Here is a 57671-nt window from a genome sequence, read left to right on the forward strand (position 1 = left end):
ATCCTCTATGAACTCGAGGGGATGTATCAGTGGGGCGAGCGTTCGAATCTTGATGTCTCTGCATTTGCAGTCGCAACAGGTGTAGGTTATCGTATCCCATTGCCAATGAATCCAGCCGTATGGATACGTTATGATTTCGCATCCGGGGACAGTAACCCGAATGATGGCAAGAGCAATACCTTTAACCATCTTTTCCCGTTTGGCCATTACTATATGGGATTTATGGACCGGGTCGGGCGTCAGAATATTCATGACATCAATGCCCAGATCACGATGAATCCGTTGCCGTGGTTTACATTCATTTCGCAATATCATCGCTACTATCTGGCCAATGAACGGGATTATTTGTATAACGCAGCAGGCGCCGCAACTATGAGAGATCCAACGGGGCAATCCGGCAGTCATGTGGGTGATGAAATTGACTTTCGTGCAAACTTCCACGTAAGCCGTCATCAGGATGTGCTGGTTGGTTACTCTAAACTGTTCAGTGGTGATTACCTGAAAACCCAAAGACCCGGTGTTGCTTCGGATTTGTTTTATGTGCAATATAATTTTAGATTCTGATAGTGCTATGTGCCAGTTTTAACTTTCACATTTTTATACGCGGCAATTTCTTTCACGAATCATCTATACTATCTCAGTGCTTGTGTAAAGGAATTGCCGTTATTCTCCAAAGAAACGTCTCTTTTGCGGTTTGGTAATATATTTCTAATAGCAAAGTAACGGATATTCATCTCCAGACATAGTTACATCACAAACTTTGTGCAAATTACACCTTTACCCAGATTATTTATGCCAAATAACCTGCTTTATGCAACGCCCTATCGGGAATACTAATAAAAAAGAATTTTCATAAGCATCAAACTTAGGCAGGCAAAAAAATAGCTAAGAAACTGGAGGATTTGTAGGACATGAAACATGTATTGATTGCTATCCATTTTCTTGCATTGACCTTGTCGACTTTCATGGTTGAAAGCAACGAAGGCATGCCTGTGACTGGCCTGCTTCACCAATTGAAATTTGGTGTTCTGGCCCACGACGTTGGTGATTTATGGAGTGGATTCAACAGGGAAGAAGGCGTCGATTTAAATATCGAAGCTGTATTTTCTCCATCGCTGACTATTTTGGGCGGATCATTGCGACCAGCATTGGGTGGCTCCATTAATACAGCTGGAGACACCTCAAAAGGTTATCTTGATTTGTTATGGCAATACAATTTTGCGACGGGCATATTTTTTGTTTCCGGCGTGGGAGCCGCTATTCATGATGGAAAACTAAATGCATCAACGGCCGGAAGAAAAGCACTCGGGTCGCGCGTACTTTTTCATATTCCGGTTGAAATCGGATACTTTATCTCGTCACAGACTACTGTCTCTATTTATTTTGATCATATCTCAAATGCCTATACAGCGAATGAAAATGAAGGAATGGATACGCTGGGCGTTCGTTTTGGTTACGTTTTCTGATGATAAAAGAATCAAAATACCATCCACACTTTACTGAATCGCACTTAAATGCCGGATAATTGCCCATTCACCCGAACTGTGTCTATTCTGGTTGTCTAATAGGTAGATATGCTTGCTGAAGCGCAAAAGATGAGGAGTAACGCTATGAAACCAGTTCGGATGTTGTTTGCGGGATGGATAATATTGTGGTTATCGGCATGTTCCAGCACGGGGCCAGTTCTATATCCAAATACGCACTACCAGTCTGTAGGGCAGGAAATTGCCGAGCAGGACATCGAGTACTGTAAACAATTAGCTGAATCAGCCGGCGCTAGAGAAAACAGTGGTACGGCAGCCGGCAATGTGGCAACCAATACCGCCATGGGTGCTGGTGTGGGCGCTGCCAGCGGTGCCGTTGGAGGCGCGATCACAGGGTCAGCCGGCAGGGGTTCCTTGATAGGCGCTGCCAGCGGCGCTGTATGGGGTTTGTTTCGAGGTATTTTTTCCGCAGCAAGGCCTTCACAACCCAACCAAGCCTACGCCAATTTTGTATATCGGTGCTTGCAAGAGAAAGGCTATGAAGTCACCGGATGGCAATAAAGATGATCCTCCTATTAACAAGATAATTAAGAGGTCGTCAAAAACGCTTTCAAGGCAGGGGAAGCAAGGCAAAAACAGGCGTAAAAACGGAGTTTACGCATAATAAATGAATATTCTGAGCTCGTTTTTAACGCCGATGGTAGTTCGCTAGATAGTTTCTCAACAACCTGCTAGAGTCAAGCCACTGTGCGATGAAAAGCGCCGGATTGCTGCTCTGCTCTGGCTTTATCCGCAAGAATGCCACATAAACCCGTGGCTGACAGAGAGTACCAGAAAATTTATTGATTCGCCATCACACACACTGCAAAGCAATTAAATCAGTCATGTATCGCTCTTCTACGACGCTGCCCCAGCTTCCGGCGTCAACAATTGTGATTGATCAGCCAGTGCAACATGTGCAAAAGATGCAATCGACTGGTTGACCACATTAAGAAAATAACTCTCTATATTTCTTATTTAAATTGCCGTTAAGTATAGTCATTGTATGTCAGTTTGAAACAGCGGCAGATAACTACCCAGTTAGTGGCTGTCTAGAATTGATAATCTTTGTCGAATAATCAAGAAATCACTGTCATACCGTTATCTGGTTTAACACAACTCATTTTAGGAACAATCACATACCATGCAATCATCTGAGATAACAGAAGAACTCGAAATGCAGTCAAAATTTCAGGGGGGAGAAAATTCTCCCATGCACAACAAACAAAATGCAGCCAGCAATAATCAGTTTACATTTGAAGATATGCGATTAAAAATTGGCGATCAACTACAAATTAAATTGTTTCCGCAAACGATGGGTATTCGTCATTCAGCAAATAGCGAATATTACATGGCAAATTTAATTGGTTACTATCAAGACCGTTCAATACTTGTATCAATACCTCACACCACTCATATAGCCGAATGCGCTATGCTGGAAAATGACAAACTAGCGATTTATTTTTTTAGTGGGCGAACATTATTTAAATTTATATCCTATATTGACAAGATCATATCTTTACCATATCGATACATGCATCTATCATTCCCAAGTCAGATATCCGGACAGACCATCCGAAAATCAAGACGCATAGATGTCTGTATAGAAGCAACCGCCAACAACAGCGACACACCCATAATCATCACTGACATCAGTACAGCAGGTGCAAAAATCGAAACCAGCTCTGACATAGGGCAGCCAGGCGATTTAATAAATCTATCCTTTACAATTAATTTGTATGAAAAAGAGACCCGGCTACAAGTAAAAGCCATTATCCGATCATTTAATATCACACATACAAATGAACAACCCCTATGTTTTGGTGTTGAGTTTACTGAACTGCAGCAGGAACAGATTCAAATGCTACGCGACTTGGTATATCAGCAGATTATAGATGGTTTCAATTAATTACTGACCATGCAGGCACGCGCATTGGGACAACATTGACACGTCTTTCAAATATCCCGAGGTTATCAGAAAAGTCTTCTATACAACCAATGCCATCGAATCGCTCAACAGCGTTAATCGAAAAGCGATCAAAAACGCAAATTGTTTCCAACTGATGATTCCACCAGAAAAGTCATTTTTCTCACAATTCAGCAAGCTTTCAAAAACTGGACGATGCCGATAAAAAACTGGAAAGCTGCTTTGAATCGTTTATGATCGAATTCAAGGACAGACGGACTGAGCCAGTACAGATTATGACAAAGTCGCTCGGTAATTAGACCGACAGTTTCCCTTGGCAATCACACTAGTACACATTATTAATTACGAACGAACTTTACTCCCATTCAATGACTAAACCCTTACCTTCCAACTCTTTGGATATATTTCGTTTTATCCTTTGTTTATCTTCATCAGTAACATTAATTTTTTCGAAAGGTGATTGCCATGCTCGAAACCGATCAAAATAGATCACTAAGTCTGTTGATCCTGTTAACATTTCTGATTCAATATGTGCCTTTCGTTTTCCTTCTGAATAGATAATCCTTGATCGTCCTTTCAGAGAAACATTGTAATCTCTTGAGTCAAAAAACATATTGAATCACTCCACTATGTGAAAATTAATATTGTTACCTTTCTTCTTGATGATTGGAAACTCTTTTGTAGCCCAGACACTTTCTAGTCTTACACCTTTACTAGAGTGAAATACATCAACAGAACCCTTAGCACTTCTCGCGAAGTTCTTTGACGCAACATTCCAAAATAATTTCATGTAACTAAAATTTCCGGGGGTCGTTATCTTATCCAAGACCTTACCCATCAAAGTCATTTCTAATGTTTTACCTCCATTTGCTTTGGCAAAAAATTCAGCAGCTTCTCTCGATCCAGGTCCTGACCAAAAAACTCTCTTGTTTGAGAAAAAAACACTAAGTATTTTTCCACCGAGTAACCCAGTAGCCCCTGAGGGTATTGCACCTGTAACTGCAAAGAAAGCAACCTGGCCTTTATCAACACATTCCAGATTTACGCCATTACTGAATAGCTGTGATGCCAAATTGATCGCAGCACCTGAGAATGCACCAACACCTGCACTTATTGCAGCTGCGCAAGCTGGATTACCAGCACAGGCAGCTATTAACGCAGGAATCGCCTCTCCTGTCGGATCCGTGAAACTTAGCGGATTCGCATTCACATACCCATAAGTATTAACCCCACCAGCCAGTCCAATCGGGTCAGATGAGAGATATCTACCAATCTGCGGTTCATAGTCCCTGAAATAATTGTAGTGCAGATGGGTTTCACTGTCGAAATACTGTCCGGCAAAGCGCAGGTTGTATTTAAATAAATGACCATCACTATCAGGATCTTCGTCGGGCCGGCTGTCGCCAAAGGCATTTCGGTCATGCCACAACCACACCGGGACATCGGTTGAATCAACGATCACCCGCGGCGTATTGAGATGATCGGTGTCAATGGTGTAGATCTCGACCGAGTCAGCGTGGACTGTTTGTTTGATAACGGCCACGGGTATATCGCCAAACCAGACGGTTTCCTGGTTGAGGCGCCAGACATTGGATTCTCTGCTGTTCTCGGATTTATTGTAGTCGCCTATGAATTTACCATCTGAATCATAAACAACAATTGTCGGTGCAGTTTTCCTACCCCGATAATGCCATTTGAGCGTACGTTCGCCATGACCATTGTATAAACTAAACACTTTAGCCTCGCCGCCAGACGACACGCTTGAAAGCCGTCCGGCAGCATTCCAGCTAAAATCCATTATGCCGTCTGATAATGCGTTACCCGCCGCGTCATACGAATAGTTTTTGACGACAGGTCCGGCAACACTTAGCAGTCGGTTACTGTTGGCTTCGATGGTATAGGGATAAACCATTGTTCCCGATTGTTCAAGAATACGGTTGCTGTTGGCGTCATATCCCCACAGGCGTGTACTGGCATTACCGGTCTGGCGGATCAATCGGTTAAGCGTATCGTATTCGTATGTGTGGTTGTAGACCGGGTTAATGTGACTGGTGTTGGTAATTCGGCCAGCTGCGTCATACGTGAGTGTCTGGGCGTTCGCACCCAGCGGATGCTGTGTTAATCTGCCATCGAGATCATAACTCCGGCTGTGCATCCGACCAGTACCCCAGTGCCAGCTCTGCGGTTCTCCAAATGGCCGGTAGGTGATGTTTTGCATCAATATATCGCCATTGACGCGCACCTCTGTGGGCCGGCCGTCCATGCCATAGGCATAATCAATCTGTGCCCCCGATGGGTAGGTCACGCGGATTAACCGGCCACCGACATCATATTGATAGTTGATGGCATGCGTGAAGCTTTCGCGAAACAGGCGCACCGTCTGGATTTTATTCAGCAAACGCCCGTGCACGTCATATTGATAGCGCGTACTGCCGGATTCATCAGTCATTCCTGTCAGGCGTCCGATACCATTGGCACCGTTATCATATTTCCAGGTGGTTGTTTTGGTTACCGGCACACCGGTAACGGTGTTGTAAGACTGAAATATTGGACGATTCAGCACATCGTAGGCTGTGGTTTGCACCACGCCACGCGCATCGGTGCGTGTGAGCTGATTGCCTGCGGCATCGTAGGTATATGAGGTTGTTCCCCTATCGTGTGACACTTCATGCAGCACATCACCGAAAACATTGGTGGTGTAACGGGTAGCAATACCTTTGGGATCGGTAACTTGCACAATTTGATCGCGCGCATCATACTGCTGCAGGGTTTGGCCGCCCATCGGATCATTGGCCTGAATTAAACGATTGAGCGCATCGAACTGCCGTGTTGAGGTATGAGAGAGCGGATCAACGGTTTGCTTCAGATTGCCGTTGGCGTCATACGCAAATTCTGTGATTTGGTTTTGTGCACCGACCATTCTCCACAAACGGCTGAGTGCATCGAATTCATGTTGACGCGTTTGCACCAGTGCATTAACGGCATCGAAGATTTCTTCTTTGGCCCGGTTGCCTGCGGCATCCAATGTGTAACGGATTGCGTTGCCGAGACTGTCAGCGATCTCAGTCAAACGGTGCGCGGTATCATAAGTAAAGTGGATGGCGCTGCCGTCCGGACGCGTCAGTTGGATTAACTGGCCAACATTGTCGTATTGATAGGCGGTCGTTTCAGTGCCGGTCACACGCGAGACCAGTCGCTGCCGTGCATCATAGGTCAGCGTGGTGGTAAGATTGTTGGCATCGACAATCTGCGCAGGCTGGCCGTGCGCATTATAGCGGGTGATGTTGGTAGCATGACCCAATGCGTTGGTGATACGCATCACCTGCCCGCGGCAGCCGAAGTGGCCGCCGTCACAGGCCGCATCCGGTGCATAGTAGTTTACGGTGGTGATATCGTTTACATCGGTGCGCGGGCCATCAATGATGCGCTGCACAATCACACCGGTAACGGTGGAATGATAGGTGTAGCGGGTGTTCCAGGTGCGGGTTTCGTTGCTGCCGGTGTCATGGATACTCAGTTGGGTAACATTGCCGTAAGTATCGTAGTTAATCGTTGTTTCCCGATTGACCTCAGTCACGCGAACCGGCAAACGGAAATCCAAATGCCAATCGGTCAACATCTTGCGTTCAGAACTGTTGGCTTCAGGAGAGTAATTAACCAGATCATCCGGACAAGCACTGCCGGAAAACAATCCCTCGACACGCGCAATTTCCAGATTGTGGTTCAGGTCATGCGCATAGCAGGTCTTGTTACCGTTAAAATCAGTACGGCTGGCGACATTGCCGTTGATATCGTAGTTGATTGCCGAAGATGCCGCGCTGCAGCCGGAGCCGCCCGGTTGCGACTGGCCGATACTTTTGGCGACACCGAGGATAGTTTGAAACTGATGTGTATACTGGCTGCCCAGTGGATCGGTCACCAACGTACTGTTGCCATCAGGGTTGTAGCTCAGCTGATACCGGTCTGCGCCACCGGCATGTTCAGTCACAATCGCACGACCTGCTGTATCGTATGTATATGTTGCATACCGCACACCGTTTTCGTCGGTGATACCGGTCAGCGCATGCGGCAAATTGGCGCCACTCGTGTAGGCCGTCTCGTTATAGTGGTAGCTACGGGTTTTACCGTCAGGATAAGTAACACTGGCTAGGCTACCACTTGCTTCATAGCTGAATTGATAAATGTTTCCAGATGGATCGATCAGGCTGGCAAAATTACCATGATCATCATGCATAAATTGCAATTGTTGTCCGAAAACGTCGGTAACACTCTCAAGATTACCGTTTTTATTATAAGTCAGCGTATGCGTAAGACCTCTTCGATCTGCAACCGAAATGAGTTTCCCGGTGGCATCATAATACTCTGCGCTGTCCTTAAAACGATCGATATAAAACCAGCCAGTACGCTGGTTATTTTCATCAACAACCTCAATCAGAGAATCATTGATATCACTATCACCTACCCACTCACCGGTGTCTGGCTGTTTATTAAATAGTAAAGCACCTTTGCCACGGTAAACACGCGCACTCGTCGGAATATCCTGCCCATCCAGTACAATACTTTTATAGTAAGTGTGTCGCCAAGCAACACCTGACCTTTTATTATCGTTATGTTGATAAAATAACTGGAAATCAATGGGAAACACACCATTGCCAGCACTATAAACCGGAATAGTTAATTCTTTGCGCCCCAGTGCAATGTATACCGGATGCGGTGTTCTTTCTCCGCATGCTTCAGGTTTGACTAAATCCTTTTCGCCATCAGGATAAGAAGGTACAGGACATGCAATGTAACCTTGCCTCCAGCCTCCCCCAAATGGGCTTGGAGCTTGCAACCCATGAATATTGGACGGACAAACGCCAAATAATGTTGCGCTCATTGTTCCACAATAATCTGGCTCATATGGCCTGCAAAACTTGAAGCCCCATAACAACCCTCCATGACCAGGAATTTCCGCGTTCTCACGGCATAGCCAAGGCCCTCCCTGTTCCAGACATACTCCTTCTCTTAGAGGATCCAAAGCATCAACTGGAGAAAGATAATATTGCGTATTTTTTAATAATTGTTCCGTAGTACCTGGGGACGGGAATAACCCACGAATCCATACAGTCCTAGTTGGCGGTTGAATTTGCGTACCTTCAGGAATAGAGGTATCTGCTATAGACTCCGAAATGCCAGCAATGAGTAAAAACAGAGCAATCAATAAAGCCATTGTTAGCTTATTACATGCAAACCTAAAAACCATAAACACTTCTCCTTACAAATCTTTAGCTAAACAAGATATGAGATGCTTCAGCACCACGGATTGACGCGTACTCAGCAGAATCACAACAAATATGTTTTTATTAATCGGCACATTTGCACTTTCATATAACCACATGATCATAATGCGTAATTTCCTCTGGTAGATTCACACATGTAGAGCGGCTGTTATCAATGAAACAGGGAATGAAAATTTAAAGTTGTTGGAGCGCTTACTGCGAGCAATGATAAAATCCAGCAATCTCTATACAATAAAAGCAGGAAAAAATATTTATGATCGGGATACTTGTTGTGACCCATGAAAACCTCGGAGATCATTTGATTCGGTGCGCCAGTCATGTCATGGGAGAAAAACCTGAATATTTGATCCATCTGGGTGTATTCATTGAAAATGACTCGAACAGCATTCTTGACGAAATGCGCGCGTTGGCACAGCAACTTAATACGGGCGATGGCGTTCTGATTCTTTGTGATATTCTGGGCGCAACACCCTGCAATATCGCCAGCAGGCTGATTCAGGCTGACCGGATAGCCTGTGTTGCTGGCGTCAATCTGCCCATGCTGGTAAGAACATTAACCTATCGCAATGAAGGTTTGTCTACGGTGGTGGAAAAAGCCTTAAGTGGCGGGAAAAACGGGGTGATCGAAATTCCTGCAGAGACTCGACATGCAAATTAAAGAAGTCGAAATCATCAATAAACTGGGGCTGCATGCACGTGCTTCGGCAAAACTGACAAAACTGGCCAGCCAGTATAAATGCGAAGTCTGGCTAACCGGTAATAATCGGCGCGTGAATGCTAAAAGTATCATGGGCGTGATGACTCTGGCTGCAGGCAAGGGCACAAAGATGCAAATTGAAACGACAGGCGAGCAGGAAACCGAAGCGATCAATGCGCTAGTCGCATTAATTGAAAACTATTTCGGAGAAGGTGAATGAGCTTTATTCTGCACGGTATTGGTGTCTGCAAGGGCATCGCAATCGGGCATGCGCATTTGACTGTGCCTGCCGCCTTGGAAGTCATGCATTATCTGATTCCTAAAAGTCAGGTAGAAAAGGAAATCCAACGATTGGATCAGGCTTTTTCAATCGTACGTGCAGAATTTGAGGCATTACAATCTTCCGTAACAGACGGGCCAGCATTAGCTGAGTTCAGCGCGTTTCTTGAATTGCATCATATGATCCTGGATGATCCAACACTCACAGATGCGACACGCGACATTATTGCAAAAACACACTGTAATGCAGAATGGGCGCTTGCGCAGCAGAAAGAGGCATTGCTGGCGGAATTTGAAGCAATTGATGACACCTATTTACGCGAGCGCAAAACAGATGTCGAACAAGTCGTAGACCGCGTTCTCAAAGCATTGCTCGGTCATCCCGGATATCAACCGCCAGCGCCCAAGCATTTAGGCGATCATATTCTGGTTGCATATGACCTGAGCCCTGCAGATATCATGCAATACAAGCCACATCAGTTTGTCGCTTTTTTAACGGATATGGGCAGTCTGACGTCACACACTACAATAGTTGCGCGCAGTCTGAACATTCCTTCTGTAGTTGCACTGCATCATGCACATCAACTGATTCTCGAAGGTGATTGTCTGATTGTCGATGGCGACCAGGGCGTCATTATCGTCAACCCAGATAAATATGTGTTAGACGAGTATCGTTTGCGGCAAAGCCAGCTCGAGTTGGAAAATCAAAAGCTCAAACGACTTAAAAGTATTAACGCGATAACTCTTGATGGCACACCCATCGATTTATTCGCCAATATTGAGCTACCGGGCGATTTAGAGCAAGTCAAAGAACATGGCGCAACAGGTATCGGATTGTTTCGTAGTGAATTCCTGTTTTTGAATCGCGACGACCTGCCTGATGAAGACGAGCAGTTTGAAGCTTACCGAGCAGTTGCTACCAAAATGCGCGGCAAACCCGTGACCATTCGCACTTTTGATCTCGGCGGTGACAAAAAGTTAAAACATACGACACAGACTGCCGCAAATCCGGCGCTGGGCCTGCGCGCTATCCGTTTGAGCTTATCCGAACCACAAATGTTTCACATCCAGTTGCGTGCAATTCTACGCGCATCCAAATATGGGCAGATTAAAATTTTAATACCCATGATTTCCAATGCTACAGAAGTTGATCAAACGCTGTATTTGATCGAATATGCCAAACATACCCTGCAGAAAGATCAACTCGACTTTGATGAACGAATCCAGGTAGGTGGCATGATCGAAATTCCAGCAGCCGCACTTAGTGTAGAAGTTTTTCTGCAAAAGCTGGATTTTTTATCAATAGGTACTAATGATCTGATTCAATATACACTGGCAGTGGATCGGGTGGATGATGCCGTCGCGCACCTCTATGATCCATTTCATCCGGCGGTATTATGGCTGGTATCGCGCGTCATTCAAATATCCAACCGGGCGAAGAAACCTGTTTCGATCTGTGGCGAAATGGCTGGCGACATTCAGTTTACGCGTTTATTACTTGGAATAGGCTTACAACAATTTTCAATGTATCCAGCACAACTTCTAGCGGTTAAGAATCAAATCCTTAAAAGTAACTTACCTGATATTATTCCGTTAGCACATAAAATTATCCGAGCCGATAATCAGGAAAAAATACGCAATCTGTTGGCTAAGCTAAATAGCTAGGAGAATTTACACGACGTTTATTGATTGCCTGTTTTGTCGATATAATGAGCATCTTTTTTCAACCATTTTCTTTAGCATTTTTGGAGTATTTTTAAGACCAGATGCAAGATTCAAATTCAGTAGGTATCGTAACACCACAATATGTACATATTGATAAAACACTCAAGCTAAAAAGTGGTTCTGTATTAACCAGCTACAATCTGGTGTACGAAACCTATGGTACGCTCAATGCTGACCGATCAAATGCGCTTCTGATCTGTCACGCACTCTCAGGCAACCATCATGTCGCGGGCGTCTATGCAGATAAACCAAAAAGCACCGGATGGTGGGACAATATGGTCGGGCCGGGCAAGCCAATTGACACCAATAAATTTTTTGTCATTGGCGTCAATAACCTGGGTGGCTGCCATGGTTCAACCGGGCCGGCAAGTATTGACGCCAGAACAGGCAAACATTACGGCGCGAATTTCCCTATCGTCACCGTTGAAGACTGGGTCGAAACACAGGCACAACTGGCCGAGCATCTGGGTATTCAACAATTCGCGGCCGTTATCGGCGGCAGCCTGGGCGGCATGCAGGCCTTGCAGTGGACGCTTGATTACCCCGATAAAGTACGCCATGGACTGGTTATCGCAGCAGCCGCAAAATTAACCGCGCAGAATATCGCTTTTAACGATGTCGCCCGCCAGGCCATTCTAACCGACCAGGATTTTTATGGCGGCGACTACTACTCATATAACACTTTGCCTCGGCGCGGCTTGCGGCTGGCCCGCATGCTGGGGCATATCACCTATCTTTCTGATCATTCGATGGCGACAAAATTCGGACGCGATTTGAGAGACGGCAAGTTCTCGTTTGGCTATGATGTTGAATTCGAAATTGAATCGTATCTGCGTTATCAAGGAGATAAATTTACCGACCTGTTCGATGCAAACAGTTACCTGCTGATGACCAAGGCACTGGATTATTTTGATCCGGCCAATGCCTATGACGGCGACTTAAACGCCGCATTTAAAGCAGTCAAAGCCAGTTTTCTGGTGCTGTCATTTACCACTGACTGGCGTTTTTCGCCAGAACGCTCACGGGATATTGTCAAAGCACTTCTGAATAATAATATCAATGTCAGTTATGGCGAAATCACTTCCGCTCATGGCCATGATTCTTTTTTGATGAATGACGCTTATTATCATCAACTGGTGCAGGCGTACATGAATAATATTGAGGTTTAACAGATCGTCACCATGAATACCACGACACCTATAACCCCCCCCCTGAGACCTGACTTCGCAGCGATTGCCAAGTGGATTAAACCCGGTGCAAAAATACTGGATCTGGGCTGCGGCGACGGCGCACTGCTCAGATATCTGCACCAGGAACGTCACGTGTTCGGCTATGGCGTTGAAATCGATGATGAAAACGTTCTAGGCTGCTTAAGAAACGGTATTAACGTCATCCAGAATGATCTGGAATCCGGGCTATCCAGCTTTGCGTCAGATTCCTTTGATTATGTCATTTTGTCACAGACCTTGCAGGCCATGAAGCATACCGCCGAAATTATCCGGGAAATGTTGCGCGTGGGCCGGGAAGGCATTGTATCGTTTCCTAATTTCGGTTACTGGAAAAACCGGGTACAGGTCATCCGCGGCCATATGCCGGTTTCTGAATCACTGCCTTATCACTGGTACGACACGCCCAACATTCATCTCTGCACCCTCGGTGATTTTGAAGCACTCTGCAACCAATGTAACGCAATAATTCTGGAGCGCCGTGTCATGAACAAAGACCACCAAATCGAATTGCTGCCTAACTTAATGGGTAAACTGGCTTTTTATCGGTTTAAACGAAAATAGACCCCGAGAATAATGTCTGTAAACAACTCGCATCACCGCGTACGGAAAATGTTCATCCCCCATTCGTTTAAAAAGTGTGAAACTTTAGCTTTCCCAATTTATCCAAAACAATGCACGCGCTACTCGAAACTTGACTTTGGCGGAGAGTCCTCTATGAGAGATCAACGTGGCATTTGCATTTTTGCTTTGAATGAATCTGTTTTCGATATACAAAACGGGATTGTTGATTTTGAATACCCTACTTAGAAATCCTTTCTAGCAGAATTGGCACTGATTATGGAGTATTTCAAACAGACCTTTCACAAGGACCTTTTGTCCTCGATCGTAGTCTTTTTTGTCGCGCTACCTCTTTGTATGGGGATCGCTATCGCTTCCGGTGTTCCTCCGATGCTGGGAATCATCACTGGCATCGTCGGTGGCCTGGTCGTGGGTTTTATTGCAGGCGCTCCGCTACAGGTTAGCGGTCCAGCAGCCGGTCTCACCGTACTCGTGTATGAACTTGTCCAAAGCCACGGTATAGAAATGCTAGGGCCAGTGGTTTTGCTGGCCGGTCTTTTTCAGGCAATTGCTGGTTTTTTTAAACTCGGGCAATGGTTTAGGGCGGTCAATCCAGCAGTAATCCATGGAATGTTAGGAGGGATCGGGGTTCTGATTTTCGCGAGCCAGTTTCATGTGATGTTGGACAGAAACCCCTATGGAAGTGGTATTCAGAACTTGATCTATATTCCTCATTCGCTCCTGAAAACGTTTGTTCCGGATGGACGTGGGTCGGAAGCTATCCTGGCTGGTGTTTTGGGTTTGGGAACGTTTATCTTTATGTGGTGCTGGGAGTTTTTTAAGCGTAATCCACTAAGAATGATCCCCGCCCCGCTTATTGCTGGTTTCGGGAGCACCTTGGTTACTTTGATTTTCGATCTGCCGGTAAAAAAAATTTCCATCCCCGATTCGTTTGCGACTCTAATCACATGGCCCTCGATGGACAGGATGCTTCAGGTTTTTCAACCCGATATTCTGCCATTTATTTTTGGACTAGCACTGATTGCAAGTGCTGAAACTTTGCTTTGCGCATCTGCATTGACCAAGATGCGCCTGGACGCCAAAGTTGACTATGACAGGGAATTATTCGCGCAAGGTGTAGGAAACACAATTTGCGGCTGGCTTGGTACGCTTCCATTGACGGGTGTGATAGTGAGAAGTTCTGCAAACATAAAGGCTGGCGGCCAAACTCGTGGAGCAGCAATTTTTCATGGGGTCTGGTTGTTAGTTTTTGTGCTGCTTTTTCCTCACCTGCTTCGATTCATTCCCATGGCATCACTGGCGGCCATACTGGTATTTACCGGATACAAACTGATAAACCCGGCAACCATCAAAAACCTTGCCAGATATGGAAGGCCTGCGCTCATCATCTACTTTATAACCTTAACTGGAATAGTCACGACAGATCTTCTGACTGGCGTTTTGCTAGGCATTGGAGCATCATTGATTCGCCTGATATTCACCTTTTCTGCCCTGAGTATAGAGACAACGGTCGACGAAGAAAAAAAACAAATCGATGTTCATATATCTGGAGCCGCTACCGTAATTACGCTACCGAAACTGGCGTCCACGTTGGAAAGCTTGCCAAAAGACTATCATGTAACCGTCCACTTCAATCGCTTGTTCTACATTGATCACGCTTGTATGGATTTTCTGGAAACTGAGCGTCTAAAAAGGGAAGAAGCAACGGGAGATCTCGAGATGGATGCTTCGCGACTGCACTTCACTTACGATAGGTCGGAAAAAGGACGATACCACTTGCCTGTAAAAAAGTGATGGTAAGGTTATAAAATTGAGCCAAAGAATAAGAGTCAAATTTATTCATTAATAATAAAGCTATGGTATTTTCTCGTTTACGTCCCGCTACTTTTGATTGGCAGATTAACCAGAATGCTTATTTGAGAGAATTGGTATAAATAGCGTCTTGCTATGTTCCACCTTTATCATCCAGTAAGTTAATAATGCTTAGGATACAGTGGCGCACTTGTTTTTTGAATATGGGTTGTTGCGGTATTTTCCATCGGCAATTGAAGTTCAATGCTCTACCCATGCGCAAAAGTATATTCAAATTCCGGATTCATCTTGAAAGCCTTGCCCTCAAAGTCATATGGAACCAGTGTATTGAACTCGTAGTCATTCCGGGCAGATCCCAGCGACAAAGCCAGATCAAATATTATGGGCTCGGGCAAGTCGATAGGTGCATTGCGAAATGGATTCCTCCGGATGTACAACTCGGTATCGACAGCAATACTGTCACCAGCAAAAGCAGGCAGGTATACAAAGACGTATAGAACATATTCATTCCATTTCGTTGGACAACTGATCATATGGAACGGGTCTTCATAATGACCGCCAGGCAAGCAGTGTAATCACCATTCTTTTTGACCAACCGGCAAATAGGCAGGTTAGGTATGAGGCCTGGTATCGGGTTTATTTGACGACATTGATGATCCGTTTACTGACGTCTCAAATTTTGCCTTACCGGCTAGTCTGACCAGCAAGAGCACGGGCACCCCCAACAATGCTGTTGCGATAAAAAAGCTTTCATAGCCATATGCATCAACAAATTGACCACTGAATCCGGCGACAAATTTAGGCAGCAGCAGCATAACCGAACTGAACAAGGCATATTGCGTAGCCGAATATGCGGAATTGGTCAGACCCGAAAGATAGGCGATAAATGCGCTGGAAGCGATACCGGCAGACAGATTATCCGCCGAGATGGTAAAGACCAGGCCACTCACGTCATGGCCGCGCCCTGCCAGCCATACGAACAGCAGATTGGTTGCCGCCGATAACACCGCACCAATAAACAGGGTACGCATGATGCCAATTCTTGCAATCAGTATACCGCCAACCGCAGCCCCCAGAATGGTCATCAATACGCCATACACTTTCGAGACGGTGGCCACTTCGTCTTTGGTGTAGCCCATGTCGACATAAAACGGATTGCTCATTACGCCCATGACCACATCCGAAATACGATAAAGCGCGATCAGTGCAAGAATAAGTAAAGCCTGTTTGCCGTGGCGCACAATAAAATCGCGAAAAGGCGCAATTAGCGCACCATACAGCCACACCAGCATATTCGCCAGCCTGGCATTGAGATGCCAGTTAGCAATGATCGCATGCGCATACTGTTCATTTTCTGAAAGCAGTGTGCTGAACGGCACATCCGGTTCACGGATGATCAGCGTAGTGATAATGCCGACACTCATACAACCCGCCATCACCAGATAGGCAAAACGCCAGGGTAAATAATCATAAGTCGTGGCGGAAGAATCCACAGCTGCCGCAATCCACAAGACACCGGCAGAAGCCAGAATCATAGCCACCCGATAACCCGCCTGGTACGTCGCCGCCATCGCGCCCTGAAGCTCCAGCGCAACTGCTTCAATACGATAGGCATCGAGTGCGATATCCTGGGTTGCAGAAGCAAACGCGACCGCAAGCGCGAAAAAAACCATATGCGACAGATTAATAACGGGATCAGTACTGGCCATGCCAATCAATGCGAATACGATAACAATCTGCGAAAGTAGCAACCAGGCACGCCGCCGTCCCAGCAGACGGGTTAAAACCGGCAGCGGCATACGATCGACCAGCGGAGACCACAGCCATTTAAAACTATACGCCAACCCGATCCAGCTCAAATGGCCTATAGTTGTCCGATCAATGCCGGCCTCGCGCAACCAGAATGACAGCGTACCCAGAATAAGGAGCAACGGCAATCCGGCGGAAAAACCCAATGACAACATTCCCAGTACACGTGGATGCGTATAGATACTAAGCGTATTGAGCCAGCTCGAGGCCGCAGCGGGTTTCATTTATCCTCGTCGTAGTCGATAATCAACGGCGCATGGTCCGAAAAGCGGGATTCCTTGTAAATCATGGCGCCAGCGGCTTTGTTGGCAATCTGTGGAGTGGCGATCTGATAATCAATTCGCCAGCCGACATTTTTAGCCCATGCCTGACCACGATTAGACCACCAGGTATAATGATCCGGCTCCCGATTGAGTTGCCTGAACACATCGACATAACCAATTTCATCAAAAACACGCGTGAGCCACGCGCGCTCTTCAGGCAAGAAACCCGAATGCTTCTGATTGGCACGCCAGTTTTTTAAATCAATTTCTTTATGTGCAATATTCCAGTCCCCACATAAAATAATATCGCGGCCACTGGCGATCAATTCCTGCAAAAAAGGATAAAACCGGTCCAGAAAAAAGAATTTCGAAGCTTGCCGGTGATCGCCGCTTGAACCGGATGGCAGGTAAACGGAAATTACACTGAGATTGCCAAAATCAGCCTGAATAAAGCGTCCCTCCTGATCTATTTCATCGACACCAATTCCTTCGACAATTTTATCCGGCTGGTTACGGCAATAAATGCCGACACCACTATAGCCTTTTTTCTCGGCACAATGAAAAAAACCATGATAGCCTGCCGGAGTACGTATTTCGCCACTCAAATCGGGCAATTGTGCTTTGAGTTCCTGAACGCACACAATTTCCGCCGACTGCTCCGGCAGCCACTGAAAAAAACCTTTTCTGGCGGCAGCACGCACGCCGTTGACATTAAGCGTTATAATCTGCATCGTTATTTAGCTGAGTAATACAATCATCCATATGTCCGATTCCGACTTCAGACAAACATTTATCGAGTTTGCAATTGATCGCAAGGTGCTATGCTTTGGTGAATACAAAACCAAAGCCGGCCGTATGTCGCCGTATTTTTTTAATGCCGGTTTGTTTAATGACGGTGATTCACTGCACCGGTTGGGGCAATTTTACGCGAAAGCCATCCTCGCTGCCGAGCTTCCTTTTGATATGCTGTTTGGCCCGGCGTATAAGGGGATTCCACTCGTCAGCTCAGTTACCATTGCGTTGGCACAGATGGGCCATAATTATCCCTTCTGCTTTAACCGAAAGGAAGTCAAAGACCATGGCGAAGGCGGCATACAGATCGGCGCACCATTAGCGGGTCGGGTGCTAATCGTGGATGATGTCATCTCTGCTGGCACATCAGTCCGTGAATCGGTTGATTTGATAACAGGCACAAGCGCAACACCCTGTGGCGTCCTCATTGCACTGGACCGGATGGAGCGCGGATCCGGACCACTTTCCGCTATACAGGAAGTCGAAAAAACGCACGGCATTCCTGTTATCAGCATCATTAATTTAAATGATCTGATTCATTTTTTACAGTCCGGCGACCATTTGGCTCATCACCTGGAAGCGGTGACGCGCTATCGACAACAGTACGGTGTTGCCTGTTAAACGTATACTTTTGATGCCTTTATAGCATTGCAGCCACAGCACAATGGTTTTCTCTTCAATTTACGGCTGGTTAAATTCATTCTCCTGAATGCCGTTCTTGCACTGTAGTATTTTAATAAAGCGACAGGAGAAATTTATGCATAAAATTATATTGTTTGCAATCATTTTGATTTTTTCACAACCCACTCTGGCATCATTACAAAAATGTGTGGACGATGCAGGTATGTTTCATTATTACACACATATCATGCCACCTGAATGCCAAAACAAGACAACCGTTGAAATGAATGAACATGGTGTCGTTATTCGCACCCATGCTGCCGAAAACAAACCAGACATTGCTAAAACGGCGAAAAATAAAATTGATGCGCAACAGCAAGTCGAAGAAAAGAGACGTGATGCAGTTTTACTTAACACCTATACCAGTGAAGAAGAAATTGACTGGGTACTGGGGCGCAACGTGGAACCGATAGAATTAGCCATTTCAGGTATCGAAATGCGCCTTAATATTGCAAAAAACCAACTGCGAATTCTAAAGCAACAGGCAGATGAGGCCGAAAAATCGGGCAATCCGACGCTGGCATCCATTCAACAGGATATGATTCCGGTAAAACGCAATGTTACACAACTGGAAAATGAATTGATAAAAAATCACGCGCGTATCAGCAGCCTAAAAGAGAAATTCGCCACCGACCGAAAACGCTTCCAGACACTGAAAGGACAAAAACTGTAAGCTCATAAAAATGCGATGCTTTTATTCTAAGCAACCGGGTGCAGCAGATTCTCGTGAATCAACTGCTGAATCCGGCAAAATCATACGTTCCATCAGATAGCACAGACAATCCTGATGGATAACTTTAGTATTTCGCGTCAGCATCGATGGCATGACAGGACGGCTGATTCTGAGCGCATTCCCATCAAGATGGAAATAATGCGCGGATATTTCCTGATCTTGTTCATCGGCGGTTCTCAAAGCAAGCTCCTGATGGTTCTTCTGCCAGCCGATCAGCGTATTGAAAGGCAATTCCCGGAAATTTAGATGATCGATATTATCGACAAGGCGCAGATCCAGGTTATTTTCCTGGAATCCCACTTCAATACCGGGAGCAACACGAACTGTTGCAACAGTATGAAATAATTCAATATCATGTTTGGCAACGGCGTGTGTTGGAATCTCGGATAAATTCAGACAAGCTGTCAAGTATTCAATGGCATGCGCCACGCCCTGAGGGTTGCCAGGCTGTCCGCATTCCAATGTTACCGATGGCGCAAGTCTTGAAAAGGCGAGCGACTGGACACCTTCAGGGCGGGTGAAATAAATCACTATACGGTCAAATAACGTTGCCAGATGTAAAAAAGATGTGTCCAGCTTATTAACGCAGGCATAGTGCGGATTCAATCCTGTATTGTTGTGTACGTCAATGCTGGCGAATAATCCGGTCGCGGCCATTTCTGTATACACGCGATTTGCCATATTATGCGCTGGCGTACTGCCATCATTACCGTCGAGACCTTGAATGAGATCAGCGCTTTTCGGCCAAATACGATTAAAATCCGGCTGTTCTTCAAGGTGCCTTTGCTGGAACCGGGCTGCCTGGATGTTACCTACAAAAAGTGACAAAGCCCTCGGCAGTTCTTTGTTTTGGTGGTGATAAAGAATATGACGTATTGCATTCCAGCCGACAGGTTCATTGCCATGCAATAAAACCGAAATAAAAATAGGTGGGCTGCGGCGGCCGGGTAGCTGAAACAAAGTCGGCCCATCGAGTTTCTTATATAACTCATGGGACTGTGAATCAAGCAGGCCTTCAGGAATATCTTGTCGTATCGTCAACATTGATTTATATACATCACCACACTGTATTTGTATTTTTAAATAACATAAAATTTAATCGCATTTAGTTTGCAGTCATCAGCTGTCAGTTCAATACAAATGTAATTTGCGATGAATGGCCGGGCTCAGTCCAGTCAGATTGGCCACTCATGTACCGGCTTGCCGCTTTGCTGTAACGTTGCATAAGCAGCTGTCAATGCCTGCATATCATAGTCGTGTTTTGCCGCATAACGCTGTTGCCAGTTGGTGCCGGTTTGTCCGCTTCGAATACGCTGCTCGATAATATCCAAATAATATTGTCTATCGTGACTGTTGATTTCCAATTGTTCAAGGCCGGATCGCGCTAGCGGCAACAATTGCTTCAGTATATGCGATCGTGCATTCACTTGTTGTTCGCCCAGCCAATGAAGATCCGCCGCCAATCCAAGGCGGGCCGCTTGATAAAAATTATGCCGGGCATGATTAAAAGTCAAATTAAATTCTGGTGTATGCTGCGATGCTACCAGGCTTTTCACAGCGCCTGTGAACAGGGCTGCATTAGCCACTGTATCGACAACACTTGGTCCCGCTGAAATCACCCGATGTTCAATACGCAAGTGAGGCTCACCTTGTTCATCAAAACCAATCAGTGGGCGGTTCCAACGCCAGATGGTACCGTTATGCAGCCGCAAATGCGCCAGTCTGTCAGGGGGATCTTCAAATAAAACAGGAAGAACCACCGGAAAATGATCCAGATTCTCCTGGAAGCACTCGAAAAGAGAATCCTGCGTATACCCCGTACCAAAAAAAACACGCTTCAGATCCCCTTCGTCATCGGTTCCATGTCCACCAACGGATACCGCCTGCTCGAACAGTGGAATGCGGGTTTCCGCCCACAAATGTTTGCCAAACAGAAACGGTGAATTGCCGGTTGCCGCAACCATTGAACCCGATAAAATAATAGCCGCATTATAGTAATGTGTGGCCAGGCTCGGTGGTACCTGTAAATGCAGTTGAAATGAAGTCGCGGCTGCTTCCAGCATCACATCATCATGCTGCACACACAAATGCTCGTCACCTTTAATATTGATATGCAGCGGACGCCCATGCCTCATCCGTAACACCTGTTCATTCAACGCCCGGTAACGTGGTGAATTGGACATATTCTGAAGAGACAGATCTGTTTTCCTGACGGTCGGCAAAATACCGATGGCCACCATATCCGAACCAAGCAGCTGCGCCTGCTGGCGGCATAGATTAAAAATCCGGTTCAGATTTTGTTCCATATCGCTGAAAACATGTCCGCTCAAATGTTGCGGCAGACTGTTTAATTCGATATTAAAACTCGCCAGTTCCGGAACGACCAGGGGATTATTCAGCTTTTTCAGAAACTGTTCATTAACAGGCGCGGGTTGGTAATTTTTATCGATCAGCCAGGCTTCCAGTTCGTAACCAAACATTTTTTGTTCGGATGCAAACCTATCCTGTGAAAACCATTTGTCGATTATCTTCGTTTCCTGCTGCAGCCGTTCATTAAATAGTTTTAGATCTTCAGGTTTGAAGTAACTGGATGGTATTTCATTACCCATAACAATAGTTCCAAGGATTTCGTTTTGTTTTTATTGCCGTAACAGGTGCCTTGATCCAAAAAAACACGATTTAATTCAACAAAGAAACACCCTTGCAGGACAAGGTGACAAAATAGTGCAAACGTGCTCAACAAGCATTTGTTTCCGTCTGTTCCTGTTTATTTATAATACAAATCATAAACATGATACAGCTTACAGCATGGGTTTGTCGAAAAACGGAAAAAACAGATCATGCTTCCAGTTGTTTTGCTCTGTATTAATTCGAAACCTTTGCCAGGTTGCTGATAACAATCTCGTCCAAACGCAACACGTGCATTGATCAAACAAAAACACTGTTGTTAACGCGGCGCATAATGTGACGCCTCCTCGGAACGACTTCCAGCAGTTCTTCAGCGAGCCATTAAGAACTTGTCTTTTTTAACAATATTTCGTGCGATTTCAATAAATCTGTGATATCTGAAGTTGTTTTCCTTTTCAACCGGGGTTGCCAGAATAAATTCTGCATGTTTGCGGGCTTCGTGTTTTTGGCCCATATCAAAAAGTAATTCAGCATAAAAAGCCCGAACAATAATGTCATTCGGATACAGCTCATAGGCCTTTTTTAAATGAAATAATGCCTTTTCGTTACTGCCAAAACTGATCGGAAAGCTGGGAAGTTTATAGTACATACGGCCAAGCGCTTTATGCCCGCCAGCATGATCGTAATTTTCATTTAGTGTAATAACACGCAAAAAAAGCCGCTCCATGGCGCGCGTCATTCTAAAAGCATTTAAAATACCGGTCTCTTCGCTGAGTTTTCCCATTGCAATAGCCTTCCAGTATAATGCGCCAACCTCATCTGGATTCACCGCGAGTGATCTATTCGCGGTATCAATACAGATTTTATAAAGTTCGATACGCTTTCTTTTTTCAGTCTCAACTTCAGCATTCGCATACTCCAAACGGGCAAGCTCTGCCATAATTGTTGCGTCCCGCGTACTTTGAGCCAGTTGTGCAACCCAGGAAATCGTAGCTAAAAGTGTCGTTCTGTCGACAGCGTTACGCATTACCGCCATATCGATTTTTTGTTTGTATTCATCAGGAAAAATTTCCGTTGCGGCCCGGGCAAAAACAGAGTGGCTTATGCTGATAAATGCAAACACTGAATATTTAAGAAAATTAACCTGCCAGCGCAACATTTTGAGCACCTCATAAAAGATAAAGCAAATTTAAATAAATGATTCAGTTAGAAAAAATCAGCAATCCGATTTCGCTTTCAACGTCATCCTGTTTTTGCGAATTATTTGGCTAAACTTAGTTACCGTCAAGTTAAATAACACCCCCTTTTACCCGCCATATCCAGTTACCAATCCCTCATACAAACAAAGAAATAAAATTCTTACATATCAGATGGATAGATCAGTATCAAAAAAGATATATTTACGGTGATCTGTTGCAATTCAGTTACGCAGGCAATCACATCGGCACCTTGATACTTAAATGCATCATTTCATAAAATATACAAAGCGGATCTCAAAAAAAACATCAGCCTGTCGTTACTGTCGATATTTTTTACACACCGACGTTTTCTCACCCGGCATAAATAATAATTTATTGATAATTAATTATTATTTACTTAGGCACGAATATTGCTTGTACACAGATATATCTTATAGAATATTGCGTAGCATAATTCATCATACCGAACGGCGAAAAATCGATCATTTAATACCGCCGAAACTTTCAAAGCGGCTTCCGGTCACCGTCGATATGTTTTTTGCATAAAACCAAGCTGCTTAGAAATTTTAAATCGTTACGAATTATGCTCCAAATTGCCGCAAGAAATAATTCATACAAAATAAATAGCCTATAAAACATGCACCTAAAAAATATAAAACCGTTTTTAATATTAGTGTGCGGTCTTGCTTTATTGAACACTGCAGAAGCAAACAACCGCTCTCCAGAACTTAAAAGCCAGACATTCCAGTATCTGACAGATGCAACCGATACGCCAGTCGAATTAGTCAAACTGGCAAAGCAGCATGAACACGCCGAAGGCATCCCCAGAAATTACGCCCGCGCAGCGGAACTGTACTGTGAAGCAGCCGGACTGGGTTATGATGAAGCACAATATGCTTTGGGCTGGATGTATGCCAATGGACGTGGTGTGCCCCGCAATGACAGTATTGCCGCGCAACTATTTGGCATGGCGGCAGAACAGGGCCATGCGCACGCCGGCAAAATGATACGTTTTCTGGACGACTCGAAGGAATCAGTGCTCCCGGAATGCATACAGTCAGTAGCTCAAAACAACCTTATTGACTACTCGGACAAGCCGTATTTCGATCTCGTTCAGAAACTGGCACCCCGATATTATTTGGACCCAGCCCTGGTAATGGCCATTATCACCGTTGAGTCCGCATTTAACGCACAAGCCGTATCTCACAAAAATGCACAAGGCCTGATGCAGCTGATCCCGGAAACAGCCGAGCGCTTTCAGGTAAAAAACTCATTTGACGCCGAAGAAAACATAAAAGGCGGCATGGCTTATCTACGCTGGTTGCTAGCTTTTTTTAAAGGTGACGTCACATTGGCTGTCGCCGCATACAACGCAGGAGAAGGCGCAGTTGAAAGACATCAGGGCATACCGCCCTACACAGAAACAATAAACTATGTCAAAAAAATACAGGCGCAGTACACAAAGCCAACACACCCTTATCAGCCAGACATCGTCCATAGGCATGCTGTCATTGCTTTATCAGAATATGAATAAGCTGCCAAATAAAAAATTCATACCTCTGCAGTCGGAATGCCTGGCAATGTAGAAACCGAGGCTGCTGCAAATAGTCCCCTAGTATATTGATAGCTCTTATCCGCAGCCTGTTTACATGGCTATTAATTTTCCAATGCCGGCTTCGAACAGTTTTTTGCTTAAAAACTGGATGGATATTACTGCTATTGCTTTCTGGTTACGAACTTTTCAGTTTTAAGCCTATTCCAAACAAAATGCGTTTATTATTTGATCAACGATTACTATTAGCCGCAGCTTTTACTGTTTTTACATGCATAGCGGTCATTCCAACCGACGCCGCAGGAAGCTGGCGTACTGCCAGCCGGGCGTCCGTGGGTATTGCACCCGACCCGGCATTGACTCACGAAGCAGTCGTACAAGTGTACGGCGCGCGCGCTTACAGCTGGCGCGGTTATCTCGGCATTCATACCTGGATTGCCGTCAAACCCGCTCATGCAGACAACTACACCATCTATGAGGTGCTGGGCTGGCGACAACGCAGGCGATTACCGGTGCTGACAATTTATGAGCAAATTCCGGACCGGTGCTGGTTTGGCAACATCCCTGTTATCCTCGCAGATAAACGCGGTGAAGGTGTCGACGACTTGATTGCGCGCATTGATCAGGCAGCCCAGAATTATCCCTATGCAAGGCAATACACTTTATGGCCCGGCCCCAACTCCAATACTTTCACAGCCTGGATCTCGCGCGTCGTTCCCGAACTGGAGCTGAACCTGCCGGCAACCGCCATCGGGAAGGACTATCTGGGCTATCGATTGTTCGCCACCCCCCCAAGTGGCAGTGGGTTCCAATTTTCTGTCTTTGGGTTACTGGGTGTTGTAATCAGTAACGTAGAAGGCTTTGAGTTTAATTTTCTTGGCCTGACATTCGGTATCGCATCCGATCCCTGGGCCGTGAAACTACCCATCGTTGGCAGTATTCAACTCACTTCAAGGCACTCCAGCAACTGAGTAACGACGTGAACAGCGTTCACGATCAAACCAGCTATTCACAATCCGCTGCAAGACATCGCCAAGTACACTAAAATAGTCCGTGAAAGCAGCGGATCCAGTAAGTTCCTGGTATTGATTGTATGACTTTCATATATAAAATCTATAGCATGAGTAAATTGACACAGCCAAGAAACAGACTTAATGAATTTTAAGAAAATTTCAGTTTCGGATATTAAAAATTCCTGTAGTAATAATGCCTATTTGAAAGGAAGAGATTATTTCCAACAAAGCAAGGTCATAAAATTGCGTGCAACCCATGAAACTGAAAGCACGGTCATACTCAGCGCATGTGTCAGCGGCAGTCACAGTCAACACTATAACCAGACCATTACCTTCACAAAAACAAGATATTATTTAAAAATTAACGGCAGATGCAGTTGCCCTGTCGCTTATAATTGCAAACATGTCGTTGCCGCATGTCTGGCCTATAAAGCAGAAAAATCGGAACAAAATACCGATACAAAAAAAGCGTGCTTAAACTGGCTATACAGTCTGGGAGAAACAGGGAAGCAACCTGACGCTTCACAAGAGTTTGCTGCTTATGTGCTTCACCAGCGTGAGGCAGGCGGTAAATATCTGCTGTCACTATTCACGACACGCGAAAAGAAGCAAGGCGGATTGGCCGTTGGCAGAAGAATTCCCCTGTCCAACATTCAATACGGTTACTTCTCGAGCAGACATTTTCCGCTTGAGGACAGGGAACTTTTCCGCCTTGTGCTCGGTTTGGAATATGATTACGCGGACGATGCAATCATAGCCGGCGCGCTGGGATATCTGGTTTTGAACAAAGCTTTGCAATACAAACGCCTGTTCTGGAAGTCACATCAACTGGCGCCTCCCCTGGACATGGGCGAGCCCAGCACACTGGAACTGTCCTGGCATGCACAACCGGACGGTGCTTACAAACTCCATACCACTGTGGCGAATAAAGCGGCTTTGTTGCCGACCGAACCGCCCTTGTATCTGGACAAAGATAAATTACTGTTAGGCACCGTTGCGTCCACAAATTTGACGCATCAGCAATTTCAAAAAATACTGTCTGCGCCACTGGTACCAGCCGACTATGTCGAGGATTTCAGTCAACGACTGGTAATCGAACACCCCGACATCGCTTTGCCGCCACCAAAACCCATCGCGATAAAAATATTAAACGGGTTAGCTGCACAACCACGCTTACAGCTGCTGGGGCGGCAACTGGACGACGAAAGCTACATTCATCTACTGATGTTGCGTTTTGATTATGGCGGTCATACAGTTTCCGCCGCTCAATCCATCCCTGTCAGCGTCATTAAAACCGATAAGGATTATTTCAAAATACAGCGTGATCGAACCGCCGAGGACACCGCCATTGGAATGCTGCAGGCATATGGTTTCAATCGGTTCGAACTCGACAACCCCAAAGAACTGTTTTTTTTCAGTCCGGCACAAAATTCTGTGATAGACAGCGCAACGCGCTGGGCGCAATTTATGGACGACAAACTACCGGAACTCACACAACAAGGGTGGATAATCGAGATCGACGACAGCTTCCTGTTGCAGTTTCAACAACCTGGAAACTGGGATGCCGAAATCGAACAAAACGATAACGACTGGTTCAAAATGCACTTCAATATCACCATCAACGATCAATCGCTGCCGTTATTACCCCTGATTACGCCGGTACTGGAAAACTATGAACGTGACAACCTGCCGGAAATGCTGAGCATTCCGTTGGGACAGCATCAGTATGCCAACATTTCTTCGGAACAACTGAAACCCTTCATCGCTATTCTGTACGAACTGTTCGACAGCGTGCGTTTTGATAATGACGGTATCGGCCGCATTTCACGTTACAATGCCGCCGCTCTGGCCGATCTGGAGCAACATAGCTATGGACTGTTCAGCATTGAAGGCGGTGATGAACTGATTGAAACCGGCAAAAAAATGCGTGATTTTAAGGGCATTGCCAATGTTGCGCCGCCTGCTGCCTTGCATGCGCAATTGCGCGAATATCAACAAAAAGGCCTTAACTGGCTGCAGTTTCTGCGTGAATATCGCTTCGGCGGGATTTTGGCGGATGACATGGGCCTGGGAAAAACCATTCAAACGCTCGCACACTTGCTGCTGGAAAAAGAGTCCGGACGCATGGACAAGCCTTGCCTGATTGTCGCGCCTACCAGTTTGATGAGCAACTGGCGGCGTGAAGCACAACGTTTTACACCGGATTTAAGTGTGTTGATTTTACAGGGCGGTAACCGCAAACAGCGGTTTGACGAAATTACGCAACATGACCTAGTTCTGACCACGTATCCATTGCTGCACAGGGACGAAAAGAACCTGTTGGCCAACGCGTATTACTATCTGATTCTGGACGAGGCGCAAGTGATTAAAAACCCCAAAGCGCAGGCTGCACGCATGGTACGCCGCATTAATGCCCAGCATCGCTTATGCCTGACCGGCACGCCGATGGAAAATCATCTGGGTGAACTATGGGCGCAATACGATTTTCTGATGCCGGATTTTCTGGGTGATCATGCGCTGTTCAAAAAAATTTACCGCACACCCATTGAAGTCCAGGGTAATACCGAAAAAAAGGAAAGGCTGTCCAGGTGTCTTGAACCCTTTATGCTGCGCCGCACCAAACGCGATGTAGCCGACGAACTGCCGGAAAAAACCGAAATAATCCGTTCGGTACCGCTTTATGAAAAGCAGGCCGCACTGTATGAAAGCATCCGGGTGAGCATGGAAGAGAAAGTGCGCAATGCAATTGCCGAAAAAGGCCTGGCGCGCAGCCATATCACCATTCTCGATGCCTTACTGAAATTACGGCAAACCTGCTGTGATCCCAGAACACTGAACTTGAAAGCAGCGGAAAAATTCAAACAATCTGCCAAACTGGATTTACTAATGACCATACTGCCGGAATTGCTGGAAGAAGGACGGCGCATCCTGATTTTCTCGCAGTTTACCAAAATGCTGGGCCTGATCGAAGCCGAACTGAAAGCGCAACAAATCGACTATTGCAAGCTGACCGGCCAGACCCGCCAGCGTGACGCTGTTATCGAACAGTTTAAAAGCGGGCTGGTCGATGTGTTTCTGATCAGTTTGAAAGCAGGCGGCGTCGGTCTCAATCTGACCGAAGCTGATACCGTGATCATTTACGACCCCTGGTGGAATCCCGCGGTGGAAAGCCAGGCCGCAGACCGCGCGCACCGGATCGGCCAGGATAAAGCAGTTTTTGTGTACAAACTGATTACCGAAGATACTGTCGAAGAAAAAATCCTGGCCATGCAGGAAAAAAAACGCATGCTGGCTGAAAGCGTGTACCAGAACGGCAAAAAAGAGCAGGCATTACAACTGACAGCGGAGGATCTGACAGATTTATTCAAGCCTTTAACTGAGTAGGCCGGTAACCTAAAAAAACTCTATAAACTGCTGTCGCTCTGATCTTGAAAAAACAAAACAAACAGTCATTTGAATCCACAGGAATAATCTTTACCAGAAAATATATAACAGCCGTCAGGATCTCTCGCTGTTCCTGAAATGCCGAGCTTATGACTTGATAAAAGCTGTTTATAATAACCACATTTCGATTAAACTCCTGAATATAATTTCATGATCACCGTCATTCAACGCGTCATCACAGCAACAGTAACCGTCGATAATCAGCAACTCGGCGCCATTAACACCGGCATCATGGCGCTGGTGGCCGTCGAGAAAGATGATACCGAGAAAGAAGCCGACCGCCTGCTTGAACGCATCCTCAGCTATCGCATTTTTCCGGATGAAAATGGCCGCATGAATCTGAATTTGCGCACGATTAACGGTGGGCTGTTGCTAATTCCCCAGTTCACCCTCGCGGCTGACACCAACACCGGCAATCGCCCCAGTTTCACCGGCGCTGCAGCGCCGGAAAGAGGCCGTCAGTTGTTCGCCTACCTGCATTCAACAGCCGACACAGTCTATCCGGGCACGCAGTACGGCCAGTTCGGTGCAGACATGCAGGTAGCGCTGATTAATGACGGGCCGGTGACGTTTACGTTACGGGTATCGGCGTAATTTAGACATCCGATGCAATATCGTGCTCCGTATGAGTGAATTCAAAATCGAAGCGCCTGCTGTCACCGCGCCGACTATTCTTCAGCTTCAACGTCGCCATCAGCAATTCCCAGCAAAGCATTTTCTCTATTACTGATCCAGCCCTGCTTTTCATGATCCAGACGATGGGCGTTATGCAGTTTCTGCAAAATAGTCAGCGCATCGTTGAGTAGCGTTTTTTGGACGTACGTCTCTACCTGCGCCCGCTTGACAAAGCTGACAGCCAGATCAGTCTGCCATTGCACTACATTCGGTCCCAGTTCAGCCAGTGCCCCGGCGATTATTCCTGCCTGCTTCCCGCATTCGATTCTAACGGGTGGATGGATAATACCAGTTATGGTCGGGCTGCAATCGCAGCCGGTGGTTTTTTGGGTACAGCCCCCGCGATAGTGCCGATATAAGTGGCTCTCATCGTTTCACTAGTAGATTTTTTTGTTTACGGGCCATAAGCTGTCTGTATTATCAACACCGTACCGCTTCATAAACCAACAGAATTATGTCCGCATTGTTTTTAGCGCCCGCGCCCATTTTTGCAGTTCATTCAACAACGATGCCGCTGAACTGATATGATGATCATTCGGCATGAAGCGCTTGTTTTCATCAATGAGTGAAGATACGCTTTGAACAGCGACGGCTTCATACATTGGCATCATTTTAAACGTGGTCAAGGTCAGCTTTTCAAGCAAAGCGGATCGCAGCCCACCCGAAATACCGCCATAGCTCACGATTCCGGCGGGCTTGTAGTTCCATTCCTTATACACATAATTGAGTGCATTCAGCAGCGACGGGGGCGGACCGAAATTATATTCCGGCGTGACGAATACATAGGCATCCGCCGCATCAACGCTGGCAGCCCAGTTTTTAGTATGTTCGTGCTGATAACGCTGGAGGACAGGGTGTTCCGGTTCATCGTACACCGGCAGATTAAACGCCGCAAGATCAATCAGCATGGCCTCAAACTGTCCCTGTTGAACCGCCAATTCGTGAAACCACGTGGCAACATACGGCCCGACACGACCTGGCCGTGTGCTGCAAATAATGATATGTAATTTGAGTGTCATAATTTTCTTATCAAATAGAAAGCGATCCACGGGTCACTATGTCGGCAGGCTCGATTCCGGCCAAGGTCAACCTTAATCATATTCAAAGCGTGTTGGACGCCATAACCGATTTAAGATTTAAGAACAACAGCCTGTCAATCCGGCCTGATTGCAAATTTTCCACTTCCCATCAGGAAAACCACCAAACCGCATAACAGGAAAAAGCCCTGCAGTTCCAGCGCCCAGCCACCGTGCGCGCCCAGGCTCAGCAGTTCATCCTGATGCACCAAAGCAATCGCAAACAGCATATTACCCACAATTAAAATTCCGCCAAAGCGCGTAAAAATACCCAAAATAATTAGCAGTGGCGCAAAAATTTCACCCACAAAAACACCATAGGCCAGATAGGGCGTAAGATCGATTGCTGCAAGCTGGCCTTTGATATATTCCACCGAGCCGGGTTTAAGTATCTTTGCCACACCATGAAACAGTATAAAAATTCCTAACGTCAACCTTAATACCAGCTTGCCCAGCGCATCACCCTCATTAAGCCTCATGTTTTTCCTCTTTTTAAGTTACATTAAACAAAGAATTTTTAAACGATAAGTGTTTTTACACAATCTTATGATTTTTCCGTAAACAGGGTATCTGCTCCAAAAATCAGGTAAGCGTAACATTCTCAACTGTCACGGCGACTCTACCAGATAATGAAGAGAATATACAAAACCGGATAAGATGCGGTCAGTAAAAAACTGAGTTTTATACATTTTCAGGCTGGTGAAAAACAAGCCGTATTGCCGCCATTGAAATACGGTTTTGACCCATCAAATATGACAGCAGGATTCACGGGAAGAACAGGTCCGGCCATCCGCCAATTCCACACAACAAGCATTGTTTTTCCTTTATAATCATAAAGTAATGGTTTTTCTTAGTGAAAAACAATGGTTTCCCCAATATATTTATTGTGTAAACCGACCTAGAATGTTGGCTACCCAATTTATCAGGAGTAGTTATCATGAAAACAGGAAATTCTATTGCAGTCTTATCAAATTTTGCTTTCTTGATTGCCGGTCTATCGATGAATTCTTTTGCATCTGTTCACAATGACGAGGGCAACTTCGCTCACAGTGAACTGGCCGGTCAATATGAAAATCTGGCCAGAGAAATGCGAACCAAAGCTCAGGAACAGTTAAAAGTGCTTGAAGTGCTAAATACGCAACCGCATTTTAGTTTCTTTGACAAAAACGGGCAAAAAATCAAAAAATATGTTTCTTACCAAATTCACGGGTGCGAAAAAGCTGCCAAAAAATTCTCAGAAAAAGCAGCTTATCACCAGGCAATAGCGAGTGAACATTCAAGGCCCGAATCAACTGTCAATCCAAATCATACCGCTCACTAATATTTCTCATCAATAGATGAGACTTCGCCAGCTCGGATCTAATCAGGTTATGCCATAACCCGACGGAATTAGCCTGATTAGATCAGACTGATGGATTTTAATGTTCACAAGGTGTCTATTCAGTATCAAATCTTTGTTGATCACCGGCTTGCACTGTGCCTGACAAATCCATAAGACGCCAATTGACACCTGCGCCTGTTTGTATGACTGATCACATTACAGCGCACATTGACTATCCGTCATTTTTCTGTAAAGCACTACGCGCAGTGTAGGCGCACACATTTTTTCTCTATTGACTGACGCAGTTCATTTTCTAAATCAGGAGGTTGAAATGAAATCAGTTCAACGACAATTCGAACGGACCAACAACGCAATAAAAAAATTCAGCCGCCCGAAGATGCATATAACCAATCTTACCCGCGGCATCGTCAACAGGAAAGCACTGACTCCGGCCCTGTGTGAACTGATCGAAGCAAGCCTTGCATTACAGACAACAAGTACTAAAGTACTTGCGGCTTATTTGCAACGCAAACCCGCGAGAATCCGTACCGAATTCCAGCGAATTCTCGCTATTCTTGGAAAGCACAGCAGTCATTCTTTATAAAAGAGTATTTGAAAAACCACCTCTGTTGCCGCTGACTGACGCTACAATGATCAGGCGTTACGGGTTGTTATCGTCCGCCAGCAATTCTGTATGACCAGACGCAAGTATCTGGCTTCATTGAAACGCTGGCGCGATAATATTTCAATTGGAATATTATTCTGATAAATTTAATTAATCAGACCAGATTCTGGATTACATTATCCTGTCGATGAACAAAAAACAATCCATTACAATGGTTTATTCAAAATAAATGAGCATACATAGAAGAGGCGCATATGTCGGAAGCTAATATTGTGGATCGTGCCAGTGGCGCTATTATGGGCGCTTTTATCGGTGATGCACTAGCCCTCGGTCCACACTGGTACTACAATCTGGACGACCTTCGTCGTGACTACGGTGAATGGATTGATACCTATACCGATCCCAAGCCTGATCGATATCACCCCGGACTTAAAGCCGGCCAACTGTCACAAGCCGGTTTTATCCTTACCCTGATGGTCCGTTCGCTGATTGATCGTGGTGGTTATGATCCTGACGACTTTTGCCGCCGCCTTGATGAAGAACTTTTTCCACAGCTTGACGGAACTCCGGTGAGCGGACCCGGAGGATACACCAGCCAATCCATCCGTGAGGTATGGCGGCAACGCTTACAACAAAAACTGCCTTGGGGGCAAACCGGCAGTCATGCGGACACTACTGAAGCCATTGAGCGGACCCTGGCTATTGCCGTCCGTTATGCACTGCACCCCGATCAACTTGCCACAACCATTACCCAAAATACGCTGCTGACGCAATTGGATGAAACAGTGGTATCCATGACCGTCGCATACGGTGCCGTGCTAAGCCTGCTGATACAAGGACACACCCTGGATACAGAACTTTCGGGTAAGTTGATGGCATTGGTGAAAAATGGTCAATTGCCATTTCATGCCGTAACGCGCGATAATTTGCAAAATCCCCGGCCAGGCGATCCTGATCCGCCGCGTGCAGGCCGTTTTACCTCCCCTGACGCCTTATTGACACCTTCATATATGGCGGCTGCGGTAACAGATTCTCAAATTCGCATAGAACCGGCATGGAAGGTATCCATAGTTTACGGCATGCCATGTGCCATTTATCACCAGTTGCCGGCTGCCTATTATCTTGCTGCGCGTTTTCACAACGACTTTGAATCAGCCGTACTCCATGCTGTTAATGGTGGCGGACAGAATCAGGCACGCGCTATTCTCACGGGTACCTTAACAGGTGCCCAAACCGGTTTATCAGGTATTCCCAGACGCTTCATTGATGGACTTGAAAAGGCAGCCGCACTCGAAAAACTGGCCACAGACCTTGCCGCGGGTATTGAAAATTCATAGTGGTAATTATAATATGCTGCATAGCATTGGGACATGCGCTCATGACCCAAAGACCTGCGAAAATGGCAATTGGTGATTACTCAGGGCGACACCTGCACACTCTAACGCAATCCCAATGTTTATTATTGCACTAGGGTTTGAGACCCGTTACGATACTGTGATATCCAAATGCTTTATGGATTTGAATGTCCTCAAAGCCGATTTCGTCTAGCATGGCGGTCAATTCCTGGCCTGAATATTGCCTGCCTTCTGTCCAGCCCATCATGATCATACTGTACGCAGCAGAGGTAAACGGGCCTGATTTTTCGTCATTATAGAGCATCTCATGAATGACGATCCGCCCACCGGCATCAAGGTTACTGAAACTTTTGGCGGTCAGAAAATGACATTTATCCGGCAACCAGTCGTGATACATATTTGAGAAAAAATGAAGATCAGCGGCCGGCCAGTGATCCTGCCAGATGTTACCCGCATGTGTTTTGACGCGGCCCTGCAAATTGTACTGGGCAATATACTCTTCGGCCACCTCGCACACCTGTGGAAAGTCCAGAATCAATGCATGCTGCAGGTTTGGCAGCCGTAATGCAGCGCCAATTGAATGCGCGCCTGAACCGCCCCCAACGTCGAGCATGACACGGTGTCCGGAAAAATCCATAATTGTTGGCCAGACCAGTGCTGAAGTGATACTGATACTGTGCATGCCAGCGGTAAAACGACGAAGCAGTTCAATTTGTTCTTCATGCGATTTGAATATATCGCCGCCGCCATATGCCTGTGGAGAATCGGTAAGTACCGCTTTTTCCAGACCTGCAATTGAACTCACCTGATAATTATCAATCATCATATCCCAAAAAAAACCAAAGTAATTCGGGCTTGTCTCGAGCAGATATGCTTCAGTAATCGGAGTCAAACAATAGCGCCCATCCTGCAAAGACAGGAAACCCAATGCAGTTGCCGTCGTCAATATTGCCTCAGCGGGCCTTTGTTGGATATTAAGTGCACCACAAATCTCCGGTAGCGTGCGCGCATTTTCGACCAGCAAAGGAAAAATCTTGAGCCGGTGCGCCAGCAGCAATGCAGGATAACCATAAATGGCAAAAATCACATCCCATAATGGGCGATCATCCACCTGCGGCACCTGAATATTGGAAGTATTATTTTGCGTCATCACGTTTCCTTTTGCTTATATGTTCTGATAAATGAAACTGGTCAATATCAATATGTACACGTTATTTCTTCCGTTTTTGATTAGAGAACTTCCATGATCAGGCAGATCTGGATTTTTCAGCTTCAACGAGACGCTTGATATTCTGAACGGTGCGCCCGGCGCCATCTTTTATGGCAAGGCGCACTAATCCTTCAACAGGACGCATTATCGCCAGCAACTCAAGCAACTCAAATGTGAACGTCAATTTTGTCGAGTTGCCAGAGTCGAGAACCTGCAACTCATACGAGCAGCGAAAGGGGTCGGATACGCCGACAAGCGTTAAGCGTTCCCCCATATCATAGTCGGATATTTTAAAACGGGATTCTGAGCGGCGGCCCTGGTCAACACGCACTTGCCTTCCTATCGTGCCCTGCTGCACCGGACCGGGCGTAATCTGCTCAAGCTCTTTGACCTCAGGGGACCATTTTGGATAATTCTGGAAAAGACCATCGCCGAGATATTGAAATAGTTCACTGTTGGGACACTCAACAATTGTCGATGCCCTGCCTATGACAGGCTCGGTAGAGCCCAGATTCAACATGGAGCCTAAATTAAACATGTTATGTTGTCCTCTTCTGTCGGAACAATATCCGGGCTTGGTGTTTGCAAATCCAGCGTGTATGTTTTTTTCATCTTGACGTAACCTTTCATTGTCGCATCACACGCCACATGCAAAGCATCGTTATTATTCTTTTACTGACTGTTGCAAGTGAGTATACATACTGTAAATGAATCAGATATCAGCTGCAAGCTTCAGGTATTTTTTGAAATCGAATCGCAAACATCAAGCGACCGCGATCCCACATATTCGAACAGTCGACTATACGGCTTTATCATCTATTATGGATGCGATGTAGTCCCGCAGCGCGGTCGCATTATTCATCCGCGTTTCTTTTGCGCTATAGAGAAACGTAACGATGCCTTCCCGTACTTCCGCCAGAACTGTCTCAACCGGACACGGATTAGCCCTCAATTCTGCGGTATACCGATTTCTGAATTCGGTCCACTTGTTCGGATCATGCCCATACCAGCGACGCAGTTCTGAGGAAGGCGCAATCTCTTTTATCCAGACATCCACCTTCGCTGCCTGCTTCGAAAGTCCGCGCGGCCACAACCGATCAACAAGAATACGGCGTCCATCCGCTTGTTCCGGCATTTCATAAACTCGTTTAATCCGAACTGCACTTCGTTTATCGTTCATCTGCCAGTGTTGTGCAATTCATCTTGGGAGCGGTTCGATTCAACAAATATATGGTTTTTGATTATCGAAAGTAACGCCAAATTCAACGGGTATACGATAGCACTTACTTGCGCCCCTTGGACCTTTGGATAACAGCGATAATGACTGCGACTGCGCAAAACGCTTCCCTGGAAAGACCTGAACTTGTTCGCCGACAATAAAACATATACCGGGTGGCAATAAACAAAGCAGATGACCACCTGTATTGTTTACAGCAATCACTGCTCGTCTTCAACCTCATCATCCGTTTCATGTCTGGTAATATCATCCGGTCCATAAGCGGACATTTTTGGCCTATCCATCAGGTGTCCATCGGGCGTTCTTCTCGGCTCACCACACGCAGTAAGCACCAATGCCGAAACAATTGCTGTTAAAAATACATACTTAGCCATCATATTTCCTCTTTCATGACAAAAATCTGATCCGATCATTTATCCATAAAAATTAACAACGTCCAGGTCAGGAATCAAGCACGACTTCTATTAATAAAACATGCCCAAAAAAATTATCACAATTAACTATACCAGCATAACCAATCATCAGTGTCGTGTTCGTGTATTAGCCTACCTGCGGGTGCGGGTCCAGCTTTTAATATATTCAGTGTCACATTATAATCGCCCATACTATAAAGGGTATCCGGACAGGATGGTATCGTAGTTATCGCCAAGAAGCGCGCCATGAATCAAACCGACACACGAGAATCCAGTGACGCCTGCTTGCCCCGGATTCGTTCCCGGACCTGGCCGATGGCGACACCTGAATAATCGAGGCCATGAATTCGGTACCACGATGTCTGCTGCAGATATTCAGTGATGCGTCCGTTGGAGCAACCGATCTCCTGCACTTTCTCCCTGTGTGCAGCAACGATGTAACACATTCCATTTCTGCCACGTCCATCATGCCGTGCTGGCACGAATCTCGGCCCTACACTTGCTCGCAGTACCGCGAATGGATCGGACTGGTATAGCCGCGACGATAAAAACCGTTATTTGCATATTGTCATCTGTGGGCTATAGAAACCACTGGAATTATTGAGGCTGATCATTTGCCTAACATGCATACGGCAGACAATAGCTACGCTGAGTCTTTCATTATTTTTTCACCCATCCCGCAAAGAAAAAATAACACCCGCCAGTGGCGGGAGCGTGATTACCAACGAATGCGACAATCCCATCCATGGTTCGTGGCTGGCACTAATGCGGCCTGCATTCCCTAAATTGCTGCCGCCATAATAGACCGAATCACTATTGAATATTTCCTGATAAATACCTTCGGCCGGAACACCAATACGATAGTTCTCCCGCGGAACCGGGGTGAAATTCAGAATAACGACCACAAACTGCCCGTCATTTGATTTGCGCAAGTAACTGATAATCGATTGATCCGCATCGTGACAATCAATCCAGGAGAAGCCTGCAGCAGCAAAATCAAGCTGGTGGAGTGCTGTCGTATCTCTGTACAAATGATTCAAATCACGCAGTACCGCTTGCACGCCTAAGTGTGATCCGCTTTCGAGTAACTTCCAGTCTAACTCATGGCTGATGTTCCATTCGCGTTCCTGTGCGAACTCATTACCCATGAAATTCAGTTTCTTGCCAGGGCAGGTCATTTGATAGACAAATAACAACCGCAGATTGGCAAATTTCTGCCAGTAGTCGCCAGGCATTCTGGCCAGCAGCGAGCCCTTGCCATGCACAACTTCATCATGCGAAAACGGCAGCACAAAATTTTCAGTATAAGCGTAAAGCTGACTGAAGGTGAGCTGCTCGTGATGGAAACGGCGATGAATCGGGTCCTGTTGCATATACAACAGGGTATCGTGCATCCAGCCCATGTTCCATTTCATGGAAAATCCCAATCCGCCGACATAGGTCGGACGCGATACCGCAGGCCAGGATGTGGATTCCTCGGCAAGCGTCAGCGCTCCGGGAAACTCTTCATGCACCATGATATTGAGTTCGCGCAGAAAATCAATGGCCTCAAGATTCTCACGACCGCCAAACTGATTGGGCAACCATTCGCCTTCATTGCGCGAATAATCCAGATAGAGCATGGAAGCAACCGCATCGACCCGCAATCCATCGAGATGAAATTCCGACAGCCAGTAGTGTGCGCTCGATAACAGAAACGATTTCACTTCGTTGCGGCCATAATTGAATATACAGGTGCCCCAGTCCTGGTGAAAACCGAGACGCGGGTCTTCATGTTCATAGAGAGCAGTGCCATCAAACCGCGCCAAAGCAAAATCATCTTGCGGAAAATGTCCCGGAACCCAGTCGAGAATTACGCCGATATTGGCTTGGTGGCAGGCATCCACGAAATATTTAAAATCTTCAGGTGAGCCATAACGACTGGTTGCAGCAAAATAGCCAGTCGTCTGGTAACCCCATGATTCATCAAGCGGATGCTCTGAGATTGGCATTAACTCAATATGGGTATAACCCATTTCCTGCACATAGGGCAGCAGATATTGTGCGAGCTCGCGGTAAGTATAGAAGCGCCCGTCTGGATGCCGCTTCCATGATCCGGCGTGAATTTCCAGAATGTTTAGCGGCGCATGCAGCCAGTCCCAGTTGGCACGGTTTTCCATCCATGTTGAATCGCGCCACCGATAAGCACCATTGACTGGTGTCAACGCAGCGGTTTGTGGGCGCAGCTCATAACGCGTCGCGTAGGGATCTGTTTTTAAGCACACCGCGCCGCTCTGGCGATTCCGGATTTCGAATTTGTATAGCGAACCGGGAGGCAATTGTGGAATAAACAGCTCCCATACTCCACTGGCATGATGCACCGCCATAGGATACACGCGGCCATCCCAATGATTGAAATCACCCACTACACTGACGCGTTCCGCATTAGGTGCCCATACCGAAAAACGTACGCCATCAATGCCGGTGTTATTGACGCGTTGAGCTCCCAGCGTGCGGTAAGCCTGCCGCAGTTTACCTTCGTTAAACAAATACAAGTCATGATCGGTCATTTGCAGCGGAAATGAATATGGATCATAAGCTTCATAAACATGCACCGCTTTCGTTACATGATTTTCCACTTCAAACCGGAGCAGAACCGGCATCAGTGGCTGGGCATTTCCACACCATTCAAATACACCTTCAGTATGAGTACGCATCATCTGTTCAAAACCATGCGTTGTTTTAATCGATACAGACCGGACATAAGGTTGAAAAACCCGCGCCCGATAATTGTTCAGTGATTTATGGACTCCCAGATAAGCAAATGGATCATGTAATCGCCCTGCCAATAATGCTTCCAGAATAAAATCGTTGCAGGCATCCAGTGATGATTGTTTCAAAGTATTGGTTAACATACAGGAATTATAACGCGTCTTGGGTTTGCTTATTTGCTGATATCATAGTACGGTGATACATTCTAGTATCTGTCAGGTGCAGGACTTGATATTCAAAGTCAACCTCGCCATTAACCCGTACAGATAGTGGATCTATTCATGCAGGAGGTTGCTCAATGCAGCAAAAAGCCGATTTACGTTTCCAAGATAAAATTACACGCAACACCATCGCTTTGATACTGGCCGGTGGACGCGGCACACGCCTGAAACAACTGACTGATTGGCGCGCAAAACCTGCGGTTCCTTTTGGCGGCAAGTTTCGCATCATTGATTTCCCGTTGTCTAATTGCGTCAATTCTGGCGTTCGCCAAATCAGCGTCCTGACCCAGTACAAGGCGCAGAGTTTAATTCAGCATATACAACGAGGCTGGAGCTTTCTTGACGGGCGTTTCAAGGAATATGTCGAATTACTCCCGGCTCAACAACAAATTAAGGAATCCTGGTATCAGGGAACAGCGGATGCCGTTTTCCAGAATCTTGGCATTCTGCGCCACCAGCATGCAGAATATGTATTGATTCTGGGCGGGGACCATGTATATAAAATGGATTACGCTAAATTGTTAGCCGAACATATTGAAAAAAAGGCTGAAGTGACATTGGCCTGCGTGGAAGTCCCACTGGAAGAAGCGAGTGCTTTTGGTATTATCGGCGTTGATGATGACTGGCGCGTCGCCAGCTTTACTGAGAAACCCGCAAACCCGCCATCTATGCCCGGCCATCCTGACAAGGCGCTCGTCAGTATGGGCATTTATGTGTTTAATAGAGCCTTTCTGTTCGAACAGTTAATCCGCGATCATCATGCCGAAAATTCCTCCCATGATTTTGGCAAAGATCTGATTCCTTATCTGGTGCCGCGGCATCGTGTATTCGCGCACCGTTTTCTGGACAGTTGCGTGAATATGGCAGCAGATGTGCCCTACTGGCGTGACGTGGGTACAGTGGATGCCTATTGGGAGGCCAATATCGACCTGACAACTATCACCCCGGATCTGAATTTATATGACGAAAACTGGCCCATCTGGACCTACCAGGAACAACTCCCGCCAGCCAAATTCGTTTTTGACGACGAAGAACGGCGCGGCCAAGCGCTTGATTCCATGGTATCAGGCGGCTGCATTATCAGCGGCGGTACTATACGCCGTTCATTATTGTTTTCCAATGTAAAAGCGCGCAGTTTCAGTAATATTGAAGACTCCGTCATATTACCCAATGTCGATATAGGCCGGCACGCACATCTGAAACGAGTAGTTGTTGAAAAAAACTGCAAAATCCCAGAAGGACTTAAGGTCGGTTTTGACGCGGCTGAAGACAGCAGGCAATTTTATGTAACCGACAAAGGCGTCACACTGATCACACCAGAGATGCTCGGGCAAAGCATACATTCCGTAGGTTAGCTTCCAACTCCAAATGCAGCAAATCAAACTTGTCTTGTTGTGGCATATGCATCAGCCGGACTATCGTCATTACGATACCCGGGAATTTGAAATGCCGTGGGTATATCTGCACACCATTAAGGATTACACAGATATGGCCCATCACCTGGAAGCACACCCGCACATCAAAGCGGTGGTCAATTTTGTTCCGGTACTGCTGGATCAACTGGAAGATTATGTTGAACAATTTGCCACAGGACAGATACGCGATCCCCTGCTCCGCTTGCTGGCAACGCCGGATCTAGCCAGCGTCTCCGACGATGATCGCGAACATATCTTAACGAATTGCTTTAAAGGCAATCACAACACGATGCTCAAGCCCTATCCGGCATACGCAAAGCTACATCATTTGTATGACACACTGCAAAAAAAACAGGCGACCGAACTGGTTAATTTTTCTGCACAATATTTTTCCGACTTGCTGGTATGGTTCCATCTGGCATGGACAGGAGAAAGTGTCCGGCGTCACAACGCAACAGTGATGGAATTAATGGCACAGGGCGAAGGCTTCAGCCATGTAGACAGAATGCGGTTATTCAAGCTGATAGGCGAATTGATCGAAGGATTAATACCGCGTTACCGCAGACTCGCTGAAACCGGTCAGATTGAATTATCAACAACACCGCATTATCACCCGCTCTCGCCTTTACTGATTGATTTCACTTCCGCACATGACGGTATTGCTGATGCACCTTTGCCGATAAACAGTTTTTATCCGGGCGGGCGCAGCCGCGTCACTTTCCATTTAGACAAAGCCATAGACAGTCATCAAAAACGTTTTGGCACGCAACCCACCGGTATCTGGCCAGCCGAAGGCGCAGTCTCTCCCCCGTTTATCCATATACTGGCAGAATCAGGCTGCCAATGGTGCGCCAGCGGTGAGGGGGTGCTGGTCAATAGTCTGCACAAATTGCACCCGGAAACGACACTACCCGATCGCAACCGTTATCTGTACCGCCCCTATCGTATCCAGGAACAAGAAAATATCATCTGTTTTTTTCGTGATGACAAATTGTCCGATTTTATTGGTTTCGAATACGCCAAGTGGTTTGGACGAGATGCTGCGGAACACTTTGTACAATCAATCGAACAGATAGCCCGTCATGCCTTGCCGGATGAAAACCCCGTCGTCAGCGTCATACTGGATGGTGAAAATGCCTGGGAATATTATCCCTATAATGGCTTCTACTTTCTTGACGATTTATACAGCTTGCTGGACAACCACACCGGGATTCACACCACGACATACCAAGACTATCTGTCCTCACCCGAAAACGTGCATAATGTCCAGGTACTGCCCGTTCTGGCCGCAGGAAGCTGGGTATACGGTACTTTTTCCACCTGGATAGGCGATCCCGAAAAAAACCACGCATGGGACCTGCTCTGTACTGCAAAACAAAACTATGATCTTGTTATACAAAGCGACCGACTGACTGATAAAGAGAAAACTGCAGCAAGTCTGCAACTTGCTTCTTGCGAAAGTTCAGACTGGTTCTGGTGGTTTGGTGATTATAATCAGGCCGATACCGTGATACGATTCGATCAGTTATACCGCGACAATCTTACGAATCTTTACCGGCTCTTGAAACTGCCGGTTCCGTCAATTCTATGCAAACCGATCAGTCATGGCGATACTCATGCTGAAGAAGGTGGCACCATGCGGCGGTCATCGTAAATGTGGTTCATAACCATGTTGCGATGAAATTGTCATTTCTGGAATATAGAAATACTCAAAGCCGACTCTGTTATCGATGGCCAGTTAACGTATTAAAGCGTATAGTTTTATTCCATAGATTTTCGTGGGAACCTCACCATGCCTCGTCCAGTATCGTTACTTTTTGGTGTTCATGCGCACCAGCCGATCGGTAACTTCCCTGAAGTACTGGCCGATGCACATCTACGTTGCTACAGGCCTTTTTTAGAAGTTCTTTTTCGCTATCCTGATTTTCATTTTGCCGTACATTTTTCCGGCTGGCTGCTTGATTATCTGTTCGAACATTATCCACAGGACATAGCGCTACTCAAGGAAATGGTTCAACGTGGGCAAGTCGAACTCTTCGGTGCAGGCGATACCGAGCCAGTACTGGCGGTTATTCCGAATCGCGATCGTATCGGACAAATAGAAACTTTTTCCCAAAAACTTGCAGCAAAACTTGGCCAAAGGCCTTCCGGCGCCTGGCTGACCGAACGCGTATGGGAATCAACCGTTGTAACGTCATTGGCCGATTGTGGAATTCGTTATGTCATTGTTGATGACTACCATTTTCTTTGCACCGGCAAAACCACCACGCAACTCTATGGTTTTTATACGACGGAAGAAGATACTCGTAAACTGGATATTTTTCCAATTTCTGAGGCACTGCGCTACAAACTGCCTTTTTCTCCTGCATCCGATGCAATCGCCTATATCGAATCACTGGCCGATATGCCTTCGCATCATGGTGACAACCCACGCATTGCCGCGATTTATTTTGACGATATCGAGAAATTCGGCATATGGCCGGAAACCTATCAATGGGTTTATGAACAAGGCTGGCTTGAACAGTTCGTTCAGGGCGTCCTGGCATCACCAGGCATTTCCACATGCCACTATCGTGATTATCATGCTGCAGAGAAGACACAAGGGATCATTTACCTGCCAACCACGTCGTATATTGAAATGAACGAGTGGACGTTATCTGCAGAATCGGCATGCGCCTATGCCGACCTGATCAATCTATCGAAATCATCCGGCTGGTTTGAGCACAAAAAAGCATTTCTGCGCGGCGGCATCTGGAAAAACTTCTTGTCACGTTACCCTGAGTCAAACTGGATGCATAAGCGCATGCTCGGTCTTTCCGCACGGCTGGCTGCATTACCTAAAAAACAGCGCACCGGCGAAATGCAGCAAAAACTGTATGCCGCTCAGGCCAATGATGCCTATTGGCATGGTCTGTTCGGCGGTTTATATCTCCCTCATTTACGCCGCGCGGTTTATAGCAACCTGATTGCATTGGAAACCATGCTGGATGCTTGTGTGCCGCGTCCGAACTGCGTGACGCAGGATATTGACCTTGATGGTACAAAAGAAGCCTGTTTACAAAACAGTAATCTTCAGATCATTTTAAAATTGAACCGTCACGCCAGCATCGTCGAATTTGACGCCTATTCCCTCAATCACAATTTCGGCGACACTCTGCAACGGCAAAAAGAACATTACTTTCACAAAATTCAACTTAACGGGGTAAGCTCAACCGACACTGGCAGTTCGGGCAGCGGCATAGCTTCGGCGCATGATCGCTCCATTAACAAACATATCATTCAAGTTGCAGATCTCGAGCCTGACGATTATCCTCGGAATCTGTTTGTTGATCGTCTGGATCGTACGCTGATAGACTATCAGCATGTTGTTACCGATTCTAGCAATACCCATGCAATCCACTTTCAAACCAATGATGCTGCTCCGCAAATACATAAACAATTTGAACTGATGCATAATCGACTGAGCGTGTCCTATCGTTTCTCCGGCAAGACGGATAATCTATTCAGTACGGAAATCAATCTCGCCATGCCCAGTTGCGACGGCATGGGCGGCCGTTTCATTGACCGGAATGACATCCTGGGCGGTTTCGGTCAGTTGCTCAGGTTGACAAATATGACTGAAGTGGTACTGGACGACGCTGTGCTGGGAGGCTATGTTACTTTAAAAACATCGACGCCTGCACAGCTTTGCGCACAGCCATATTTTACGGTATCCCAATCTGAAAATGGGTTCGAGAAAATCATGCAGGCTGTTACACTGTTATTGGAATGGCCGATTCATAGGCAGGAATTAAACATCACACTGGAAGTCAATCATAAATAGAATCGTATTTATTATTAAACTCTAATCTGTTAATTATATTCAACCAATAGATATGTCCCTTCTTACTCAGTCGCCTGCCTGGCTCGCATTAAAGAACCACCAATCCGCAATGGCGCAACAATCTATACGCGATCTTTTCAGACAGGATTCTCAGCGATTTGAAGAATTTTCTCTGCCGTTTGACGATGTACTGCTCGATTTCTCCAAACAACCCGTCACAAGAGAAACAATTGATCTGTTAATCGCGCTTGCGCGCCAGCAGAATATGGAAAATTGGATTGAACAGATGTTTCAGGGCAAAAAAATAAACAGCACCGAAGACCGGGCTGCTTTACACGTCGCCTTACGCAGTAAAAAACCGTTTTTTCTTGATGGTGAAGATGTTACGCTGAAAGTCAAAAGCGTCTGCAATAAAATAGCGCGTTTTTCTTCAGCCATCCGTAGCGGCGAACACACAGGCTATAGTGGTAAAGCTTTTACAGATATCGTCAATATCGGTATCGGCGGTTCCGATCTCGGGCCATTGATGGTGACTGAAGCATTGAAACCTTACGGCTCAACCCAGCTCAAACCACATTTTGTTTCAAACATTGATGGCACACAAATCCATGAAACACTAAGCCGGCTTGACCCGGCCACAACACTTTTTATTGTTGCCTCAAAAACATTTACAACTCAGGAAACCATTACTAATGCGCATTCTGCGCGCACCTGGTTTCTTGCGCAAGGCGGCAGCGAAAACGATATTGCCCGTCATTTTGTTGCAGTTTCAACTAATCTTGCAGCGGTTAAGCAATTCGGCATTCATCCTGACAACATGTTTGAATTCTGGGATTGGGTGGGTGGCCGTTATTCGTTGTGGTCGGCCATCGGATTGCCCATTGCATTAACAATTGGCATGGACCATTTCAATGCGTTACTTGCGGGCGCGAGTGCAATGGATCAACATTTTGCAACAACTGCACTGGAAAAAAACATACCCGTAATACTCGGGCTTATCGCTGTCTGGCAAATCAATTTTCACGGCGTCACATCACATGCTGTCCTGCCCTACGATCAATACCTGCATCGTTTTCCCGCTTATTTGCAGCAACTGGAAATGGAGAGCAATGGCAAGCGCATCAACCGTAACGGCGAGGAAATTGACTACCATACCGGTATTGTTATTTGGGGGGAACCGGGAACGAATGGCCAGCACGCCTTCTACCAATTATTACATCAGGGCACACAAACTATTTCCGCTGATTTCCTGGCGCCTTGCCAGAGTCAGCATCCAATTGGCAATCATCATCACCTGTTAATGGCCAATTACTTCGCCCAGACAGAAGCATTGATGTGCGGAAAACATGAAAATGAAGTCCGCGCCGAACTCCAGTCTAAAGGTATGGCCGCCGAATTAACGGAAAAATTGTTACCGCATAAAATTCATCCGGGAAACCATGCGACCACATCTATTTTATTCAGAAAACTGGACCCCAAAACACTGGGTGCCCTGATCGCGCTCTATGAACATAAAGTGTTTGTACAAAGCGTGATATGGAACATTAATCCGTTCGATCAATGGGGTGTGGAACTGGGCAAAGAACTTGCCGGACAGATTCTGCCCGAACTGGAACAGGCTGAGTCAGTCACACGCCATGACGCATCCACCAATGGACTGATCAATTTTTTCAAAGAAAATCAATAGCAATGTCATCCGCCCCCTTACGAAGTGAACCACGCATTCTGTTTATTACTCCCGAAGTTTTTCCATTATGCAAAACCGGGGGCTTGGGAGATGTCAGTGCGGCATTGCCCGCAGCTCTGCGAGTCATGCGCATGGATGTCAGACTCCTTATTCCAGGTTATCCACAGGTCATACAAGGATTAAAGCTCAAACGAAAAGTAGCTGAATTCAACATGCTGCCACAATTTCCGTCTGCCACTTTACGGTCAGCAAAGCTCTCGGTCAATACATCTACAAGCATTCCGGTTTTCATCATTGACTGCCCCGAACTTTACCAGCGGGAAGGCGGACCCTACCAAGATCCGGCAGGCCAGGACTGGCCGGATAATGCGCGCCGTTTTGGATTGCTTTGTAAAATCGCGGCAATTCTGGCAAGCGATGCCAGTCCATTGACCTGGCGGCCGCATCTCGCACATTGTAATGACTGGCAAAGCGGGCTTGCACCCGCTTATTTGCACTTTCACCAGGGGCATAAAGCAGCGTCGATCATGACCATACATAATCTCGCTTTCCAGGGTAATTTTCCGCCTGAGAATGTTGTCCAATTAGGGTTGCCTGCTGCCAGTTTCGGCATACATGGACTGGAATATTACAATAACATGTCTTTTCTCAAAGGCGGAATTTACTATGCTGACCATATCACGACAGTGAGTCCGAACTATGCAAAGGAAATCCAGTCCGAACCGCTGGGTTTCGGCATGCAGGGATTACTGGCTGCGCGTCAGCATCATATCAGCGGAATTGTTAACGGCATTGATGAAAACGAATGGAACCCCGCCAGCGACCCCTATATCGCGCGCAATTACTCCAGCACCAGTCTGTCTGCCAAAAGGGTCAACAAACAAGCTCTGCAAAAAGAAATGGGACTGACCCCCGACTCGGCCATACCGCTTTTTGCCACGATCGGACGCATTACCCACCAGAAAGGATACGATTTGCTGCTGCAGGTTGCGTCACAACTGGTCGAAATACCTGCTCAACTCATAATACTGGGCAGTGGCGATAAAACACTGGAAAGCAAGTTAATTGCGCTTGCCAAATCATATCCTGGCAAAATTTCCGTACGAATCGGCTATAGTGAATCCATGTCTCATAAAATTGAAGCAGGCGCAGATTGCTTCCTGATGCCATCGCGTTTTGAGCCTTGTGGCTTGAATCAGATGTACAGCCAACGCTACGGAACACCTCCCTTGGTACACGCAACAGGCGGGCTGTTAGACACTGTCATAGACTGTACTCCTTCGACGCTGAAAGATAAAAGCGCCAGCGGCTTTCTATTTGATCAGATGACCGCAAACGACTTTTTCCTGGCGATCAAACAGGCAGTAGCTGCATACCGCGTACCCAGAACCTGGCAGAACCTGCAACAAAACGGCATGAATAAAGACTTTAGCTGGCGTACCAGTGCAACCGCCTATCGCAAGCTATATCTGTCATTGTCTGCACCTTCATCCTCTAAAATATAAATTGATTGCGTTCATATCTTAAATAACACTGAAATTAATGTTAATTCGAATCGCGTATACTGCATTTTCCGCTGAGCACCACTGATAGTTGGCCTGCCAGAATATACTTTTATTTTTTGATTCTTTGATCTATTTGAATCAAACAGTCAAACTGGCATGAAAGGATTCTTATTTTTATTAGGCAATTTCTAGGAGAGGTTCATCGCTTTGACCGGATATATTAATTTACATGAAAGATGGGGCTTGCATTTTTCACAAATACCATGTGAGAATTTTATTCGATTTATTTCTTAGAATATTATTAAAGTCGTAATATTTACTACTGAACAGAGGGGCGCTATGAAACTATCCGAATTATATTGGCACCGTATTACACCCTTACATATTTTGCTTTGGCCACTCAGTCTATTGTTCGGTTTATTCATGCGTATACGCAAATTATGTTACTGGCTGGACTTTTTTCCAACCGTCAAATTACCCGTACCCGTAATTGTGGTGGACAGCATAACTACCAAAGATGGCGGCAAAACGCCACTAATATTATGGCTTGTCGATATGCTGCAGACACGCGGTTTACGTCCAGGCATTGTTACACGTGGCAATCTGGATAATCCGGGCAATCCTGAAGCGGTAACAAAAAACAGTGATCCGACAACCGTGCGCGGTAAAGCGTTACTCATGGCACAGCGTTTTGAAAATATCTGTCCGGTGTGGGTCGGCGGCGACCCCGCCGATGTGGCTCAGGCATTACTGAAAGCAAGCCCCGAATGTAACGTTATTATTTGCACTACCGGGCTGCAACATCCACGCCTGGAACGTGATTTTGAGATTGCTGTCGCTGACTTCAGTGAATCCAGCTTCGGCAATGGCTTGCTGTTGCCTGCAGGTCCATTACGTACAAGCATCAGGCGTTTACACAACGTGGATGCGGTCGTAATTAATGGCTCACAAAAGTATCATTATGACACCCGAGAATGGGCACCGACATATTTTATGAAGCTGGTCGGGGAAACGATTTATAATTTATCCAAGCCCGACATCCGTCATCCGATTACTATCCTGAAAAACAGGAAACTGTACGCCATTGCCAGTTACGAAAACTCACAATGGTTTTTTGATCAATTGCTACAGACCGGGCTTCAGAGCGATCTGCATACTGTTGCTGAAGACCATCGATTTGTAGAACAGGATTTTTACGATTTGCATGCAGAGGCAGTCATCATGCCTGAAGAAGACGCCTTGCAGTGCCAGGCATTTGCCAGAGATAGAATTTGGGCATTACCGGTAGAAGCATGGATCAGCGGTGAGCTGCAAGCGCTGGTGCTCAACCAGCTCAGAACAAAATTTGCCGATTCAGATGTTTTAAACGAACTATTTGCCTGCTCCGCAAATGACAGTTACGCCATCAAAAAAAAGAAAATATACTGGTATGCGACCCGATTATCTGACTTTTCTCACTAAATTGCAGGCACTACACAATTAGCGATGTGCGCTAACAAAGCGCAGTTCATCGCTTCATACATCAGCATAGTGACGGGTTAACCCATGAGACAAAAATCATTGGCGGCACCGACGCAAAAAAATTGGAATTTACGTCCTGCGTACTGTGCGAATGCTTGAAATAATTCCTATGAATAAGAGAATGCCTGCCAGCCCTAATACAAGATAATTTCCCACTCTGACATAAGGCGTGGCACCGGAAAAACCTTGTGCCTGTCCATGCAGACCGGTTGTAGTGAAAACTTCGATTTGTTCCAGCACTTGGCCACGCTCATTGATGATGGCCGTCACCCCGGTATTGGTGGACCGCAGCATATAGCGTCCGGTCTCCAATGCACGCATTTGTGATATCTGCAAATGCTGATGCGGCCCGATAGAGCGTCCGAACCAGGCGTCATTACTTACATTTACCAACAGTGTTGCCTGCGGCAGCTGATTGATGATCTCTTCACCAAATACATCCTCATAACAAATATTGACCGCAACCTGTTGTCCGGCCAGTTGCATTGGCTGCTGATCCGTGCTGCCACGTGAGAAATCTGACAAAGGAATTTGCAGTACATTGATGATCCATCCAAAAACAGGTTTGAATGGAATAAACTCCCCAAACGGCACCAAATGATGTTTTCGGTAAACCTGTTCCGGCGATGTCCCAAAACTGAACATGCTGTTGTAATAGGCGTCATTGGCGTTTGTTGCATGCTCAGCCAGACCGATCAGCACGTCGCCGTTATTTTTTCTGGCGTGATCCGCCAGATAAGCCAGATAAGCAGGCGGCACGGCGTCATTAAAAAGCGGTATCGAAATTTCGGGTGTTACGATCAGACGGCTCTCGCTTTCCAGTATCAATTCAGCGTAGGTTCGCATGGTTTTCTCTACATGATCTTCGCGCCACTTCAGGTCCTGTTCGATATTACCCTGCAACAGACTGACACTAACCGGTTCACCGGCCGGCTTGGTCCAACTGACGAATTGCAGACCCAGTCCGCTTAACCATATCAGGCCCGCAAGCGCACCAAACCGCCAGGCAGCCATGCCTTTTTCAAACCAGAAACAAAGCAAGGCGGCACTTAATGCCATTATCAGTGAAATACCGTAGACTCCGACAACAGGTGCAAACCCGGCCAGCGGACTGACAGGCGCCTGTGAATAGCCGAGTGCGAGCCATGGAAAACCGGTAAACAAAGTGCCGCGCAGCCATTCCATCAGCATCCAGCCGGATGCCGCAACACCTGCCCAGACATAGGATGAAGCCGGACGCATACAGGCGGCCAGCCAGCCACATGCAGCCGGAAATAATGATAAATAGGCACAAAGTATTAACAGCGCAAATACCGCAAGCGCCGGGGGCATGGCGCCAAAATCGTGCAGACTCACATAAAGCCAGGTAACACCGGCACTGAATAATCCCATCCCATATGAAAAACCTAGCCAGGCGGCATGCGCGGTTTTCAGACTGTTGCGCCAGAAAAAAAACAGCACCGTCAGTGCCAGTACTGGAACAGGAAACCAGTAAAAAGGCGCAAAACCGGATACGGTCAAAACACCCAGAAGGAATACAACAATACTTTTAAAATTTAAATTTTTCAATTGATCGAGGTTCTGTATTTTTTGCAGAGTATATCATCCATAAATCTGCAACTGATCAATCGAATAGAGGTGGCCATCAAATTTCAGTTAAAAACACATAGATCAACGCGAACTTCATCGATACACCAGTGTTTGCCGGCACCCAGGATTGATCCGAAATTATTGCTTGACCATAAGTCCCCGGCACCAGCCCCACGAGTATCCAAACCCTGTGCCTATAATGACCACCTGTCCCATCAAAGCTTACGCAGCTATCCAGATTCTTCACTTAGCCAGTCATCATGCGTAACTAATCAGTTTTGCCATGGGGTTATTGTGATTATCCACACATGTAATGAATGACAATACTGCTTACGTTAGACTGCATCAACAGACTGTTGGAAAACTATTGCCTTACCGCTCCGGCGTTAAAAACAAGCTTAAAATTCGCCTGCAATAATTTTATCATCTGTTTTTATCGTGTATTGCCCGCCTCAAAAACGTTTTTCAATGGCCTGTTAATACCGAGATTACGAAAAGACGGTCTTAGTGCGTATAATAAGCGACCAATAAACGTTTACTATTCCAATAAAAAACTAAAACGACAAACAACATCTCTTAATTTGCATAACAAACAAAACATGACCCAGGAAAACCCATCTGCTTCGCCCCAACAAGATGAAAATCAGATTATTGCCGAGCGCCGCGCCAAGCTTGCGGCACTGCGACAGGACGGCAATGCTTTTCCAAATACTTTTCGGCGCGAAAATCTGGCTGCTGCGTTACACGCACATTATGGTGAACAATCCAAGGAAACACTGACCGAGACGCCTGCAACTGCTAAAGTCGCAGGGCGCATGGTGCTCAAGCGTGTGATGGGTAAGGCAAGTTTCGCTACTATTCAGGATATGAGCGGACGCATTCAGTTATATATTTCCAACGACCATACCGGAGAAGCGGCACATACGGCATTTAAACATTATGATCTGGGTGATATTCTCGGCGCTGAAGGCGTACTGTTTAAAACCAAAACAGGTGAGTTATCCATACGTGTTACCGGCTTGCAGTTACTGACAAAATCGCTGCGCCCATTGCCGGAAAAATTTCATGGCCTGACGGATCAGGAACAAAAATACCGCCAGCGTTATCTGGATCTGATTACCAATGAGGAGGCGCGCAAAGTTTTCACGCTGCGGTCGAAGATTATTCAGTCCATGCGAAACTTTTTTGTTGCGCGTGATTATCTCGAGGTCGAGACACCCATGATGCACCCGATTCCAGGAGGTGCTACCGCCCGTCCGTTTTCCACGCATCATAATGCACTGGATATGAAGTTGTTTTTACGCATTGCGCCCGAGCTTTATCTCAAACGACTGGTAGTCGGCGGCATGGAAAAAGTATTTGAAATTAATCGTAATTTCAGAAATGAAGGTATCTCCACCCGGCACAATCCGGAATTCACCATGCTGGAATTTTATGAAGCGTATCAGGATTTCAATTATTTGATGGGTTTCACAGAGGAACTGCTCAGATATGTCTCGCAAACCGTATTGGGTACCGCCGTGATGACCTACCAGGAACGCAAGATTGATTTCAGTAAACCGTTTATGCGCATGACCATTACGCAGGCCATTATGAAATTTCACCCGGAATACACCGAGGATCAGCTTTCTGACCGTGATTATCTAGTCAATCGATTGACTAAGCTGGGTATCCACTACAACCCCAGTGACGGCATCGGTGGTTTGCAGTTATCGCTTTTTGACGAAACGACCGAACACTTATTGTTTGAACCCACGTTCATCGTCGATTACCCCGCTGAAGTTTCGCCGCTGGCTCGGCGCAATGATCATAACATCGCAATCACCGATCGATTCGAACTGTACATTGCAGGACGCGAAATCGCAAACGGATTCTCAGAGTTAAATGATCCTGAGGATCAAGCGGAGCGTTTTCAAGAGCAAGCTAAAGCAAAAGATGCTGGCGATGCCGAAGCCATGCATTATGATGCCGATTATATTCGCGCTCTGGAATACGGTTTGCCGCCCACAGCAGGGGAAGGCATCGGCATAGACCGTCTGATAATGCTTTTTACGGACAGTCCGAGCATTCGTGATGTTATTTTGTTTCCTCAACTACGCCGGGAGGATTAACAGCCTTATAAACCATTCATGGGTCCGTCACCCTCTAGGATGATGCTTGCTATGCAGCTGCTTCAAGCGCTCACTGGCTATATGGGTATAAATTTGTGTAGTCGAAATATCTGCATGGCCTAATAATAGCTGCACTACGCGCAAATCAGCACCATGATTCAGCAGATGCGTCGCAAAAGCATGCCGGAGCGTGTGTGGCGACAGATGCTTTTTGATACCCACGGTTTGGGCATGGCGCTTAATCAGGTACCAGAAGGCCTGGCGGGTCATTGCACCGCCACGCGATGTCACAAAAACGGTATCCGTCACAATTCCCTGAAGCAACAAAGGACGGGATTGCCGGGTATAGCGACTCAACCAATCGAGCGACTCTTCGCCGAGCGGCGTCAGGCGTTCTTTCCTGCCCTTTCCCATTACCCGGACCACGCCCATATCCTGGCTGACTTGCGAATATTTCAAATTGATAAGTTCCGAAACACGCAATCCACTTGCATACAAAACTTCCAGCATGGCCCGGTCACGCAAACCCAGAGAACTGCTTAGATCGGGCGCATTCAAAAGCAGCTCGACCTCCGTTTCCGTCAAGCTCTCGGGTAGATTGCGAAGTAATTTAGGCGTCTCAATATTCAGACTGGGGTCAGTTGTTATTTTTCCCTGACGCAGTAAATAGCGATAAAAACGTTTCAGACTCGACAGTTCGCGGCTGGTAGTGCTGGCTTTTACTTTGGCAGATACCCTGGAAGCCAGAAATTCAAGCAAATCCGGATGGGTTGCATCAATGAGCGTTTCACGGCTCTTTTGGCTCTGCTTGCTGAGCCAGTCTGCAAACAGCTGCAAGTCGTTGCGATAACTTTGCAGCGTATTGCGTGAAAGACCGTCTTCCAGCCATAGTGCATCAAAAAACTCATCAAGTATCGCGGCGTTTTGTTCAGATACTCTCATGCTGCAACAACCATCGTTTGATTTCCAATGGTTCTCCATCTCTGGCATTCATAAAACCTCCTAATCCGCCATTTTTTGCAATAATGCGATGGCAGGGTATAACAATCGGAATTTTATTGGCGCCGCACGCACGCCCAACGGCCCTGGGTGCAGAATGAATTTTGACCGCAATATCAGCATAACTGCACGTTTGACCGCTGGGAATATCCTGAATTTGTTCCCACACACGCCGTTGATGAATAGTCCCGTTGATATGAAGTGAAAGATCAAATGTATAACGGGGATCTGATAAATAGGCCTGCAGCTGTGCACAGACTTCCTTCGCTAACGGCGTACTGGGTGCCATGAGCGATGTATTTAACGGCAGGTAATCAATTTCTGTCAGCCAATCCTCTTCGGTACATACCCCCAGGACAGCAAATGGCGCCATGATTTTTGCCTGATAACGATCATCTGTTTTGATCTGCTGATGATTGACGGACTTATTCACAATTTCTATTCTAATACTCTGAAACTCCGATAAAAAGGAACTTATAGCACAAACTCAATAGACTAATAAATTGTACTAAAGTTGCATACGCATGCACTTCCGTAAACACAGCCCCTTGAATTAATTTTCATGATTCATGTAAAACCTACAGAAATACCGTAAAAAAAGTATATTTATAAGTAACCATCAGATTTCAAGATAAATTCTGCTGAATATACAATATGAAACGCACAAGCTAATAGCAACCAGAAGGAACTATATGGGTATAGGCACAAGTTCAATTTCGCATCTGCTGTGACAGCAAACCATCCAACCAAACCTGCCATTGCCGATACTTTTCTTTCAATACAGTATTTTTACGGTCTATCTTTATTTCTATTGGGTGCATCAATGGAAAAATATGACTGTTATTACCTGCCGCCAGCATTGCCGCACCCAAAAGACTGGTTTCTTTTTGCTGTAAATGAAGTATTGGAAATGGAACGCATTGCGCAATTCCCTGTTGCAGACAAGTCAGCTCTGACAGCCCGCCTGAAAGGTATACCTGCGAAAGTGGCGATTGTTGATGATATGCCTCGAGGATACGCACCACTCTGAAAACAATGGCTTCCAGCAATAGCGTGGCAATTTGTTTGGGCATTAGATGTTCAGTTGATTCGGAAAAGCGGAGTCCGATATCGCCGCAAAAATACGGCGCACCCAGACCACTGGGTTCAGCAAGACACAAAATATTGCTGGTGGCAAAGTCGTCGATATTGCATTCCCAGAATGGATAAGGCGCCAAAGCAGAAGAAATTGAATTCAGCGTACCTTCGCTGGCCATGTAAGCGGTGTAATTCTGGTCCTGATAAACCAGTGTTTGCAAAAATCCATCAAGCGGTTTAGTTTTTCCATCCAGATAGCGAATCACAAATCCGCCTGTTCCCAGATTGACCAAAGCTTTGGACGGATCGTTCATCACGCTGGCATAAAACGCGGCTGATTGGTCGCCGGCACTGGCCCGCAGCACCACGCCATTTGACAAAGGCAGATTGAACCCTGTCGTCGATTTGATTTGCGGCAGGATAGCAGCAGGAATATTGAACAGATCACATAAAACGGATGACCATTGCTGCTGATGAATATTCATGAGCAACGTGCGTGCCGCCATTGATGCATCTGTACAAAAATGCTGTCCCTGCGTCCAGCGCCAGATCAAAAAAGCATCCAGCGTGCCTGTAAGCCAGACGCCTTGTGTCAACTTTTCGCGCCATTGCGGATTATCGTGCAGTAGAACGCTGAGCTTGGGCGCATAATAGTATGACGCCAAACGCAGTCCTGTTAATGACGGTATCAGCGTTTTGGCATTACCTGTTTGATCATGATAACGCTGACCCCGGTTATCCTGCCAGGAAATCAGTGGCGTTATTGGATTTCCACGCTGTTTATCCCAGATCAAAAACGATGAACGTTGACTGCAAAGCCCTAATGGCGGCTTATGATCGGTGCACGCGAGGCATGCGGTCAGAACCGCCTCGGCAGTTTCGGCATAACGCAGCGCATCGCTTTCATATTGACCATCTGTTTGACGAATGACTGGCGCAGGCTGATTGATGATAAAACAAAGCGCGCCTTGCCGATCCATTAATGCGGCTTTGATTGATGTCGTACCCAGATCCAGCGCAACTGCGATCATGAATGCAGCCATGCGCGGCAACGTGCAAATTCCTGCGCACACCTTGTTTCATGCCAATTCAGAATCCCGGAAATTTTGGTAATGATTTGCCGCAGTTCCGCTTCTGTTAGTTTTGCAAGAATCAACAGCGGAATGCGCCGGCGCAACAGATCATCCAGATGCACCACCATTTCCTCGGCGGCACAGTGCATCAGGTCAGCATCAATGAACGGTGCAGCCGGAATAATACGATGGGCCAAAGCAGGTTGCTGTTTGATACTGTGGAGTATATCAACCGCTTTGCAGCCATGACGACGGATTAACCATGTTGCGCTTTCGGGATCGACGCCTGATTGCACGGCTTGTTCCTGTATCGTTTCCGACCAATCGGAAAAATTTTCTTCTATTCCCTGCGCATGCAGCGGCGTCCACGGAAATAGAAGTCCTTGCGTTGCGCAGGGTGCATCAATATTCAATTCTGCGCAAACCTGATCGACTATCAATGCGGCATCCTGACGCGCTGATGTCAATTTCCCGCCGATTGAGTAATGCACACCATTGGCAGCTGTTTTCAACACCCAGTCACGACTAACGGAAGAAGGCGCTGCCGCAGATGATCCATCTGCATCTTGCCTGTCTTGTTTTAGTACTCGTACGCCGGCAAAGCTGCCGATAATATCTTGCTCCGTCCATGGCGTTTGCAAATAATTATTGACCGCACTCAACAAATATGCAATTTCTGACTTTTCAACATTGACCTGATCTAGCGGTCCCAGATAAGGCGTATCGGTTGTGCCCAATAACGTCAGTCCATACCATGGAATCACAAAAAACACACGCCCATCCGATTGAGCTGTGAGCAGCAAGGCTTCATCCTGGTGC

General features: G+C 46.3%; 48 protein-coding genes and 1 pseudogene (1 of these 49 running past the window's edge). 27 read left to right on the forward strand and 22 right to left on the reverse strand.

Annotated features, from left to right (window positions below; all coding sequences use genetic code 11):
- From C8R11_RS01645 to C8R11_RS01665, 5 genes and pseudogenes are all read left to right on the forward strand, one after another.
- A partial coding sequence (locus C8R11_RS01645; RefSeq protein WP_181258125.1) for an alginate export family protein occupies positions 1-564 on the forward strand: 564 nt, incomplete at its 5' end.
- Positions 565-911: 347 nt separating this feature from the next.
- A complete protein-coding gene (locus C8R11_RS01650) occupies positions 912-1466 on the forward strand; it encodes an acyloxyacyl hydrolase (RefSeq protein ID WP_107794191.1) in 555 nt (184 codons plus the stop codon).
- Positions 1467-1610: 144 nt separating this feature from the next.
- Complete coding sequence (locus tag C8R11_RS01655) at positions 1611-2045, forward strand: glycine zipper family protein (RefSeq protein WP_107794192.1); 435 nt, start codon at positions 1611-1613, stop codon at positions 2043-2045.
- Positions 2046-2667: 622 nt separating this feature from the next.
- On the forward strand, positions 2668-3432 hold the full coding sequence (locus C8R11_RS01660) for a flagellar brake protein (protein WP_107794193.1): 765 nt from the start codon (positions 2668-2670) through the stop codon (positions 3430-3432).
- A gap of 22 nt (positions 3433-3454) precedes the next feature.
- A pseudogene (locus C8R11_RS01665) lies at positions 3455-3749 on the forward strand (transposase); the annotation flags it as partial.
- 56 nt (positions 3750-3805) lie between these two features.
- Here the strand turns inward: C8R11_RS01665 and C8R11_RS01670 are convergent.
- Both C8R11_RS01670 and C8R11_RS01675 read right to left on the reverse strand, forming a co-directional pair.
- Positions 3806-4063: an Imm74 family immunity protein gene (locus C8R11_RS01670; protein WP_107794194.1), complete on the reverse strand. Its 258-nt coding sequence runs from the start codon at positions 4061-4063 to the stop codon at positions 3806-3808.
- A 6-nt stretch (positions 4064-4069) separates the two neighbouring features.
- Positions 4070-8695 (reverse strand): RHS repeat-associated core domain-containing protein, encoded by a 4626-nt coding sequence (locus tag C8R11_RS01675; RefSeq protein ID WP_107794195.1) that lies wholly within the window; start codon positions 8693-8695, stop codon positions 4070-4072.
- Between the two features lie 290 nt (positions 8696-8985).
- Here C8R11_RS01675 and C8R11_RS01680 point away from each other — a divergent pair, with 290 nt between their 5' ends.
- The 6 genes from C8R11_RS01680 (at position 8986) to C8R11_RS01705 (ending at position 15035) form a co-directional block, all read left to right on the forward strand.
- Positions 8986-9390, forward strand: a complete 405-nt coding sequence (locus tag C8R11_RS01680) for a PTS sugar transporter subunit IIA (protein WP_107794196.1) — start codon at positions 8986-8988, stop codon at positions 9388-9390.
- A complete protein-coding gene (locus tag C8R11_RS01685; protein ID WP_090696615.1) occupies positions 9380-9649 on the forward strand; it encodes an HPr family phosphocarrier protein in 270 nt (89 codons plus the stop codon). The genes C8R11_RS01680 and C8R11_RS01685 overlap by 11 nt, the downstream gene beginning before the upstream one ends.
- Positions 9646-11373 carry a phosphoenolpyruvate--protein phosphotransferase gene (gene ptsP, locus C8R11_RS01690; protein ID WP_107794197.1) on the forward strand — a complete coding sequence of 576 codons (1728 nt, stop codon included), beginning with the start codon at positions 9646-9648 and terminating at the stop codon, positions 11371-11373. The genes C8R11_RS01685 and ptsP overlap by 4 nt, the downstream gene beginning before the upstream one ends.
- A gap of 101 nt (positions 11374-11474) precedes the next feature.
- Positions 11475-12602 (forward strand): homoserine O-succinyltransferase MetX, encoded by a 1128-nt coding sequence (gene metX / locus C8R11_RS01695; RefSeq protein ID WP_090696612.1) that lies wholly within the window; start codon positions 11475-11477, stop codon positions 12600-12602.
- A 12-nt stretch (positions 12603-12614) separates the two neighbouring features.
- Positions 12615-13223, forward strand: a complete 609-nt coding sequence (gene metW / locus C8R11_RS01700) for a methionine biosynthesis protein MetW (RefSeq protein WP_107794198.1) — start codon at positions 12615-12617, stop codon at positions 13221-13223.
- Between the two features lie 276 nt (positions 13224-13499).
- Positions 13500-15035: a SulP family inorganic anion transporter gene (locus C8R11_RS01705; protein ID WP_107794199.1), complete on the forward strand. Its 1536-nt coding sequence runs from the start codon at positions 13500-13502 to the stop codon at positions 15033-15035.
- A gap of 266 nt (positions 15036-15301) precedes the next feature.
- Here the strand turns inward: C8R11_RS01705 and C8R11_RS01710 are convergent, their stop codons facing one another.
- The 3 genes from C8R11_RS01710 to C8R11_RS01720 form a co-directional block, all read right to left on the reverse strand.
- Positions 15302-15586, reverse strand: coding sequence for a hypothetical protein (locus tag C8R11_RS01710; protein WP_107794200.1), 285 nt, complete (start codon positions 15584-15586; stop codon positions 15302-15304).
- 78 nt (positions 15587-15664) lie between these two features.
- Complete coding sequence (locus C8R11_RS01715; protein WP_107794201.1) at positions 15665-17086, reverse strand: AmpG family muropeptide MFS transporter; 1422 nt, start codon at positions 17084-17086, stop codon at positions 15665-15667.
- Positions 17083-17856 (reverse strand): exodeoxyribonuclease III, encoded by a 774-nt coding sequence (locus tag C8R11_RS01720; protein WP_107794202.1) that lies wholly within the window; start codon positions 17854-17856, stop codon positions 17083-17085. The genes C8R11_RS01715 and C8R11_RS01720 overlap by 4 nt, the downstream gene beginning before the upstream one ends.
- A gap of 31 nt (positions 17857-17887) precedes the next feature.
- Here C8R11_RS01720 and pyrE point away from each other — a divergent pair, with 31 nt between their 5' ends.
- Positions 17888-18538 (forward strand): orotate phosphoribosyltransferase, encoded by a 651-nt coding sequence (gene pyrE, locus C8R11_RS01725; protein WP_090696604.1) that lies wholly within the window; start codon positions 17888-17890, stop codon positions 18536-18538.
- A 136-nt stretch (positions 18539-18674) separates the two neighbouring features.
- Positions 18675-19271: a hypothetical protein gene (locus tag C8R11_RS01730; protein ID WP_107794203.1), complete on the forward strand. Its 597-nt coding sequence runs from the start codon at positions 18675-18677 to the stop codon at positions 19269-19271.
- Between the two features lie 21 nt (positions 19272-19292).
- Here the strand turns inward: C8R11_RS01730 and C8R11_RS01735 are convergent, their stop codons facing one another.
- The 3 genes from C8R11_RS01735 to C8R11_RS01745 all read right to left on the reverse strand — a co-directional run bounded on the left by C8R11_RS01735 (position 19293) and on the right by C8R11_RS01745 (position 23118).
- On the reverse strand, positions 19293-20375 hold the full coding sequence (locus C8R11_RS01735) for a M14 family metallopeptidase (RefSeq protein WP_107794204.1): 1083 nt from the start codon (positions 20373-20375) through the stop codon (positions 19293-19295).
- Positions 20376-20506: 131 nt separating this feature from the next.
- Positions 20507-21940, reverse strand: a complete 1434-nt coding sequence (locus tag C8R11_RS01740) for a glutamate-cysteine ligase family protein (protein ID WP_107794205.1) — start codon at positions 21938-21940, stop codon at positions 20507-20509.
- Positions 21941-22329: 389 nt separating this feature from the next.
- Entirely contained in the window at positions 22330-23118 is a 789-nt protein-coding gene (locus C8R11_RS01745; RefSeq protein ID WP_107794206.1) for a TRAP transporter TatT component family protein, read from the reverse strand.
- A 677-nt stretch (positions 23119-23795) separates the two neighbouring features.
- On the opposite strand from C8R11_RS01745, the gene C8R11_RS01750 reads away from it, so the two are divergent.
- The 4 genes from C8R11_RS01750 (at position 23796) to dtd (ending at position 29761) form a co-directional block, all read left to right on the forward strand.
- Entirely contained in the window at positions 23796-24692 is an 897-nt protein-coding gene (locus C8R11_RS01750; protein WP_107794207.1) for a transglycosylase SLT domain-containing protein, read from the forward strand.
- Between the two features lie 233 nt (positions 24693-24925).
- A complete protein-coding gene (locus C8R11_RS01755; protein WP_107794415.1) occupies positions 24926-25681 on the forward strand; it encodes a DUF3750 domain-containing protein in 756 nt (251 codons plus the stop codon).
- A gap of 183 nt (positions 25682-25864) precedes the next feature.
- Complete coding sequence (locus tag C8R11_RS01760; RefSeq protein ID WP_107794208.1) at positions 25865-29107, forward strand: DEAD/DEAH box helicase; 3243 nt, start codon at positions 25865-25867, stop codon at positions 29105-29107.
- A gap of 210 nt (positions 29108-29317) precedes the next feature.
- Complete coding sequence (gene dtd, locus C8R11_RS01765; protein ID WP_107794209.1) at positions 29318-29761, forward strand: D-aminoacyl-tRNA deacylase; 444 nt, start codon at positions 29318-29320, stop codon at positions 29759-29761.
- A gap of 74 nt (positions 29762-29835) precedes the next feature.
- On the opposite strand, the gene C8R11_RS01770 is transcribed toward dtd, so the two are convergent.
- The 3 genes from C8R11_RS01770 to C8R11_RS01780 all read right to left on the reverse strand — a co-directional run bounded on the left by C8R11_RS01770 (position 29836) and on the right by C8R11_RS01780 (position 31397).
- Entirely contained in the window at positions 29836-30045 is a 210-nt protein-coding gene (locus tag C8R11_RS01770; protein ID WP_107794210.1) for a hypothetical protein, read from the reverse strand.
- A gap of 249 nt (positions 30046-30294) precedes the next feature.
- Positions 30295-30861, reverse strand: a complete 567-nt coding sequence (locus tag C8R11_RS01775; protein WP_107794416.1) for an NADPH-dependent FMN reductase — start codon at positions 30859-30861, stop codon at positions 30295-30297.
- 134 nt (positions 30862-30995) lie between these two features.
- Positions 30996-31397 carry a DoxX family protein gene (locus C8R11_RS01780; RefSeq protein WP_107794211.1) on the reverse strand — a complete coding sequence of 134 codons (402 nt, stop codon included), beginning with the start codon at positions 31395-31397 and terminating at the stop codon, positions 30996-30998.
- Between the two features lie 458 nt (positions 31398-31855).
- On the opposite strand from C8R11_RS01780, the gene C8R11_RS01785 reads away from it, so the two are divergent.
- From C8R11_RS01785 to C8R11_RS01795, 3 genes are all read left to right on the forward strand, one after another.
- Positions 31856-32239: a hypothetical protein gene (locus tag C8R11_RS01785; protein ID WP_107794212.1), complete on the forward strand. Its 384-nt coding sequence runs from the start codon at positions 31856-31858 to the stop codon at positions 32237-32239.
- Positions 32240-32570: 331 nt separating this feature from the next.
- Positions 32571-32843, forward strand: a complete 273-nt coding sequence (locus C8R11_RS01790) for a hypothetical protein (RefSeq protein ID WP_107794213.1) — start codon at positions 32571-32573, stop codon at positions 32841-32843.
- A gap of 275 nt (positions 32844-33118) precedes the next feature.
- Entirely contained in the window at positions 33119-34201 is a 1083-nt protein-coding gene (locus C8R11_RS01795) for an ADP-ribosylglycohydrolase family protein (RefSeq protein ID WP_107794214.1), read from the forward strand.
- Between the two features lie 130 nt (positions 34202-34331).
- On the opposite strand, the gene C8R11_RS01800 is transcribed toward C8R11_RS01795, so the two are convergent.
- The 6 genes from C8R11_RS01800 to glgB all read right to left on the reverse strand — a co-directional run bounded on the left by C8R11_RS01800 (position 34332) and on the right by glgB (position 39973).
- A complete protein-coding gene (locus tag C8R11_RS01800) occupies positions 34332-35369 on the reverse strand; it encodes a methyltransferase (protein WP_107794215.1) in 1038 nt (345 codons plus the stop codon).
- Positions 35370-35466: 97 nt separating this feature from the next.
- Positions 35467-35967, reverse strand: coding sequence for an SRPBCC family protein (locus C8R11_RS01805; protein ID WP_107794216.1), 501 nt, complete (start codon positions 35965-35967; stop codon positions 35467-35469).
- 261 nt (positions 35968-36228) lie between these two features.
- Entirely contained in the window at positions 36229-36609 is a 381-nt protein-coding gene (locus C8R11_RS01810; RefSeq protein ID WP_107794217.1) for a DUF488 domain-containing protein, read from the reverse strand.
- 257 nt (positions 36610-36866) lie between these two features.
- Positions 36867-37040: a hypothetical protein gene (locus C8R11_RS15965; RefSeq protein WP_181258142.1), complete on the reverse strand. Its 174-nt coding sequence runs from the start codon at positions 37038-37040 to the stop codon at positions 36867-36869.
- 290 nt (positions 37041-37330) lie between these two features.
- A complete protein-coding gene (locus tag C8R11_RS01825; protein ID WP_146159045.1) occupies positions 37331-37561 on the reverse strand; it encodes a class I SAM-dependent methyltransferase in 231 nt (76 codons plus the stop codon).
- Between the two features lie 186 nt (positions 37562-37747).
- Positions 37748-39973 carry a 1,4-alpha-glucan branching protein GlgB gene (gene glgB, locus C8R11_RS01830; protein WP_107794221.1) on the reverse strand — a complete coding sequence of 742 codons (2226 nt, stop codon included), beginning with the start codon at positions 39971-39973 and terminating at the stop codon, positions 37748-37750.
- Between the two features lie 155 nt (positions 39974-40128).
- Between glgB and glgC the strand changes: the two genes are divergently transcribed.
- The 6 genes from glgC (at position 40129) to lpxK (ending at position 49942) form a co-directional block, all read left to right on the forward strand.
- Positions 40129-41406, forward strand: a complete 1278-nt coding sequence (gene glgC / locus C8R11_RS01835) for a glucose-1-phosphate adenylyltransferase (RefSeq protein ID WP_107794222.1) — start codon at positions 40129-40131, stop codon at positions 41404-41406.
- Between the two features lie 13 nt (positions 41407-41419).
- Positions 41420-43120, forward strand: a complete 1701-nt coding sequence (locus C8R11_RS01840; RefSeq protein WP_107794223.1) for a glycoside hydrolase family 57 protein — start codon at positions 41420-41422, stop codon at positions 43118-43120.
- Positions 43121-43258: 138 nt separating this feature from the next.
- Positions 43259-45289, forward strand: coding sequence for an alpha-amylase/4-alpha-glucanotransferase domain-containing protein (locus C8R11_RS01845; RefSeq protein WP_107794224.1), 2031 nt, complete (start codon positions 43259-43261; stop codon positions 45287-45289).
- A 52-nt stretch (positions 45290-45341) separates the two neighbouring features.
- Complete coding sequence (gene pgi, locus C8R11_RS01850; protein ID WP_107794225.1) at positions 45342-46976, forward strand: glucose-6-phosphate isomerase; 1635 nt, start codon at positions 45342-45344, stop codon at positions 46974-46976.
- 2 nt (positions 46977-46978) lie between these two features.
- On the forward strand, positions 46979-48481 hold the full coding sequence (gene glgA / locus C8R11_RS01855; protein ID WP_107794226.1) for a glycogen synthase GlgA: 1503 nt from the start codon (positions 46979-46981) through the stop codon (positions 48479-48481).
- A 339-nt stretch (positions 48482-48820) separates the two neighbouring features.
- Positions 48821-49942 carry a tetraacyldisaccharide 4'-kinase gene (lpxK, locus tag C8R11_RS01860; RefSeq protein ID WP_107794227.1) on the forward strand — a complete coding sequence of 374 codons (1122 nt, stop codon included), beginning with the start codon at positions 48821-48823 and terminating at the stop codon, positions 49940-49942.
- Positions 49943-50071: 129 nt separating this feature from the next.
- On the opposite strand, the gene lnt is transcribed toward lpxK, so the two are convergent.
- Positions 50072-51571 carry an apolipoprotein N-acyltransferase gene (lnt, locus tag C8R11_RS01865; protein ID WP_107794228.1) on the reverse strand — a complete coding sequence of 500 codons (1500 nt, stop codon included), beginning with the start codon at positions 51569-51571 and terminating at the stop codon, positions 50072-50074.
- A 620-nt stretch (positions 51572-52191) separates the two neighbouring features.
- Between lnt and lysS the strand changes: the two genes are divergently transcribed.
- A complete protein-coding gene (lysS, locus tag C8R11_RS01870) occupies positions 52192-53703 on the forward strand; it encodes a lysine--tRNA ligase (protein WP_107794417.1) in 1512 nt (503 codons plus the stop codon).
- Between the two features lie 27 nt (positions 53704-53730).
- Here lysS and xerD read toward each other — a convergent pair whose 3' ends face one another.
- The 4 genes from xerD to C8R11_RS01890 all read right to left on the reverse strand — a co-directional run.
- Positions 53731-54645: a site-specific tyrosine recombinase XerD gene (gene xerD / locus C8R11_RS01875; RefSeq protein ID WP_090696559.1), complete on the reverse strand. Its 915-nt coding sequence runs from the start codon at positions 54643-54645 to the stop codon at positions 53731-53733.
- The gene (locus tag C8R11_RS01880; protein WP_244907511.1) at positions 54632-55135 is read right to left on the reverse strand and encodes a methylated-DNA--[protein]-cysteine S-methyltransferase; all 504 of its coding nucleotides are present in this window, start codon (positions 55133-55135) and stop codon (positions 54632-54634) included. The genes xerD and C8R11_RS01880 overlap by 14 nt, the downstream gene beginning before the upstream one ends.
- Positions 55136-55412: 277 nt before the next feature.
- Entirely contained in the window at positions 55413-56852 is a 1440-nt protein-coding gene (locus C8R11_RS01885; RefSeq protein ID WP_244907512.1) for an FGGY family carbohydrate kinase, read from the reverse strand.
- Positions 56807-57671, reverse strand: the 3' portion of a protein-coding gene (locus C8R11_RS01890; RefSeq protein ID WP_107794229.1) for a glycerol-3-phosphate dehydrogenase/oxidase. It continues 749 nt past the right edge of the window; 865 of the gene's 1614 nt are visible here — the last part of the coding sequence; the start codon falls outside the window, past its right edge; the stop codon is at positions 56807-56809. The genes C8R11_RS01885 and C8R11_RS01890 overlap by 46 nt, the downstream gene beginning before the upstream one ends.

This window comes from Nitrosomonas aestuarii (genome assembly GCF_003046585.1).
In the GTDB taxonomy this organism is placed as follows: domain Bacteria; phylum Pseudomonadota; class Gammaproteobacteria; order Burkholderiales; family Nitrosomonadaceae; genus Nitrosomonas; species Nitrosomonas aestuarii.

Coding starts and splice junctions, on each gene's coding strand:
- C8R11_RS01650 (WP_107794191.1), top strand. CDS start 912: ATGAAACATGTATTGATTGCTATCCATTTTCTTGCATTGACCTTGTCG.
- C8R11_RS01655 (WP_107794192.1), top strand. CDS start 1,611: ATGAAACCAGTTCGGATGTTGTTTGCGGGATGGATAATATTGTGGTTA.
- C8R11_RS01660 (WP_107794193.1), top strand. CDS start 2,668: ATGCAATCATCTGAGATAACAGAAGAACTCGAAATGCAGTCAAAATTT.
- C8R11_RS01670 (WP_107794194.1), bottom strand. CDS start 4,063: ATGTTTTTTGACTCAAGAGATTACAATGTTTCTCTGAAAGGACGATCA.
- C8R11_RS01675 (WP_107794195.1), bottom strand. CDS start 8,695: ATGGTTTTTAGGTTTGCATGTAATAAGCTAACAATGGCTTTATTGATT.
- C8R11_RS01680 (WP_107794196.1), top strand. CDS start 8,986: ATGATCGGGATACTTGTTGTGACCCATGAAAACCTCGGAGATCATTTG.
- C8R11_RS01685 (WP_090696615.1), top strand. CDS start 9,380: ATGCAAATTAAAGAAGTCGAAATCATCAATAAACTGGGGCTGCATGCA.
- ptsP (WP_107794197.1), top strand. CDS start 9,646: ATGAGCTTTATTCTGCACGGTATTGGTGTCTGCAAGGGCATCGCAATC.
- metX (WP_090696612.1), top strand. CDS start 11,475: ATGCAAGATTCAAATTCAGTAGGTATCGTAACACCACAATATGTACAT.
- metW (WP_107794198.1), top strand. CDS start 12,615: ATGAATACCACGACACCTATAACCCCCCCCCTGAGACCTGACTTCGCA.
- C8R11_RS01705 (WP_107794199.1), top strand. CDS start 13,500: ATGGAGTATTTCAAACAGACCTTTCACAAGGACCTTTTGTCCTCGATC.
- C8R11_RS01710 (WP_107794200.1), bottom strand. CDS start 15,586: ATGATCAGTTGTCCAACGAAATGGAATGAATATGTTCTATACGTCTTT.
- C8R11_RS01715 (WP_107794201.1), bottom strand. CDS start 17,086: ATGAAACCCGCTGCGGCCTCGAGCTGGCTCAATACGCTTAGTATCTAT.
- C8R11_RS01720 (WP_107794202.1), bottom strand. CDS start 17,856: ATGCAGATTATAACGCTTAATGTCAACGGCGTGCGTGCTGCCGCCAGA.
- pyrE (WP_090696604.1), top strand. CDS start 17,888: ATGTCCGATTCCGACTTCAGACAAACATTTATCGAGTTTGCAATTGAT.
- C8R11_RS01730 (WP_107794203.1), top strand. CDS start 18,675: ATGCATAAAATTATATTGTTTGCAATCATTTTGATTTTTTCACAACCC.
- C8R11_RS01735 (WP_107794204.1), bottom strand. CDS start 20,375: ATGTTGACGATACGACAAGATATTCCTGAAGGCCTGCTTGATTCACAG.
- C8R11_RS01740 (WP_107794205.1), bottom strand. CDS start 21,940: ATGGGTAATGAAATACCATCCAGTTACTTCAAACCTGAAGATCTAAAA.
- C8R11_RS01745 (WP_107794206.1), bottom strand. CDS start 23,118: ATGTTGCGCTGGCAGGTTAATTTTCTTAAATATTCAGTGTTTGCATTT.
- C8R11_RS01750 (WP_107794207.1), top strand. CDS start 23,796: ATGCACCTAAAAAATATAAAACCGTTTTTAATATTAGTGTGCGGTCTT.
- C8R11_RS01755 (WP_107794415.1), top strand. CDS start 24,926: ATGCGTTTATTATTTGATCAACGATTACTATTAGCCGCAGCTTTTACT.
- C8R11_RS01760 (WP_107794208.1), top strand. CDS start 25,865: ATGAATTTTAAGAAAATTTCAGTTTCGGATATTAAAAATTCCTGTAGT.
- dtd (WP_107794209.1), top strand. CDS start 29,318: ATGATCACCGTCATTCAACGCGTCATCACAGCAACAGTAACCGTCGAT.
- C8R11_RS01775 (WP_107794416.1), bottom strand. CDS start 30,861: ATGACACTCAAATTACATATCATTATTTGCAGCACACGGCCAGGTCGT.
- C8R11_RS01780 (WP_107794211.1), bottom strand. CDS start 31,397: ATGAGGCTTAATGAGGGTGATGCGCTGGGCAAGCTGGTATTAAGGTTG.
- C8R11_RS01785 (WP_107794212.1), top strand. CDS start 31,856: ATGAAAACAGGAAATTCTATTGCAGTCTTATCAAATTTTGCTTTCTTG.
- C8R11_RS01790 (WP_107794213.1), top strand. CDS start 32,571: ATGAAATCAGTTCAACGACAATTCGAACGGACCAACAACGCAATAAAA.
- C8R11_RS01795 (WP_107794214.1), top strand. CDS start 33,119: ATGTCGGAAGCTAATATTGTGGATCGTGCCAGTGGCGCTATTATGGGC.
- C8R11_RS01800 (WP_107794215.1), bottom strand. CDS start 35,369: ATGACGCAAAATAATACTTCCAATATTCAGGTGCCGCAGGTGGATGAT.
- C8R11_RS01805 (WP_107794216.1), bottom strand. CDS start 35,967: ATGTTTAATTTAGGCTCCATGTTGAATCTGGGCTCTACCGAGCCTGTC.
- C8R11_RS01810 (WP_107794217.1), bottom strand. CDS start 36,609: ATGAACGATAAACGAAGTGCAGTTCGGATTAAACGAGTTTATGAAATG.
- C8R11_RS15965 (WP_181258142.1), bottom strand. CDS start 37,040: ATGGCTAAGTATGTATTTTTAACAGCAATTGTTTCGGCATTGGTGCTT.
- glgB (WP_107794221.1), bottom strand. CDS start 39,973: ATGTTAACCAATACTTTGAAACAATCATCACTGGATGCCTGCAACGAT.
- glgC (WP_107794222.1), top strand. CDS start 40,129: ATGCAGCAAAAAGCCGATTTACGTTTCCAAGATAAAATTACACGCAAC.
- C8R11_RS01840 (WP_107794223.1), top strand. CDS start 41,420: ATGCAGCAAATCAAACTTGTCTTGTTGTGGCATATGCATCAGCCGGAC.
- C8R11_RS01845 (WP_107794224.1), top strand. CDS start 43,259: ATGCCTCGTCCAGTATCGTTACTTTTTGGTGTTCATGCGCACCAGCCG.
- pgi (WP_107794225.1), top strand. CDS start 45,342: ATGTCCCTTCTTACTCAGTCGCCTGCCTGGCTCGCATTAAAGAACCAC.
- glgA (WP_107794226.1), top strand. CDS start 46,979: ATGTCATCCGCCCCCTTACGAAGTGAACCACGCATTCTGTTTATTACT.
- lpxK (WP_107794227.1), top strand. CDS start 48,821: ATGAAACTATCCGAATTATATTGGCACCGTATTACACCCTTACATATT.
- lysS (WP_107794417.1), top strand. CDS start 52,192: ATGACCCAGGAAAACCCATCTGCTTCGCCCCAACAAGATGAAAATCAG.
- xerD (WP_090696559.1), bottom strand. CDS start 54,645: ATGAGAGTATCTGAACAAAACGCCGCGATACTTGATGAGTTTTTTGAT.